Raw genomic sequence first — 57,671 nt, forward strand, 5'->3', positions numbered from 1 at the left:
GCCGATGACATGCGCAGTGCAATGAAAGTTTGCAATGTCGACCGATGCGGTCCGGAATGGCGTTGATTTGGCGCGCACCTTGCCACTTCATGCCAGGGAATGCAAGCCGTTTGACAGTAAGGTCATGCCGGCATGTCCAGGCCGATGGCCTGGTAGGTGTTGCACCACAGCGCGTGCCTCAACTCATTCAAGTCCATCTTGCGCAATTCTGCCATGACGATCGCAAACTGATTGAGGTTGGCCGGGGTATTGGGCTGTTGCTGCGCCCATTCGGGCCGGATGTCGGGCGCGTCGGTCTCCAGCACCAGGGCGGACAGGGGGAGGGTGGCGGCCAGTTCGCGGATGCGCCGCGAGCCGCTATAGGTCATGGCACCGCCAAAACCCAGCTTGAAACCCAGCTTGATGAAGGCGTCGGCTTGCTGGCGGCTGCCATTGAAGGCATGGGCGATGCCGCCCCTCACCGGTATCTGGCGCAGGTATTTCAGAATGCGGTCCTGCGCGCGGCGCACATGCAGCAGCACGGGCAAATCGTATTTGCGCGCCAGCTTCAACTGCTCCACCAGCAGGGTTTCCTGCCGTGCCGCGTCCAGCCCCGGCACGTAGAAATCCAGCCCGATTTCACCCACCGCCACCGGTGCATGCTGTTGCAGGTGTTGTTCCAGCGTGTGCAGGTGCTCATCCAGATGGCGCGCCAGGTAGATGGGGTGCAAGCCAAAGGCCAGCCAGCAGCCATAACGCTCACGCATGGCCAGGCTGTCGGCAAAGCTGTCGCTGTGGATGGCGGGCAGAATCAGCTGACCCACGCCGCTGTCCTGTGCTGCTGCCACCAGCTGGTCGCGCCAGCCGGTAAATTCCGGGGCATCCAGATGGCAGTGCGAGTCAATCAGGCAGGGGCCGGGGCGGGGGGCAAAGTGTCTGGTCATCTCGCCAGTGTAGCGCGTGTCAATGGCGCTGGGCGGCCAGCAGGGTCATGAAGTCGGCCACCGGCATGGGGCGGCCAAACAGATAGCCCTGGAAGGCCCGGCAGTGCTGTTCCAGCAGGAAGCGGCGCTGGCTGGCGGTTTCCACGCCTTCGGCAATCACCTGCAACTGCATGCTGCCGGCCAGGGCCACAATGGTGCGGATGATGGACACGTCGTTGGCATCGCTGTCGATATCGCGCACGAAGGACTGGTCGATCTTCAGCTGGTCCAGCGGCAGGCGCTTGATATAGGCCAGCGAGGAGTAGCCGGTGCCAAAGTCATCCAGCGAGAAGCACACGCCGTCCTGCTTGAGCATGTTCATCTTGCGCACGGTGTCGTCCACGTCCTGCAACAGCAGGCTTTCGGTCAGCTCCAGCTTCAGGCGACGGGCGGGCGCGCCACTGCGCATCAGCGTATTGCGCACCATTTCGACAAAGCTGCTCTGGTGGAACTGGCGGGCGCTGACATTCACCGCCAGCTCCAGCCCGGCAGTGGCCGGGTCTTCCGCCCAGGCGGCCAGCTGGCGACAGGCGGTATGCAGCACCCATTCGCCCAGCGGCACGATCAGGCCGCATTCTTCCGCCAGCGGAATGAAGCTGGCCGGGCCCACCAGCCCGTGCTCCGGACGCTGCCAGCGCAACAGGGCCTCCGCACCGGTGACGCGGCCATCGGCATCTACCTGCGGCTGGTAATACAGCTGGAATTCCTGCTGCTGCAAACCGCGGCGCAGCGCACTTTCCAGCTCGGCACGGGCGCTGACGGCCTCCTGCATTTCCGGGTCGAAAAAGCGCAAGGTATTGCGCCCGGCACCCTTGGCCTGATACATGGCGAGGTCCGCCCGTTTCAGCAGCTCTTCCACCGAGTTGTCATGGCCGTCAAACAGCACCGCGCCCATGCTGCAGGTGTTGTGATGCAGGTCGCCCAGCATGGGGTAGGGGCGGGCCAGTGCTTCCAGCACATGCTGGCCGATGGCGCGGGTTTGCAGCACGGCCTGGGCCGGGTCCTGGTGCAGGCCTTCCAGCATCAGCACGAATTCGTCCCCCCCCAGCCGGGCCACGGTATCGCCCGGTCGCAGGCATTCATTCAGCCGCTGCGCCACTTCCTGCAGCAGGTGGTCGCCCTTGTCATGGCCCAGGGTGTCGTTGAGGGTTTTGAAGTTGTCCAGGTCGATGAACAGCAAGGCCCCGGTACGGGCGTGATGCTGGCAGACTTCCAGCGCCATTTGCAGGCGATCCAGCAACAGGCGGCGGTTGGGCAGCTGGGTGAGCGGGTCGTAGAAGGCCAGCCGCTTGATCTTGTCCTCCGCCGCCTTGCGCTGGGTAATGTCGCTCATGGTGCCCACGTAGTGGCTGACCGAGCCGTCCTCTGCCAGCACCGCGCTGATGCTGAGCCATTCCGGATAAACCTCGCCATTCTTGCGACGGTTCCAGATTTCCCCCTGCCAGGCGCCCAGCTCTTGCAGGCTTTGCCACATGCGCTGGTAAAACGCAGCGTCGTGACGGCCGGACTGCAACAGGCTGATTTTCTGCCCCACCACTTCGTCGGCACCATAGCCGGTAATTTTGCTGAACGCGCCATTCACCCGCAGGATGGTGGTGTGACAGTCGGTCACCACCATGCCTTCCTGCGCTTCAAAGGCGGTGGCGGCAATGCGCAGCAGCTGTTCGGCGTGCTTGCGCTCGCTGATGTCGCGGGCGGAGGCATAGACATAAAGCCGACCGGCAATGGTGACCGGCTTGGCATTCACCTCCACATCAATCATCGAGCCGTCCTTGCGCCGGTGCCGTGTTTCCAGTCGCACGCCCAGGCCGCTGGTGTCGTGCAGCAGCCGTTGCAGCTCGCCGGTGCTGACTGTGCTGTCCCAGTCCTGCAGGCGCAGCGCATGCATTTCCGTTTCGCTGTAGCCCAGCATGGCGGCAAAAGACGGGCTGCACTCGGTCAGCCGTCCTTCCTCGTCCAGAATGTGAATGCCATCAGACGCTGTTTGCAGCAAGGCGGCCTGACGCATGGTTTCGGCCAGTGCTGCATGCTCTGCCGCTTCCCGGTCCGACGTTTCCTGCTCCAGCGCACGGGTGCGCAGGGCCACCAGCAAGGCCAGTTCGGCCCGATTGCGGCGCAATTCTCCCATTTGCCAGGCCAGCCAGCCCAGCAGGCCGCTGATCAGCAGCACCAGCAGGGTATTGATGACCAGATGGCGCGGATTGCGCCAGCCGTCACGCGGTTCCACATCCAGCGTCCACGTGCCGTTGGGCATGTTGATGGTGTAAGGCACCGGCTCGGCCAGCGGCGTGGCCTCGTGTTCCGAGCTGGCCAGTACCTGAATCTGGTGGCTGTCCGGGTGCTGACGCCACAGCCGGTAGCGATAGCCGCGCCGGGGCAGCCAGTCCAGCCCGGCGCTTTGCAATACATCCGGAAAACGCACCAGCGCAATGGCAAAGCCCCAGAACACCGGCGGCACACCACGCTCCCGGTTCAGGAACACCGGCATGCGGCCCACCGCGCCCATGCCGCCCTGCACCAGCGGGAAGGGCCCGGCCAGCGTCATCTCGCCGCTGTCGCGCGCCATGAAGGCTTCCTTGTTGCGCGCCGGGTCGGCCAGCAGATTATGGCCAATCGCCTTTTCATTACCCTTGAGCGGATAGATTTGCCGTACCACCCCATCAGGGGCCAGTTGCAGCGACATCACGCCGGGGTAGTAAGTCATCAGCGCGCGGGCATAGGCGTCGAAATCGTCCAGCTGGCCATGCCCCTGCCGCACCATGGCGCTCAGCGCGTAAGTGGAAGACAGCGCACGGTCTATGGTCACCTTCACCGCATTGCCCCGGTCGCTGGCATCGGCCAGCGCCTGCGAACGGGCAATGTCTTCATCCTGACGCGCAGCCACACACACCACTGCCATGCCTATCAGGAAGGCAAGCACGGTGACGAGCAGGCTGGACAGCCAGGAAGGCCAGATTCTGTTCACGTTGGTCGGTGCCGAAGGTAATGGGCAGGCAATAGGCCAGACTAGCGCATAGTGTACTGACCCCGCCCAGCCCTTGCTATGCCAAACGCAAAGAAAATCACCTGCATTTGCGCATGATCAGCCCATCGCGGCATTCCCCCCGCCACAGCCTTGCCAATACTGGCCCTGCGACAATTGGTCACATCCCGGATCGCAGCGAAATTGCTACGCTTCCGTCCTTATGGATCAAACAGATGTTTGTCCGACAGCTGGTCAAGACCTGCGCTATCCCACCCATGCCGGTTTCTTGTCCCCATCGCGCCGGGCCGGGTTCTCCCTGCACCGGTGCATGACCCTTCCGTCATTCACTTGGGAAACAACATGCATTACCAGACCAAGCCGGCCGTTCTGGCCGTCACCCTCGCGCTGGCCGCCCTTGGCCAGCTGGCCAACGCCGCCGACAGCACCGACGTACAGCAAATGCCGGAGGTGGTGGTCCACGGCACGCGGCCGGACAGCCAGGCCAATGGCAGCAGCCTCAGCCCGGCACAACTGGCCGCACAAGCAGCCCGTAGCAGCGACAGCGCCCAGCTGCTGCAAGACATTCCCGGCCTGAACCTGCATGCCGCCGGTGGCTTCTCCAGCCTGCCGGTATTGCGCGGCCTGGCCGACGACCGCCTGCTGGTGAAAACCGATGGTGCCAGCCTGATTGCTTCCTGCCCCAATCACATGAACTCCCCGCTGTCCTATATGGACGCCAGCAAGGTGGACAGCGTGCAGGTGTATAACGGCGCGGCCCCGGTCAGTGCCGGTGGCGACAATATCGGCGGGGTGATTGTGGCCCGTTCCGCCGCCCCGCAATTTGCCGAGGCAGGCCAGATATTGCAGACCGGCAACGTGGGCGCGTTCTACCGCAGCAATGGTGATGCCCGTGGTGCCAATGCCAGCGCCACCCTGGCCAACGACCATGTCAGCATCAACTACACCGGCTCCACCGCGCGCAGCAACAACTACGACGCCGCGGCCGATTTCAAGCAATCCGGCCTCGCCGCCACCGGCCGCGCCTGGATGGATGGCAAAACGGTAGGCTCCACCGCCTACAAAACCGAAAACCACGAACTGGGCCTGGCCTGGCGCGACAATGACCAGCTGCTGGAAGCCAAAGTGGGCGTGCAACGCACGCCTTTTGAGGGCTTTGCCAACCAGCGCATGGACATGACCGACAACAGCAGCAACCAGCTGAACCTGCACTACAACGGCCAGTTTGCCTGGGGCGAGTTGGATGCCCGCCTGTACAACCAGTACGTACGCCACAGCATGAACTTTGGCGATGACAAGCAAACCATCTACGGCATCTATAAAGGTATGCCGATGGACTCTGCCAGCCACACCCTGGGCGGCAGCCTGACTGCCGAGTTGGCCCTGAATGCGCGCGACAAACTGAAACTGGGCAGCGAAATCCAGCGCTACAGCCTCAACGACTGGTGGCCGGCAGCCGGTGGTACTGGTGGCATGGGCCCCAATACCTTCTGGAACATCAAGGACGGCAACCGCGACCGCGTGGACGCCTTTGCCGAATGGCAGGCGGACTGGAAAGCACAATGGCGCAGCATCATCGGCGCACGGCTCAGCCAGGTGAAAAGCAATACCGGCAGCGTAGCGGGCTACAACAGCAACGCCTCCTACGCTACTGACGCCGCCAGCTTCAACGCGCAAAACCACGCCCGTACCGACCTCAACCTCGACCTGTCCGCCCTGGCCCGCTACACCCCGTCGGAAACAGCGCAATACGAACTGGCCTACGCGCAGAAAACCCGCTCGCCCAATCTGTACGAACGCTATACCTGGTCCAGCAACACCATGGCCGCGGTGATGAACAACTTCGCCGGAGACGGCAACGGCTATGTCGGCAACGCCAACCTCAAGCCGGAAGTGGCCCACACCCTCAGCAGCAGCGCCAACTGGCACGCCGCCGACGGTGAAGCCTGGCAGCTCAGGCTCAGCCCCTACTACAGCTATGTGGAAAACTACATCGACGCCCAGCGTTACGGCACGGCCAACAACAACCAGACCGCCACCACCGGCTACGTGGTGCTGCAATACGTTAACCAGAACGCCCAGCTATACGGCGTGGACGTCAGCGGCAAGCTGCAACTGGCCAAAACCACCGGCTTAGGCAGTTTCACTGCCACCGCCCAGCTCAGCTACACCCGTGGCGAAAACCTGACGACTGGCGACAATCTGTACAACATCATGCCGCTCAACGCCAAACTGGCGCTGGTAAACACGCTGGGGCAGTGGACCAGCACCGCCGAATGGCAGGCCGTCCGCGCCAAAACCGATGTCTCCGCCGTGCGCAACGAGGTCAAAACCCCCGGCTACAGCCTGTTCAACCTGCGCACCCGCTATGAAAACAAACGGTTCAGCGTGGACGTGGGCATCGACAACGTGTTCAACCGCTTCTACACCCTGCCGCTGGGCGGCGCCTACACCGGCCAGGGCATGACCATGAGCCGCGCCGGCATCCCCTGGGGCACAGGCGTGGCCGGCCCCGCCCGCTCGCTGTACACCGCCTTCAACCTCAAGTTCTGACCCCGCCTGATTTGGCCGCCAGATGGCGGCCACAACAAAACACCCCCGGCCATGCAGATGGCGCGGGGGTGTTTGGTTGTGTGGGGTCTCTATTGAAGAGTGGCTAGAAAGCATTGTCTAGTAAGGATTCTGTACGGTGTGGTAATTGTTTATACCAACACTGTTGTGAGATTGATCCACATTTGTACAGTCCTCAACTTGCCTAAGGAAAATGGCGGCTTACGACCCAAAGCGGTCCTGAGTTACGGCAACTAAACAGCTCCGAAGCCGCCATTCAACGCCTAGATAACCTGTGGTTTGCGCAGCAAAAGCATCAGGTTGACTAGATGTTACATGGACTTATTTCCCTGCGCTTCGAATAGCCTCGATCGTGCTTCTCAGAAATTCAAAGTCAGCAATACTGTTTCTTCTTAACAGGTAATCCTCGAAATCCCTCTTACGGCTTTCGTCAAATTCAATCTTCGTTTCCCCTGTTGAAAGAGTTATTCGCTTTTGAAAGGCATGGAATAAACTCTCAGAAAATGCGTTCTCGATGCCAGATTTCGCAACTGTATTGGCCGCGTTCCGTGGGATGATAATCGGTACGGTGTTGTTGACCACATCAAGGGAATAGTTAACATCGCAATCCCAAACAAATATCACAGTCTTTTCGTGTGGAACTCTCACAAAGAAATCGTACAGCGTCTTCAATTGGGTTTTTCCAGAATTGGCCTCAATACCATCTAGGATTTCTATATCAGAGACACCAAAAAGCTCGAACGCCTTCCTCAGTATCTTTGTGTTCTTTCCTTCAGTAATGACTGTTGCTTTCAACCGACCAACTTGATCAAACAGCCTGACTCCATCTTGAAGGATTGCGAACCCTTCTGTGAGTATGGAAAGAGCGTTTCCGTTGCTAGACTTCTCGACTCTACTCAGCCCTGCTCGATTCATTACGAACACGCAGTCTTCTGGCGCAAGTGCAACCGTTGTTGGTGAATGGGTTACTAGGATTACCTTTGTACCGCGTGAAATGAACTCTTCTTGAATTACTTCTATCATATTTCGCATCATCGAAGGATGCAAAGTGGCGTCAATCTCATCGAGCAAAAGTACGTCCGGAAAATATCTATCGAAGGACGATTTGTAAATGGACGCGACGAGGGCCATCAGAACCTTCTCACCAGATGAAAGACTACTGAAGTCAATCTGTAAGTTGGGATCTGAAGTGTGAACAAGTCTCAATGCGTAGTTCTTGAATACGTCTGTTCCCTCGGGTGATGTGATCTGATACTGGATCGAGCTAAACTTCCGCAGGATTTTGTTGATCAGCTCCCAAGGTTTTTCTCCGTGCCTCGCAAGAAAGTCGGTTTCAGAGAGAACCGGGTAGTCCTTCCCATACCTCTGGTTCTCAAACTCGTTAACTTGATTCTGCCGGTACTTAATGTAGTAATCCCAGATAACCTTGCCGAGTTGATGTGGAAGAAAATTGTTCTTGAGAGCAACTGGCTTATAGAGTGTCCTAAAATCTTCTTCCGTAATCTCATCGAGAGGAAACGGCAAAGAGCGCACGAGTGAGTACACGCCAGCCGCATCATTGTTGGTTCGAATGTGTTGCTGTGCAAAATACTGATCCACCGTATTTCGGTAGTTTGTCACTTCCGGACGGTCATTTCTGGAAAGAAGTGGAACTTTGTCTCGCTTGCATTCGTCTGCAATCTCACTATGTGAGGGGCCTAGATGCCCTTTTGCGTTAACCAGGAGATGCTTGATATTGCCGTTGTAGAAGTTCCAGGCATTGCCTTTCTCTGTCCCGAGTTGATAGGCGTTGAACTCAGCCTCATTCTCCAGTCGGAAATTCTCATAGTTGAACTTCACAATTGAGAGGTTCGGATCTCCGTTGATGTGAACGCATTTTTGTTCAATTGCTTCAAGAAGGTGACTCTTGCCGGAGCCGTTAAGTCCGGTCAGGATAGTAAGGTCACTGAGTTCCACTGGATTGAACTGCTTGATGGATAGATAGTCTCGAACATACTGGAGTGAAAACACACTGCTCTCCTACTTTTTTGACCCTGCAAACGTATTGTAGGTAGACAGAAGCCGCCGCATATTGTCGGCGCCATCCGTATAACAAAGTCGCGGCAATCTCTTCCAAGCTTTTGATTGACTATTCCATTTCACACTCCATTCCGGCATATGAGGGTACTAAATATTCCGACAAAGGCGACACGGGTAACAACTGATGCTGCGTATCAAGCTTGTGCGGCGGCAAAGCTGTCACTGGCGGCCTTCCGCTCCTGGCCAAAAGAAGCCATTTCTCCTGGCCAGTATCTCCACCAGCCAGACACACACATCAAAAAACTGCCCCAAACCGTGGATGCATCCCGCAAAGCCTTACCAGGCAAGGGTTTCAGCCCCAGGGTTTTGCCCACGGGTTTTTCTGCTAATTCGTGGATATTTCTAAAATTTCAATAAAATCAATTGCTTGGGTTGGTTATGTTATCTACGGTTTCCACGCTTTTCCCACCGCAAACCGTGAATCAGGATTTCCGGCCTGTTGCGACTTCGTGGACTGCCCGTCTGCGTCACTCTTCACGGCACTGAACAGCTGAAAGACCCTTTTCAGCATCCAGTTTTTCACATAAAACGTGCCGATGTCATATTCCGTATCAAAAATAAGCCAACAATCTGCTGCTGTATTGGCATGAATCTGACAGTGGCGGAATCGACTGGTGGTATTGCCATGCAGTGCTGGGTGGCGTTTGTGCTGACGGTGAAGGTAATGGCCTGTAGCTGGCAAACAGCACACAGCCCGCGCTGGGCGGGCTGTTGGTGGACTGCGGGGCGAGGCTTACGTAAACGACAGGCAACAAAACAGCGCCTTACAGGAGTTGGCCGATATCGGTGCGGGCGAGGCTGATTTGTTGATGCAGTGGGGCCAATAGCCCGGCCAGCTGATTGGCTGCCAGCGGCATGTCCTCGGCGTGGTTCAGCAGATCAAGCAGGCATTGCATGCAGTCAGCGGCACTGTCCAGCGTGCAGATACCATCGGCAATGGTGTGCTGGATGGTCTGGCTCAGGCGGGTCAACTGGCTGATGGGTTCGCGCAGCGCGGCGTGCTCCGGCAGGCTGGTCAGGGTTTGCAGGTAGCGGAGTTGGTCTTGAAAGGTGGCCAGCGCCAGATAGGCGGCGGGAACGTCCGGGTTGAGAAGGGGCTGGGTGTTCATGCGCGGGCCTCCTTGCGGAAGGATGGCAGGGCGGTAACGGCAATGACAATCGCGGGGGGAGGGTGCAACAGGGCGCGGGAAATGCCAGGCATCATAGCCTCCTTCGTATGAGCGTTGAGCCCACTTCTCGTCGCCAAACGAGGGTGGCGGGCACATGGCGAGGTTGGCGAACCGGTACGAAGGCAACCGGCATACCCGAAGGTATCCCCACCATGGCCCGCCATTGAAGACGTACCTATGGTGTGTTGAACGGACGTAAAAAATGCCGCAGAGCGGCTGTCCGCCTTCGTAAGTCGGGTCGCCAAACCCGGTGCCGCTATTGAACAGCACGCGGCAATTGTTGGGTGGCGGGGTTGGCTTGTCAATACCGGGGAAGGGGATAGCACGGCATGGCTGCGGGCTGAGCCTGCCGGTTTGTGCTGTGTTGCGCTAGTTTCCCGCCAGTGCCCTATGCGAGAGATAAGACTTGAGTAGGCCGAGCTGCCTATGGTCCTGCAATGCCTGTCTTTTCACGGATGGCAGCTTTCAGTGCTTGCGCTTTAACACTTTTGAGATTGTTCTTACCGGCATTCCAAAGAGACAGAAGTTCTTGCAGGTCTCTTTGCATGTATGTGGCTTTGTGTTGCTTGATCGCTTGATTTTCTTTTTTTAATTCATCATGCAGCATTTGTGCGGCTTTCCTTTTTGCAGATGCGGTATTGAATGCCGCGGCAACTCTGGAATGCCCTACAAAAGGTTTCTGCGGAGATATCCTTTCAGCATGTTTTGCTCTTAGAGCTATCTTTAGGCGCTCTTGCTCCGTCTTAGATGCCATCACATATCCGCCATTAGCATGTTGGGAAGGAATGAAAGTTCAGACCGATGAGCTACTCAATTTGCATGTTTGTCTGTCCCTTGTCTACAGGACTTTGGTTTTGAGGAGGAAGGCTTCCAACTTCATGAGAGTGGTCGTTACTAACACGATGACGGACACTGCTGGCATTGATGGTAGGGTCAGGCGGCGGGCTGAATAGTGCCGGTTTGTGCTGTGTCGCGTTGGTGTCCCGCCAGTGTTCCATGGCAGGTTTCAGGCAACAAAAAAGCGCCTTGCGGCGCTGTTTTTGATTCTTGCTGCAATCCTTGTCTGTTAGGACTTGGTGCCGGGGTCTCTATCGAAGTGTTGCCTGAAAGCCACGCCAGTAAAGGACTCTTGTATCGTGATTTTAGAAAAGGTACACAAAAAGGTACACAAAACAGCACCGTTGGAGCGTTGCCACAGTGGGCGCGCCACACTTTTCACGCATCACGCCAAGCTATGCGATGGCTGGCGCAGCTGCTAGCCAGGTAGTGAAATGCTTGGCCGGTTGTTCATTTTTTTCATCTGCCTGTCTGATCGTTTGCCATACCTTGCCCCTGTGAACACCCCCCCTCCCTAAAATTCTCTCGCCATAAAAATGCGAAGCTAGGCACTGGGTCTTGATCGGGCCTTGCTGGGCTTTCAGCCACCCCCCACCCCATGGCAGGTGCCCACCCATTTCTAGGGGTGGTGCTATGGACATCGGGTGCAATCCATACCGCTCCCACTGATTGCTCTGACCTAACGGCGAATTATTTTTTCGATCCCGATAAAAATGCGTAGTGACAATAGTGACGTAGTGACACCATTGATTTAAAAGGACATTTTCTATTATTGCGTAGTGACAAAGTTCATTTGTCACTAGTGACAGCATGTTGAATACCGGTATGCGATGGGGTGTTGTGTCACTTGATGTCAGGTGCTGAACATCATGAATGATGTCGCTCATCCACCCTGCACAGGGGGCTGCGACATAGCCTTGTGGATGTTGTAGGTGTAGGAGCTACGGTAATAGAAAGACGCTTACAGGGGATGGATGGGCAGGGCATTGCCCATTGCTGGTATTGAATGGCTAGCCGTGGCTTGGCTGCTGAGGGGCAGCCATTGCACCAGGCATGGGGATGATAGACACCAACTGCTGCCCAAAGCGCGGCCTTGCCCTTTCAATCACGCTGCGTTGGCTGGCCGCTGGCATAGCCACATACCAGACCAACGGTCCACCATCGAGACTGATGCACCATATCCAGCCGCATCCCACTGTCACATCAGACAGCGGTGGGAAGCTTGTGCGGAGTACTACTGGATAAGGCAATGCAGGGGGGCAAGCAACCGCATGGTCAGAGCATTGCCCATTGCTGGTATTGAATGGCTGCTAGCTGTGGCTTGGCTGCTGAGGGGCAGCCATTGCACCAGGTACGGGGAGGATAGACACCAGCTGCCGACCAAAGCGCGGCCTTGCCCATTCAATCACGCTGCGTTGGCTTGCCGCTGGTGTGGCCATATACCAGACCAATCAGCCATCATCGATGGCTGACACGCCACAACCAGCGGCATCCTACCGATAACTCAGCAAGCAGCAGCCAACAGCTGGCAGTGTAAGAATGGGCGGCATGTTGTTCACGGCTCGGGTCAGATCAGTGGAGCCTGCTCCGCTGCGCACTTCGGCGGCCAAGCCAGTCACAGGCACTTTCTACCAAACTAGGGTATGAGCCACACTTCTAAACGGCTTTAACAGCCCAGTCTACATATCCCGTTCCTGAGCTACTGGGTTTATCAGTTAGATCTGAATTCTTACGGATGATGCAATTGGACTTGCAACGTAAGGATGCTTGGTTTACATTTCATGTATGAAATCATTTTTTGTAAACCACGTACAAGGGGATGGCAATGATCGGTGAACGATTGCTTCGTGCCCGAAAGGCTGCTGGCCTGTCTCTACGTGCGCTTGCAGATGCGGTAGATCTATCTCAAACAGCCATAAACAAGTATGAGAAGGGCGAACTGACTCCTTCGTCAGGCCAGCTACTGAAAATTGCTAAAGTACTGGGAGTCCGGACAGAATATTTTCTTCGTTCGACATCTCTGCAATTGGAGGGCATTGAGTACCGCAAGCGTGCATCGACCTCCAAGACTATTCTCGACAGAATTTCTGTCGACATCACAGATCAGGCCGAGCGCTGGATTGAATTACTTTCCCTCTATCCACAACCTCCGGTCTCCAAATTTGCACTTCCTGAACGGCTTCCCGAACGGATCTCCTCTGAGGAGGAAATTGAGCTGGCGGCTGAGATACTGCGGCAGGAATGGGGGCTGGGTACCAATCCAATACCAGATCTTATTGATACCTTAGAGTCTCACGGGATTATGGTGATTGTGACTGCTGTTGACGGGCTGGAAAAATTTGATGGCCTAGCAGCTTCTGTGGCTGGCATCCCAATCGTTGTTGTTGCAAAGAATTGGCCTGGTGATCGACAACGCTTCACGCTTGCTCATGAGCTTGGGCACCTGGTCTTGCATGACCGGCTAGCTGAAAATCTTGATGAAGAGAAAGCATGTAACCGTTTCGCAGGGGCATTGCTTTTGCCTCAAGGGGAAGTGGTCAAGGTGATGGGCACTCATCGTACAGCGCTTGAAGTTCGAGAGCTCTACATGCTTAAGCATGAGTTCGGCATTAGCATGCTAGGCGTTCTCTTTCGTATCAAGCAAGCAGGTGTCATTACTGAATCCATATGCCGTAGCTGGTTTATGGAGTTCTCTAAGCAAGGCTGGCGAAAAGGAGAGCCTGGTGATCAATACGCACATGAGGACACTTATCTGTTTCAAGGGCTTGTCTACCGAGCATTGGCAGAGGGCTACATTGGTGAGTCAAAAGCTGCTGAACTACTGAAAATCTCTCTGACCCGTTTCAAGTCGGAAAGGAAGCTGGAGGGGTTGCATGCAGCTACTGATCAGTGATGCCAACATTCTGATCGATATGGAAGTGGGAGAGTTGCTTGATTTAATGTTTACTCTCCCTTACCAGTTCAAAGTACCAGACATGATTCTGGACGAAGAATTGGAAGGCATGGCCGATCGGTTACGAGCCTTGAACATAAAGGTTGGCGAGCTTGATGGTGACGGGGTTGATCATGCAGTCGAACTAGGAAGATTGTACGCGAAGCTTAGCCGTTACGATTGCGTTGGTCTTGCATTGGCAAAAAAAGAGGCTTGTCCTCTGCTGACTGGTGACGGAGACCTACGAGCAGCCGCAAGCCATGAGGCGGTTTTGGTCAAAGGTACGGTTTGGTTGTTAGAACAGCTGATTTTGTTAGGCAGGATCAGTGTGGAGAATGCTCGAAACAGCGTCACTAAGATGAGAGAAAACGGTAGGAGACTACCATGGGAAATACTTGAGCTGATGTTGAGGCGAGCTGAGGCTTAGATATGATCAATGGAAAAAATTTCAGCAAGCCAAGTTGGCGCTTGGCTCCTGAAAAAAGTACAGATTGGCGTCAGTACTGGTTGCTTGGTGAAACGTGCAATGTGGATTCTAGTTCACATGTTTTTGCCACGGCAACTAAAAAATCATCGCCAAGAAGGGAGGTGACTATGCCGTGGCTAAACAACTCAAGCTAGATCTGCCCTTACCTGAGGGGTACGAGATCCAGTTTCGCGCCTACATCACGCTAAAGAATGGTAAGCGTTTGTATGCGAAACAGTACGGACTGCGCGGTTTTCCTATACCTGTAAAGGTAGCGTAGTCTCACATATGGCCCCCTATATGGGGGCTTTTTGCTCTTTCAAGTTGTTCCTTTGGTCTCACTTTAGTTTGTCCTGCAAGTCAGCAGATGACGTGCAAACGTTCAAGAGCCCATGTCATGCAACCTTCATTTGTCAGTACTGGATTATCTTGCTTTGTCGACTTGGTGTGCTGTGTGAAAACCATGGCGGACATAGTTACAAGCCTATCCATTCAATCATGCTGCACTGGTTTGCCTTAGGCGTGGCCATGAACCAAACTGACCGACTACCATCGAGGTTGATGTGCCATCGCGAGCACGCCGGAGAACGGCGAGCACCTCGTCAGAGTACTACTGGATAAGCTTACGGCGGGCGGCAAAGCGACCGTATCGACGTAGCCTTACTCGCACTTTGTCTTGAATGGCTGCTAGCCGTGGCTTGGCTGCTGAGGGGCAGCCATTGCACCAGGTACGGGGAGGATAGACACCAGCTGCCGACCAAAGCGCGGCCTTGCCCATTCAATCACGCTGCGTTGGCTTGCCGCTGGTGTGGCCATATACCAGACCAATCGGCCATCATCGAGGCTGACACGCCACAACCAGCAGCATCCTACCATCACACCAGCATGTGGCAGAAAGCTGGGGCAGTATGCCGCCGCGTCAGCATCAGGCTTGATGCCAAGTGACTGCACCACGGGGCAGCGGGTTGTGCTGGCCAACTGGCAGGCAGTGCAGGGCATGGGCCGTGCCTTATCCACGTCAGCATCAGCCAGGCCCTGAACCTCTTGCGCGCTTTCATTACACCATTCAAGAGCAAGCGGGTCTGGCGTAGCCTTCACTAGGTGCGTGCTGGCGGCATGTTGATGGCTCTCCGTGTGCGAAACAGCAGCTTGGAAAGCTTCGGCAGGCAAAGCGGCAAACCATGATTCAAGATCATCAGGCGGCATTGCTGGCCTCATCAATGAAGTTGCCATCGCCAAATATTGCTGATGTCACGCAATACACCTTTGCCCGCCCACTTTTGCTGTACTTGGCTTCTGGCGTATACCGGATTTGCAGCATATGGCCAGCACCTTTTGTCACCTCCAAGGCCCCAGCTTGTTGGAGTAAACGACAGGCACGTGATACATCCATTCCCGCGCATACTTCTGCCCGGAAGCTCTCCGGAAGTATCAGATACTTGATGACGCCAGATATCTTGTCCTTGAGTCGATAGCCACACCGGCTAATCGTGCGTGGCGCATGGTCATCAGGGTCAGGGCCTAAGCTATCAACGCTTTGCAGGATGGCTTCATCAGACAGCCGGGTAAATCGTGCCTCGCCATGCTGCTCAAGGAAAAAACGGATCTTGGACAATATTTCCTCATCCTCGCGATTGCCTGTTGTGCCACGCGCTTTAAGCCAGTCGGCAAAACATTGCTGAGCCGCTTTCCATGCAGTGCCCTTTGGCCAGCCGGTTACTCCCCACGCACTTGCCAATTCACCAGCCACAGCCACTAGCGCAAAGCGCGTGGCGGCGCGATGGGCTTGCCCGTGTGCATCGGCTGGCAATACCTCACTGCCAAAGCGTGCCAGCTGCTGCCTGATGATGGGCGGTAGCTTTTCCTTTTCAGACACCAGCCGTTCAATAAATGCCCGGGCGGCAGTGCCGTAGCTGCGGGCACAGTTTGCTTTCAGGTGGTCAGCAAGGGCCTTGCCATTCTCTTTGTCGTGCAAGGTATCAAATAGGCCCAGCCCGCCACCGGCATCGGCCTGCACGGCAAGCATGCGGATTTCCATACCTGCTTTCATGTCTTTGCGAGCCTCTGCCATGTGTGCGGCAAGGGTTTTCTCGCCAGACGACAGGAACAGCAAGCGCCATTCGGCCACTGCACCACGGCTGCCGCCACGGTCATTCGCCCGGCCTTTGCCGCGCCCATTGCCCAGCATATAGACCGCCTCGCCAATAATGCGCGGGTCACACTGGTGAATCTCATCAAGGGGCAGCAAGCAATCCGAGTAGGCAGACGCCATGGCCTCCAGGGCGTTATCCGTTGCACGCCACGTTTGCAGGTAGCCCGGCCCGCCAAAGACACTACCCGCTACTTGTAGCAGTGTGGTCTTGCCCTGAGAGCTATCACCATAAAAGTGAAACCCGCCCGATTCAGCGCCAATTACCCCCAGCAGCGGGCCTGCAAACGCGCATGAGGCGGCAAAGGCCAAGCGACTGTTACCCACGCAATACTGCGCAACGCCAGTTTGCCAGGCTGCCAAATCCCCCGCGCACTGCATGGCCTCACGTTGCTTTTGTGCGGCCTGAAACACCAGCACCTCTTTGCTGTCGCCTAGCTGGCCATCGGGCAGCAGGAAAGCATTGCCATGCCAGCCCAAGCGAGACACCAGCGTGGCACGCTCGCCCCCATCGTAACGGCCAAGATACTCAAGCAGGCGTTGCCGGGCTTTGGGGCCGCTACCAATCAGCAGGCCACGGGAGAGCAGCCCCTTGATAACCTCAGTCCCTTCGCTGCTGGCCACCAGCTCAGACGGGATATTCCATTCCTTGATGCTGCCATCCGGGTCGGCAAAGCGCACCAGCAAGCCCCAGCCCTCGCTATTCACATCACGGGTGCGGGCAAGAATGTCCAGTTTGCTGCACACCCATAAAGGGGCGTCCATATCCTCACTTTTGAAGTACACCCCATTATCAGAAATCTTGAATGGACTTCCCCCATTGCTGCTGCTTTGGCGCTTCGGGCGGCCCGGCTTGGCCTTCTCAGGAATGGTATTTTCGGATGCCTGCTGCTCTGCTGGTGGCTGTGTGGCTTCCTCAGTCTGCTGGGGGGCGGCTGGCTTATTCATTTCAAGCAACATGGCCAAGTGAGCAGCTGTCCAGCCGCGCCCAATTGCGTCGGCAGCATCATCGCCCTCATGCCATTCCCCACCAGGTAACAACACAGGGGCCGGGCCATCCAGACTAGGGGAGTAGGTGACAAAGCCAGACACGTCCAGATGGGTGACTGTGGCCGCGCCGATCTTGAGCAGCTGGCCAGCGACCGCATTGGCGGCAATTTCACCGGGGCTGTCATAGTCACGCCAGATCAGGCAATCACGGCCCGCCAATGGACTGAAATCTGCCTTGCTTACTGCCTCTGCACCATTCATCCAGCAAACGGCTACATGGCCGGGCAGCAGCTTCCCGGCAGCATCGGCAGCCTTTTCGCCTTCGCAAAGCACGACAGGAGCCGACTGGCGGCTGTGCAGTCTATCCAGTCCATACAGTGGGCGCGGTGCCGGTACGTTTTTCCAGCGCCAGGCGCGTTTGCCCGTGGCAAGGTCTTGCCATACCGACAAGGGGTAATAATCCTTACTACGGCCATTTGCGCCGGGTTCCAGCCGTGCCACAAAGACAAGCGGCAGCCCCTCTGCATCGTTATAGCGCCACACCTGTACCACTTTGCCCGGGTGCTTTGGCTTATTGCGTGGCATGTTGCCCAGCATGTCTGCCGGAATAGGGAGCACAGGCACACTATCCATAGCTGCTGCGGCAGAGGGGGGCAGTGGCGCTGCCTCAGTTGCCGGTGCTGCTTTGCCGGACATAATCCCAAACAGCCGGGCCAATTCCTTGCATGCTTCACCCTGCTGGCAGCTTTTCAGATACGCCACCAGGCTTACGACATCCGCGCCCTTGTCGCCGCTGGCAAAGTCAGCCCAAACGCCAGAATTGGCATTGATACTGAATGAACCAAAGCCATCATCATTGGCGCGTGTCGGGTTAATCATCTGGATTTCATGGCCATGCTGTTGCCAGTGAACACCAGCCCAATCAAGCACACGCGGCAGCGCCGCAAGCGCCGCATCATTCACCTCTTTGAATGGCAAACGTCCTGCTGTCGTCATAAGTTACCTCCGTTGCGCCCAACATCCAGCGCCATGGCCGCTCCGTTGGAAATGTCCTCAATCAGCCCGGCAAACAGCCCTTGCTGTGCATCATCCGCAAATAGCTCAAGGGCATCAGCCAGAAGGGGGAGAAATGGAGAGAGAAAGCCAGCAAGGGCAGCGGCGGCCATATTGGCGCGCTCTTGCTCGCTATAGCTGGGCATGGCTTGAAGGGTGGCGATATAGCGCAGCAAATCCATGGCCATGCAATGACCATCACGATAAGCAGGGGCTGCACCAGGTAATGCAGAGTCAAAGGGCAAGCCGAGGGCCTGACCATTCAAGGTCATCAAATTTTTCATGGGAATCAGCCTAGAGGGATGGGCAGCGCGTCTGCGTAGATGGCTGCCGGTCGGTTATCAGTTGCAAGCTCACGTGAGGCAAGCGGATAGGGCTGGTGCCCCATCTGCTTGGCCTTATGCCTAGGAGCGCGGCGGATGAGTTACCACACGGGACAGCAGTGATATTTCTTGCGCCAAATCGTGAGCCAGCCACATGAAATCCTCTTGCAAGCTGTTACTGAGGGTGCGGAAGCCATCCCCGGCTTCGCCATATGTGGCGGAAAGCAATGCAGTCAACTGCGATGTCCGACGTGTCAGCATGTCAGCTGCGGTTTCATACTCATAGGAGACAATAAGAGACGAATTTTTCTCTTCAATACCGACGCCAAAACTGGTGGTTTCAGACATTACGCCACCTCCACAACGGAATAGCCACGGCTGGCCGGTTCAATGCGAACAGATTGGCCCGTTTTAGCCAGGTGCTGGCGGGCAATGGTTTGCGCCTCTGCCAATGTTGCGGCAGTGCTGATGGTGCTAGAAATGGGGAACAGGCGCGACAGGGCGCGGGAAAGCTTAGGCATGGTGGCCTCCTTAGTGAGTTTATACCCACCATCCGAGGCTAATCGGGGGTGGCAGGCACGTGGCGGGATTAGCCTTACCGGCACTAAGGAACCGGCGCATCCGAAGATGCTCCCACCACGGCCCGCCATAGAAATGGACGCACCAATGGCGTAATCCGGACGCAAAAAATGCCGCATGGGGCGGCTGTCCGCCTTAGTGTTCGACGAGAGGCTAATCTCGGTGCCGCTATTGAACAGCACGGCACGATTGTGGCTGACTGCTGGTGTTGCGTCAACCTGCTGGCAGGAGGTGATGCTTGCCACAATCAAGGCCAGGGCAATGATGCGGCGATTGAACCGCAAGTCTGCAAGCCGTGTGGCTGAGTGACGGATGGCTTGAATTTTCATTTGCACTCCCAGCTGACAATTTCACGGATAAACACATCAATCTCTTTTACCTTTGCACGGTCGCCGGTTCGTGCGGCATTCCGTTTCAATGCACTCAAGTAACTCAATGAGAATGCCATTGCAGGCTTAGGCACTGGAGCCGGTTTCTTACGGATAGAGCGCGCTGCTCTTTTATGCCGCGGTGCAAAGGAGCCAGATGAGTGATCTGCCTTGCATTTGAGGTCTGGATGATTGCTTTCGAGTTGGGCAATGATGGCCAGTGCATGGGCAGATTTGCATTGATGCTGTTGATCGGTCGTCATGCCACATTCCCCATACGATCATTCAGCCATTGCATGACCATGTGGGAAGGCCAGCCAACGGCACGGCTACCCAGCTTGACCGATGCAGGAAATTCACCTGCTTTGCTCATGGCGTAGATACTGGACTTACTCAGTCCAGACAGGGATAGCACTTCTGGCAGGCGCATCATGTAGGAGCCGATAGGTTGCGATACTGGCGCTGGTGTGCTCTCGGTGCTGCTTATCGTTGCCTTGTAGGCATCAATGTCCTCACGGCGATATACCGACTGTCGGCCAACACGGATGGCTTTGGGGCCTTTGCCGGATACGGCCCACTGATTCAGGGTAAAAACAGATACGCCCAACTCTGTGGCTAGCTGGGAGCGTGTGAGGGAAGGGGAATTGGATGCTTGCATACGTCCTCCGGTAAGGGGTGATGCCGCACAAAACGGTGCGGCAGGACGAATGCTAGCGACGTGCCCACTCAAGAACGGATGGGCACAATTTCATTTTCTTATTGTGATCAACTACTAGTAGTAGTTTTGAGGTAAATATTTTCCTTAAACCTTCTACTGGTTCGCTCTTTTCTTGCCTTTTGCCATGATCATGTATGAAAGAACAGCGTTCCCACTGTGTGGTGCATAAGCACGTATTAATGGGCCATCACATGGAGGGCCTGAGCAGACGTAGTAATAATCCCGCTTCTCTCTCTTTTTTTCGTGGGCTTTTCTAGCCTTGTTGATGCTTGCTTTTAGCTTTGAAAATTCGTCTCCACTTGAATCGGATAGCCCATAAATTATGCTGCACATATATGCCAATACGTTATCGGATATTTTGAATTTCATTGCTTTTGCGTATTCGGTATACATCAAAGCAAATTGCAGTCTTTTTTCGTAGTTGGATATATTGGCTAAGATGCGATCATTGTGATCTATCCAGTCTACAGTTTGTAGTGCAAGATCGTCACGAATGTCGAAAGTAAGTTCTTCTATCTCATTAAGTAGATAATGCTCGGCTGGTGCGGCTTCTGAGTCTATCCCAAGTGCTCGTAATGGAATGTCTATGCCATCGAAGTAGAATAAGTCTTGTGCCTCATGCATTAGTCCAGCCAAGTTTGAAGCTGCTTTTCTAATTTTAATTAGTAATTCTTTCCGTTTTCTTATGATTTCTTGTCTATTTTTTCCATGGCATCGCTTTATTGTTACAGCGATTCCCTGTAGCCAAGTTCTCCATGTCGAATCATCCCACCCCTTTGCAATTCCGCCGTTGCGTGATTGCATGGAGTTGAACATCTCTTCTGAATGGCATCCAAGTAGAATTCTGAATAAATGATTTATTGATGCTGGATTTTCCTCAGTATCATCGCTTGATATTTTATCGCTGGTGCCTACTGTTTCTAGAAATAAATCCCATAGCACCTTTGGCAGGTATTCTGGTTTTTTTGCAGGGATTTTTTCTTTCATCGTAGATGGCTTATCTATTTGAGGTTGGTGGCTCAATATTTGTGACTATATGGTTACGTTCAGGCACGCTTGAAATTGACGGGTACAACATTCCCACCCTGCTGTGCTGCAATGAAGTCTGCCCACCATTGCATCATGCGCCGCCGTTCTTCCAGGTACTCAGCTCGGTGATATGCAGCACGTACCTTGTTGCGCTCAGCGTGGGCAAGCTGGCGCTCGATTACATCGGGGTCGAATCCCTCTTCATTCAGCACGGTGGATGCCAAAGCCCGGAAGCCATGCGGGGTGGCCGTTCCTTTGTATCCCATGCGGCCCATGGCATAGCTCAGCGTGTTTTCGCTCATGGGCCGGTCATGGTCGGTCATTGCCGGGAAAAGCAGGGCATTGCGGCCTGTCAGCGGCTTAAGCTCATCCAGCAGGGCCAATGCAGAACTGCTCAGAGGGACAATATGGGGGGCGCGCATTTTCATGCGCTCAGCAGGTATGCGCCATTCCTTGCGGACGAGGTCGAACTCTTCCCAACGTGCTGCGCGTAGTTCACCAGGGCGCACGAAAGTCAGAATGAGCAGATGCATGGCAATTCGCGTCGGCTGGTAAATCGGTTCGGCTTCCAGTCGCTTGAAGAACTCTGGCAATTCATTGCGCGGCAAGGCCGGGCGATGCTCTACCTTTGCTGAACTGATTGCCCCAGCCAGGTCGCTGGCCGGATTGGTTTGGGCGCGGGCCGTCTGGATGGCATATCGCATCACTGAACCAATGCGCTGCAATACACGTGAGGCCGTTTCAAGCGCACCACGGCTTTCAATTTTGCGGATGGTGGCCAGAATTTGCGGCGCAGTTAACTCACTGACCGGTATCTTCCCCAGGTCAGGGAATGCGTCGGTCTCAAGGGAGTCCAGCACCCGGGCCGCATGGGCTGGTGTCCACAAAACCATCTGCTTTAGATGCCACTCCCTTGCAATCGCTTCAAAAGCGTTGGCGCTAGCTTCTTTAGCCGAGGCTTTTGCCACTTTCTTCTCTTGGCTTGGGTTCTTACCCTCATCCAGTAGCATTCTCGCTTCTGCTGCCTTGTCTCTGGCGCTAGCCAGGCTAACCGTCGGATATTTGCCAAGGGATAGCTTTCCGGGCTTGCCGTTGTGACGATACCGAAACAGCCACAGTTTGCCACCCGCTGGTGTGACCTCAAGGAAGAGGCTACCTCCATCGGGTAGGTGATAGGGCTTGTCCTGCGGCTTTGCTTGGCGAATAGCCAGATCAGTTAAGGGCATGATGTGTACCTTTTCCTATGTACCTTTTCGCGCCGCGCCGTAAGGGTGGCGGGCGGAGACCATTCCGCGCCTAGACTTGTGCAGAGAACCAGCTTGCAGGGTGTTGGGTGGCCTTTAGCGGCTCTCTATGCATGGATTTCTACCGTGTCACTAGTGACAAATCGCTTTTGTCACTATCAATGGACATGAAAAAGTCTTTTGAAATCAAGGCTGTCACTATGTCACTACTGTCACTAGTCATTTCTCGCGGGGGGCCGAAAAAAATACATAAATGGTCGTGATGGATGCCAGGGCCATGAGTGGCTGATGACATACATACAATTTTGTAACCAGTGTATGAATTGCAAATGGTGCTAATGACAAGTGATTGTGTACCTTTTTCTACGGGGTTTGTAGGAAGGTACACAAAAAGGTACATAAAAAAGCTGGCTGTTACGGGACGTTGCTGGACGCTAATGGACAACAAAAAACCCGCAGAGCCTTGTGCTGTGCGGGTTTGATGGACTTTCTTGGACTTCTCTAATCGTTGCGATGGTGCCCGGGGTCGGACTCGAACCGACACACCTTGCGGCGGGGGATTTTGAATCCCCTGCGTCTACCGATTTCGCCACCCGGGCATCGCAAGAGGAGGCAAGTCTATCCCATCTGCCGGGGCTTGTAAATCACTCGCCGGCGTCCTTTTTCATTTTCAGCGCATGGTCATACAGCAGCTTGCGGTTGGCACCGGTAATCTGCGCGGCCAGGGTGGAGGCTTGCTTCATCGGCAGGTCGGCACTGAGGATGTTCATCACCCGGATGGCTTCTTCCGGCAAACCGGCCTTGTCTTCCGCTTGCGGGGCGGCGTCGATGATGAGCACGATTTCGCCGCGCTGCTGGTTGCTGTCGGCCTTTACCCATTCCAGCAGTTCGCCGGCGGGCAGGCTGTGGAAGGTTTCAAAGGTTTTGGTCAGTTCGCGCGCCAGCATCAGGCGGCGGTCCGGCCCCAGTTCGGCCACGATGTCCTGCAGGGTGTCCACAATGCGGTGCGGTGCTTCGTAGCACACCACCAGGTGGTCGGCGCCGATCCATTGCTGCAAGGTACGGCGGCGTTCGCCGCTTTTGGGCGGCAAAAAGCCGTGAAACAGGAAGGCATTGCTGGTGAAGCCGCTGGCGGACAGGGCGGTGATGACGGCGGATACGCCGGGGATGGGGCGTACCGGGTGACCGGCGGCGCGCACGGCTTCCACCAGCCGCGCGCCGGGGTCGGATACCGCAGGGGTGCCGGCATCGGATACCTGCACCACGATCTGCCCTTCCGCCAGCCAGCGGATGACTTGTTCGGCCATGCTGCGTTCGTTGTGCTCGCGCAGGCTCACCAGCTTGCTGGCGTGAATGCCGTAGGCGGTCAGCAGGCTGCCGGTGACGCGGGTGTCTTCCGCGCAGACCACATCGGCCGCGGTAAAGGCCGCCAGCGCACGTGCGGTAACATCTCCCAGGTTTCCAATGGGAGTGGCCACCACATATAATGTGCCGCGACAGAAACTTTCCCGTGCAGTTTCAAGCAAGTGAGCGAACGAAGTATGCAAAGACTGGCTCCGCTGTTGGTTGGCGTCATGATGACATGGTTGACGGCTGCGCATGCGCAGGCACCGGACTATATCATCCAACTCAATGCTGCGCCGCTCAATAGCGTGGCCGGACAAAGCCCGCGCGCCCAGGCGCAGCCGGCATCCGCCCCTGTTGCCCCGGTGGCCAAGCCGCTGGCTGCGCCCGGCAAGCAGGCGGTCCGCCTTAAAATTGGCCTGTTGCTGCCCACCGAGTCCAAATTGCTGGGCGAAGCGGCTGCGGTGGTGCGTAGCGGGGTGGAAGCCGCGCACGATGCCGAACCGCAAGCCGATGTGGTGGTGATTGATGCCGACGAACACAACGCCGCCCAGCGTTACCGCGAGGCGGTGGCCAGTGGCGTCAACGTGGTGATAGGCCCGCTGTCACGCGGCGGCATTGCCGCGGTGGCACCGCATGTGAGCGTGCCCACGCTGGCGCTCAATGCCGTGGGGCGCGATGTGCCGACCAACCCCAGGCTGTTTACCCTGGCCCTGAATGTGGAAGTGGAAGCCCGCCAGATTGCACGCCTGATGCGTGAAGATGGCCGCAGTAATCCGCTGATCATTGCCGATGGCGAGGTATTGTCCAGCCGCCTGAAGCAGGCCTTTGCCGACGAGTGGCGCAGCCAGAGCGGCAAGGACGCGCCGCAGATTGAAGACAACGGCCAGAGCCTGTCTGTGTTGCAGCAGGCCGCCAGCCAGGCCGATGCAGTGTTTCTGGCGGTGGAACCGGCCGAGGCCGCCCGGCTGAAACCGGCCTTGCCGCCGGATCTGCCGGTGTATGCCACCTCGCAAATCAGCACGCGCAGCCCGGACAAACAGCTGGCCGGGGTGCGTTTCATCGACATGCCGTGGTTCCTGATGCCGCAACACCCGGCGGTGAAGCGTTTTGCCCGCCCGGCCAGCGCACTTACCCTGCAAACCGAGCGCCTGTATGCACTGGGGATAGATGCCTATCGTCTGGCGTTGTTGCTGGGTACTACGCGCAACCCTGCCAGCATCAAGCTGGATGGCGTCACCGGCGACCTGAAACTGGGCCGCGACCGGGTGTTTGACCGCCAGTTGCCGGTATCGCTGATTGGCGAAGGCGAATAAGGCCGATGAACCGCCAGGGCCAGCAGGCAGAGGAACGCGCGCTGGCCTTCCTGTTGCAGCAAGGTTTGCAGCTGCTGGAGCGCAACTGGTTGTGCCGTGGCGGTGAGATAGACCTGATCATGCGTGACGGGCGTTATCTGGTGTTTGTGGAAGTGCGCCACCGGGCCAGCCCGCGTTATGGTGGAGCGGCGTACAGCATTACGCCGGCCAAGCAGAGGAAACTCCTGCATGCGGCCACGGTCTACCTGTCCGATAAGCGAGTAGACGCGCCCTGTCGTTTTGATGCTGTGCTGAGCGAAGGCCAGCAGCCGCTGCAGTGGTTGAAAAACATTTTTGCATAGCAGCCATCCCGCGCTGCTACAAGGAAGAGCATGGACCTGATTGAACGCGTCAACGGACATTTTCTGGAAAGCATTGCCGCCAAGCAGGAGGCAATGGAATTGCTGTCGCCCGCGGTGGCGCTGGCTGCCGAGCGCATGGTCAGCTGCCTGATGAACGAGGGCAAGATCCTGGCCTGCGGCAATGGCGGTTCGGCTGCCGATGCCCAGCACTTTGCTGCTGAAATGCTGGGACGCTTCGAAAAGGAGCGCCCCGGTCTGGCCGCCATTTCGCTGGCGACCGACTCTTCGGCACTCACTGCCATTGGCAATGACTACGATTTCGACATGATTTTTTCCAAGCAGGTGCGTGCGCTGGGGCATACCAACGACCTGTTGCTGGCCATTTCCACCTCGGGCAATTCCGCCAATGTGATTGAAGCCATTTATGCCGCGCACGAACGCGGCATGGGTGTGATTGCCCTTACCGGCAAGGATGGCGGCAAGATCAGCGAAATCCTGTCGCCGGAAGACATCCAGCTGAATGTGCCGGTGCTGCGCACCGCGCGTATTCAGGAAGTGCATATCCTGCTGGTGCATGCCCTGTGCGATGCCATCGATTACATGCTGTTGGGAGGTGAGTAAATGAAACGTACTGTCCTGTCCCTGTTGCTGGCGGCTACTGTGTCCAGCGCGCTGTCCGGTTGTTTCGCCCTGGCTGCCGGTGGTGTGGCCGGTGGTGCGCTGGTGGCTACCGACCGTCGTTCCAGCGGTGCTTATGTGGACGACCAGAGCATTGAAGCCAAGGTGTCGCACCAGATTGGCGAGAAATTGCCTTCGGCTCATGTCAATACCACCAGCTATAACCGTGCCGTGCTGCTGACCGGCGAAGTGCCATCGGCAGAGGCCGGCCAGCAGGCCGAGCTGATTGCCCGCGCCATGCCCAATGTGCGCCGCGTGTTCAATTACACCGTGGTGGCTCCGTCTTCCGGCTTCTCCGAGCGCAGCAACGACACCTGGATCACCAGCAAGGTGCGTACCCGCCTGCTGGATGGCAAGGGCTACTCGCCCAACCATATCAAGGTGGTGACCGAACGTGGCGTGGTGTACATGCTGGGTCTGGTTACACCGGCGGAAGGGCAGGCGGCAGCACAGGTGGTGAGCGAAACTGCCGGGGTGCAAAAGGTGGTGACCCTGTTTGAAAGCATTACTGAAATCACGCCAGCGCAGTAAGTTGTGCTGAAACAGAAAAAGGACCGCATGCGGTCCTTTTTTTATTCTGTCTGGCCTGAGTGTGCTTCAGCCGTGACTGCTGTGCACACGCGGTGCCAGTACATCGGCACACAGCACGTGCATGGCTTCGTCGATTTCAATCGCCATGGACAGGGTGACGCAGGAGCGGGTGTCGGTCATCGACAGGTAAGGCTCGCTCATGTACAGCACGCCGGGCTGGTCGATGGCATGCTGGAAATACGCACGGCGCGACCACACCGCACCGGTGGTATCCGCCAGCGGGGCAAACTTCAGGCTGCTGGCAATGGTGTTGTGACGGCTGTTGAGGTTGCGGCCAATCTGGCGGCCTTCGCTGTCCAGCAAGAAACAGCGGATGACATCGGGCATGGCCAGCATGGGGGTGGCTGCCTGGTCGAACGGGGTGCCCTGCATCAGCGAAATGGCCGATTGCACAAAGGCCTGGCGTGCCAGTTCGATCTGGCGGCGGGTAATCTTGCGCTTGAGCAGGTCGCGCACCATCAGCTCGTCCCAGCGCGAATCCAGCCGTTTGGTGATGATGTCGTCTGCATCCGGGCTGGCGGAGGGGCGGGCCACATAATAGCCCTGTACCAGGTCGCAGCCGGACTCCAGCGCCACCAGCACATCGTTTTCGGTTTCAATCCCTTCTTCCACTACCAGCGCACCAATTTCGTGCATCAGTCGCACCAGTCTGGACAGCAGATTGCGGGTACGTGGCTGGCTGACGGCACTGCGCAGCAAGTCCTTGTCGAATTTCACCAGGTCCGGTTCCAGCTGGCAGACCCGGTCCAGGTTGGAATGGCCGACGCCAAAGTCGTCAATCGCAATCAGGAAGCCGGCTTTTTTCAGCAGATTCACGCCTTCGATCAGCGCTTCATCCACTTCCAGCACATGTTCCAGCACTTCCAGTACCACATTGCCCGGCTGCAGGCCGGCTTCGCGAATGGTGTTGGCCAGTGCCATGGCCCGCTCCGGGCGGGACAGCGAGGCGGCATCGACATTCAGGAACAGCCAGTGCGGATGGCTGTGTTCCAGCGCGGCAAAGTGCTGTACATGGGCCTGGCTGACGGCCAGGTCCAGCCCGTGGCGTCGCTCGGGGGACACCATGGCATAAAAGGCCTCGGCCGGTGACAGCGGCAGCTGGTTCTGCTCGGCGCGCAGCAAGGCTTCCACGCCCACGGTACGGCGGTGCGCCAGACTGTAGATGGGCTGGAAATGGCTGCCGAGTATCAGACCGGCATGCTCGAAACGTTTCATTGCAGTACATTCCTTCCTGAGATAGGGCTCTTGCTGGCCCATGAACCCGTTACCTAGCAATCGGCATTCCAGTGTAGAGCATGGCCGGATAATAAAAAACGGGCCCGACCGGGCCCGTTAAGATAATTCGCACAAAAAAGCGGATTTATTCCTGCTGGATACCAGCAACCAGCCATTTGCCGCCGGTGCTGCCATCCTTGATGTAGTGCCAGTATTCGCTGAACGGCACTGCCGCGGCATTGACCGACTCGCTCACCGTACCGGAGAAGCGCACGGTGGCAATAAAGCGGCCACCTTCTTCCACGGCTTCGGCCAGCTGGCAGTCCAGCTGCGGGAAGTCAGCCACATCGGTGTTGCTGCCGATTTCATTGCGCAGGCCTTCGAACAGATCCGGCGTCATGTACTTGCGTACTTCTTCCAGGCTGTCCGGCGTGTTCAGGCTTTGCAGGTGCAGGAAGGTTGCCTTGGCCTGACGCAGGAAGTTCGGGGTTTCCGTACCATCCGGCAGGCGTCCCGGCACTGCACCAGCCATGGTCGGTGCTGCGCCATAGCCAGCCGGCTGACCCAGACCGGAGCCAATCTTGGGAATCGGCTCGAAACGGGCAGCGTCCTGGGCATTGCTGTTGAAGACCGGGCCGTTACCAGCCGGCATCGGGCTGTTCATCGGTGCCTGGCTGGCAGTCTTGCGGCGGAACCACATCAGGCCGCCAATACCCAGCAGGCCCAGCAAGGCCAGCGTGCCCCAGGGAATGCCGGACCCGGCACCTGCGGTATCCACGGCGTTACCCGAAGCATGGTTGTTGTTCATGGCCGAACCCAGCATGTAGCCGGCGGCAGCACCTGCAGCACCCGCTGCAATGGCGGTACCAATGCCAGGGCCCTTCTTGGGCTGGGCTTGCGGCGCAGCCTGCGGAGCAGGTGCCGGAGCCGGCATCGGAGTGGGCTGCTGGTAGCTTTTGGTCGGGGCCGAGCGGCGCATGCCGGCGCTCTTGCCTCCGCCCAGGCGTGCGGCTTCCGCAAACGGTGCCGCCAGGACAGAAACCAGGGTGAAGGCGAGCATGATCGTCTTCGCGCGAGGTGTCATGATTTTATTCTCCAGAGTAAAGGGCTCCGGTGTGACCGGAGCATGTGCGTTTAGTTCGGGGCAAGCGGCTGGATTTCAAGCACGTGAGCATGGTTATCCCGGATGCAAAAGCGGATGTTGTAGTCATAAAGCCGCACGCCGTAGATGCGTTCCGGGTCGTGCTGATAGGCCGGGCGCGGGTCTTGTGCCAGTACTTGTTCAATCAGCTGTGCCAGGCCCGGCGGCGCAGAGGGCAGGGCTGCCAGCTGTTGCAGCGCCGGCTGGCTCCAGCAGATTTCCAGGCTGGGCGGCGGGCCGTCGACAAAGCCGCCGCGTGCTTCCGGGTGGGCTTCCACAAACGGGATATAAGGTTTGATGTCCAGCACCGGCGTGCCATCCAGCAAGTCCGCGCCTTCCAGATGCAGCCACACGCCATGCCCGGTATCGATGCCGCGCAGCGCCACCAGCGACAGGCCCAGCGGATTGGGCCGGTGGGTGGAGCGGCTGGCAAACACGCCCACCTTGGCATTGCCACCCAGCCGTGGCGGGCGTACCAGCGGCTGCCAGCCGCGCTGGGCGGTCTGGTGGAAGACGAAGCTGATCCAGACATGGGAGAAGGCCTCCAGCCCGCGTACCGTGTCGGGGTGATTGAATGGCGGCAACAGTTCGATCTGGATGTCGGCAGCGGGGGCCAGCGCGGGCTGGCGCGGGATGCCGAATTTTTCCTTGTAGGGCGAATGGACGATGCCCACCGGGTGAAATGCGTAGCTCATGGCGGGATTGTAGCCGGGTTCCGGCTGGCTGATCCTGCTTAATCCACCAGACAGAAGCGCTTGGCAAACAGAACAGCCCGGCCGAACGGGGGCTTCGGTCGGGCTGATGACAGCGACAGCGCTGTGCAGGCTGGGGAGTCAGCCTACGAAGTGACGGTTGTAGCGGCCGGTCAGGCGGCTCATCGGCAGCAGCATGAAGAAGTCTGCGCAGTTGAAGTCCGGGTCCCAGGCCGGTTCACCGCAGATGAAGGCCCCGGCGCGCAGATAGCCCTTGATCAGCGGCGGCATTGGCGAAGAGGGCGCATCGTCGTGAATGCGGTCCAGCGGCAGCGGCAGGTGCGGGAACACACGCCATTCGGCCGGGCTGAGGTGGCTGGACTCCAGCTGACGGTACAGGCTGACAGCCTGATGTCCACCATCGGCCAGGCTTACGCTGGCGCAGCCTGCCAGGTAGGCACCGCCTTTTTTCTGTACGTAGTCGGCCAGGCCGGACCACAGCAGGGCAATCACTCCGCCGCTGCGAAAATCCTTGTGTACGCAAGAGCGGCCCACTTCAATCAGGCTGTCGCGCAGGTTGTCCAGGCGGGTGAGGTCGAATTCGTGTTCGGAATACAAGGACGGGGCGCGGCGTGCCATGTCAGGCGGCAGCATGCGGTAGGTACCCACCACCAGGCCGCTGTTGGCATCTTCCACAATCAGATGGTCACACAGGGCGTCGTACTCGTCGCAATCAATACCCAGGGCTTGCGATGACAGCTCGGCACCCATTTCACCGGCAAATACGTCAAAGCGCAGTTTCTGTGCACGGCGGATGTCTTCGGCCGTTTCTGCTACACGCACGCCCAGTTTCAGCTGGCGGCGGCTACTGATGCTTTCATTCAGTTGCATGACTTACTCCCCTGGCGGATATGCGAACGGGCTTGTTGTATTGATCCGGAATGCTAGCCTTGCTGTGGTGTGCTGCCAGTCAGCCATTTCCGGATACGGGCACGGCAACTCCTTCATTTGGCAGTAGCTTTTCGCTTGGCCGGCCTTGCAACACATGCTAGTGATGGAGTTTGACGCAGACATTTCGCGCATATGACTTGTGGATGACCGGCGTTTGAACTGCCGGTTACAACAGGGGCGAAACAAATCAATGACTTATCATGCAATCGGTTTTGCCGTAGAATAGGCCGTTTTTCCTGCACGCTTCGCCCTGCCTGCCTCTTGCGCACGGGCTTCCGAGTACAGCCGATGATTTATCCCACACAGTTTGACGTGATCGTGGTTGGCGGCGGACACGCCGGCACCGAGGCCGCGCTGGCCGCCGCCCGCATGGGCCGCGCCACGCTCCTGCTTACCCACAATATCGAGACCCTTGGTCAGATGTCGTGCAACCCGTCTATCGGTGGCATCGGCAAGGGGCATCTGGTGAAAGAGGTGGATGCGCTGGGTGGCGCCATGGCGCTGGCAACCGATATCGGTGGCATCCAGTTCCGCACCCTCAATGCCTCCAAGGGCCCGGCGGTACGTGCCACGCGTGCGCAGGCCGACCGCATCCTGTACAAGGCGGCCATCCGCGAAATGCTGGAGAACCAGCCCAATCTGACGCTGTTCCAGCAGCCGGTGGATGATTTGCTGATCGAGGGTGATCAGGTGGCCGGTGCCATCACCGCCATCGGCATCGTGTTCCGTGCCCGCACCGTGGTGCTGACGGCCGGTACTTTCCTGTCCGGCAAGATTCACGTTGGCCTGGAAAACTACACCGGTGGCCGCGCTGGCGATCAGGCCGCCTCCACGCTGGGCGCGCGTCTGCGCGAGCTGGATTTGCCGGTAGGTCGTCTGAAAACCGGCACGCCGCCGCGTATTGATGGCCGCAGTATCGATTTTTCGGTCATGGAAGAGCAGCCGGGGGATACGCCCGAGCCGGTGTTCTCCTACCGTGGCCAGCGCAGCATGCACCCCAGGCAACTGCCGTGCTGGATCACCCACACCAATCAGCAAACCCACGACATCATCCGTTCCGGCTTCGAGCGCAGCCCGATGTTTACTGGCGTGATTGAAGGGGTGGGCCCGCGTTACTGCCCGTCCATCGAAGACAAGATCAACCGCTTCGCCGACAAGGACAGCCATCAGGTCTTCCTGGAACCGGAAGGGCTGACCACGCACGAGTTCTACCCCAACGGGATTTCCACCAGCTTGCCGTTTGATATCCAGCTGGCGGCGGTGCGTTCCATCCGTGGCATGGAAAACGCCCACATCCTGCGCCCCGGCTATGCCATCGAATACGATTACTTCGACCCGCGCGGCCTCAAGTCCACGCTGGAAACCAAGTCCATCAAGGGCCTGTTCTTTGCCGGGCAGATCAACGGCACCACCGGTTACGAAGAAGCCGCAGCGCAAGGCCTGCTGGCCGGCCTGAATGCCGCCCTGTATTCGCGTGATGAAGAAGGCTGGTGTCCGCGCCGCGACGAGGCCTACCTTGGCGTGCTGGTGGACGACCTCATCACCAAGGGTGTGTCCGAGCCTTATCGCATGTTTACCAGCCGCGCCGAATTCCGCCTGCAACTGCGCGAGGACAATGCCGACTTGCGCCTGACCGAAATGGGCCGCAAGCTCGGCCTGGTTGGCGATGCGCAGTGGGATGCCTTCTGTCGCAAGCGTGACGCAGTGGAAGCCGAAACCGCCCGCCTGAAAACCACCTGGCTGCATCCGGCCAAGCTGCAGGATGCCGCGGCACTGGAAGCCCTGCTGGGCAAGGGTATCGAGCGCGAGTACAACCTGTTCGACCTGCTCAAGCGCCCCAATGTCGCTTACCGCGAGCTGATGACCCTGCCGGAAGCCGCAGGCGGCGTGGCGGATGACGTGGTTGCCGAGCAAGTGGAAATTCAGGTCAAATATCAAGGCTATATCAATCGTCAGAACGAAGAACTGGCGCGCCGCGACAACCTGGAAGACGTCCGCCTGCCCGCCGACATCGACTTCGGCCTGGTCAAGGGCTTGTCCAAGGAAGTACAGCAAAAACTGAATCAGCAGCGCCCGGAAACCCTGGGTCAGGCTTCGCGCATCCAGGGCATCACCCCGGCGGCGGTTGCCCTGCTGATGGTGCATCTGAAGCGCGGCTTTGCCGACGCCAAAACCGAATAATTGCAAGCCAAGCGCATGACACATACTGCAGAACTGAAACAAGGGCTGGAACAGCTGGCCCTGGGCCTCACCGAACAACAGCTGGCCCTGCTGGACGGCTACCTGAACCTGCTGGCCAAGTGGAACCACACTTACAACCTGACCGCTGTGCGCGAAGAGCAGCGCATGGTCAGCTACCATCTGCTGGACAGCCTGTCGCTGGTGCCGCACCTGAACGGTGGCACCCGCCTGCTGGATGTGGGCTCTGGTGGCGGCATGCCGGGCATCCCGGCGGCCATCGCCCGTCCCGACCTGCAAGTGGTGGTGCTGGATGCCAACCACAAGAAAACCACCTTCCTGCGTCAGGCCGTCATCGAACTGGGCCTGCCCAATGTCGAGGTGATCACCAGTCGTGTCGAGGCTTACCAGCCGGAACAGAAGTTCGATCGCATCACCAGCCGTGCCTTTGCCGAACTGGCCGAGTTTGTCCGCCTCACCCCGCACCTGCTGGCCGACGGTGGTCAATACCTGGCCATGAAGGGTGTGTATCCTTACGAAGAAATCTCGCTGCTGCCGGAAACGGTAGCGGTAGCCGAAGTACTACCGGTGTCGGTGCCCGGTCTGGACGCCGAACGCCATCTGGTGAGAATGGTGGCTAAATGAATGCACGCGTGATCGCGGTTGCCAATCAGAAAGGTGGGGTCGGCAAGACCACCACCGTGGTCAACCTGGCCGCAGGTCTGGCCGAGCTGGGCCGCAGGGTGTTGATTGTCGACCTCGACCCGCAGGGCAATGCCACCATGGGCAGCGGCATTGCCAAGCAGGCGCTGGAGCGCTCCGTCTACCACGTGCTGCTGGGTGATGCTTCTGTCGAAGAAGCGCGTCAACCGGCCAAGGAAGGCGGCTATCACGTACTGCCGGCCAACCGCGACCTGGGCGGGGCCGAACTGGAACTGGTGAACGAACTGGCGCGTGAAGCCCGGCTGAAGAATGCCCTGAGCGAAGTGGAAGACCAGTACGACTATGTGCTGATCGACTGCCCGCCTTCGCTCAATCTGCTCACTCTCAACGGCCTGGTGGCCGCCAACAGCGTGCTGATTCCCATGGTGTGCGAATACTATGCGCTGGAAGGGTTGTCCGATCTGGTCACCACCTTGCGCAAGGTGCGCGTGGCGGTGAACCCGCGTATCGAAATCATGGGCCTGCTGCGCACCATGTTCGATGCACGTAGTAATCTTTCACAGCAGGTGTCCGAACAACTGGCCAGCCACTTTGGCAACAAGGTGTTCGAAACCGTCATCCCGCGCAATGTGCGCCTGGCCGAAGCACCCAGCCATGGCTTGCCGGGGCTGGTCTACGACCGCAATGCCCGTGGCGCACAAGCCTATCTCACGCTGGCACAGGAACTGACCGTCCGCCTCGAACCCGCAACTGCAACTCCATCTGTCTGACAACATGGCCAAACTCAAAGGACTCGGGCGCGGTCTAGACGCGCTCCTCGCCACCAGCACGGTGGCGGATGACCGCCTCACCACGCTTTCCATCGACCTGATCCGCCCAGGCAAATACCAGCCGCGCAGCCATATGGACGAGGCCGCGCTGGACGAGCTGGCTGCCTCCATACGTGCGCAAGGCGTGATCCAGCCGGTCGTGGTACGTGAAATCGGCCTCGGAGAATACGAGCTGATTGCCGGTGAACGTCGCTGGCGCGCTGCCCGCAAGGCAGGGCTCACTGACGTGCCGGCGGTGGTAAAGACCGTGGCCGACGAAGCTGCCCTGGCCATGGCGCTGATTGAAAACATCCAGCGTCAGGAGCTGGACCCCATCGAAGAAGCACATGGTCTCAAACGCCTGATCAGCGAATTCGGCCTGACGCATGAAAGCGCGGCGGATGCCGTGGGCCGTTCACGCAGTGCAGTGTCCAATTTGCTGCGCCTGTTGGCGCTGCCCGAGCCGGTACAGACTCTGCTGCATCAGGGGCAGCTGGAAATGGGGCATGCGCGCGCTTTGCTGGCACTGCCGGTGGTGCAGCAGCTGGAAATGGCACACGAGGCAGTGGAAAAGGGCTGGTCGGTGCGCGAAGTGGAACGTCGTGTCCAACAATTGTCTGACCAAAAAACCACACCACCGGTAGCACAAAAGCGTGTCGATCCGGACATTGCCCGCCTGGAACAAGAGGTGTCGGAACGCATTGGCGCCAAGGTCAGCATCCGCCACGGTGCACGCGGGCAGGGGCGTTTGCAGGTGGAGTACGCCAATCTGGACGACCTGGAACGCTTGCTTGAAAAACTTCAAGCAAAATCAAGCAAATGATTTTATGTTGCACTGCAATGGTGCGGGTGATGTTCAGTTTGACGCAAATCAAGCGCTCAGCCTATAATCGAGCGATTTTTTAAGTGTCGGACATGCAAAATCCGGAAGTCGGGCGCGTACTGCGCCTGCAAGCAAAACTGCTTGTAGTGGCTGTACTACTTGGTGCCGTGCTAAGCGCCGGCACCGTTGTTGTTCCGGTGTCGGTTCTGCTTGGGGGGCTGTCGGCGCTCATTCCCGCCGCAGTGTATGCAAGAATCGCCTACGCCAAGCGGCATGTCCCACCTGCGGTGCTGATGAAGGCGCACTTCAAGGCTGAGGCAGTCAAATTCATCCTGACTGTCTTAATGTTTGGTGCATCTTTGGTGTTTTTCAAGGATTTATCGGTAGTGGGTTTGCTGGCAGGCTTTTTTGCCACGGTGTCCGGCTACTGGTTAGGGCTTCTAATCAAATAATTGAGAAAAGAGCGATGGCAAGCAACGCAATTGAGTACATTAATCACCACCTTACGTTCTGGAACTCCGATCCGTCCCCGGCTCGTGGTTTCTGGAGCCTGCACGTAGACACTTTCTCCGTCTCCCTGTTCCTGGCTTTTGTGTTTGCCGGTGTATTTGCCATGGTGGCCCGTCGTGCCAGCCTGGAAAATCCGGGCAAGCTGCAGTTGTTCGTGGAATCCATCATCGAACTGGTGGATACCCAGGTTAAGGAAATCTTCCATGCCAAGAGCAAAGTCATCGCCCCGCTGGCGCTGACCATCTTCTGCTGGATCTTCCTGATGAACGCAATGGACATGCTGCCGGTTGACCTGCTGCCGAATCTGGCCCAGTGGATCGGCCACACCTTCTTCGGCCTGGAACCGCATCACATCTATTTCCGTTCGGTTCCGTCCGCTGACGTGAATGCCACCTTCGCCATGTCGCTGTCCGTATTCCTGTGCATCATCGGCTTCTCCATCAAGGCCAAGGGCCTGGGCGGCTGGGGCAAGGAACTGCTGACCGCACCGTTCCACACCCACAACCCGATTGGCGCCATCATCCTGGCCCCGCTGAACTTCATCTTCCAGCTGGTGGAACTGGCCGCCAAGCCGATCTCTCTCTCGCTTCGTTTGTTCGGTAACCTGTACGCCGGCGAACTGATCTTCATCCTGATCGCACTGTTGCCGTGGGGTGCACAGTGGATCCTGGGTGCACCGTGGGCCATCTTCCACATCCTGATCATCACCCTGCAGGCCTTCGTGTTCATGATGCTGACCATCGTGTACCTGAGCCTGGCCGTGGAGGCGCACTAAAGAGTTTGTGGTATCTGTTTTTTTAGAGTTTTACCTTTGTTTTAGTTTTTTTTACCAACCATCCTTGCATAAGTCTTAGGAGATACATAATGGAAGCACTCGTTTCTCAGATTCAGTCGATGACCGCTATCGCAGCTGCTCTGATCATTGGCCTTGGCGCTCTCGGCACTGCTATCGGTTTCGCCATTCTGGGTGGCAAATTCCTCGAGGCCTCCGCCCGTCAACCGGAAATGATCCCGGTTCTGCAAACCAAGCTGTTCATTATCGCCGGTCTGCTGGATGCGATCTCCATGATCGGTGTGGGTGTTGCCATGCTGTACACCTTCAGCAACCCGTTCCTGTCCGCTGCCAAAGCAGCTCTGGGTGGCTAATTTTTAGCCAGTAAACGGTTTGTGTAGAAGTCATTCTCTGGAGGAAAACAAGCGTGGAATTTAACGTAACACTACTGGGCCAGGCGATCACGTTCGCCATCCTGGTATGGTTCACCATGAAGTTTGTTTGGCCTCCGCTTACCAATATGATGGAAGAGCGTGCCAAGCGTATTGCAGACGGCCTGGCCGCTGCAGAACGTGGCAAGCAAGATCTGGAAGCTGCTGAAAAGCGCGTTGCGGACGAACTCCGCAAAGCCAAGCAACAGGCAATGGAAATCATTACTGCTGCTGAGAAGCGTGCCTCCCAGATCGTGGACGAAGCCAAAGACAATGCCAGCACCGAAGGTGCCCGTATTGTGGCTGACGCCAAGGGTCAGATCGATCAGGAAGTGATGCGCGCCAAGGAGGCCCTGCGTGAGCAGGTAGCCCAGCTGGCCGTTATCGGCGCAGAGAAGATCCTGCGCAAAGAGATCGATGCAGCCAAGCACGCCGACCTGCTTTCCTCCATCAAAGCGGAGTTTTAATTAACTCATGGCAGAACTCATTACCGTCGCAAGGCCCTACGCCGAAGCGGTATACAGCCTCGCCACCGAAACGCGTACGCTGGACCAGTGGTCCGATGCGCTTGCGTGGCTGGCTGCCATGGTGAACAACCCGGATATGGTTGAAGTTGTCACCAATCCGAAACATACCGCAAAAGAGGTTGAGGCGCTGATGCTGGAAGTCCTCGGCGAGCGTACCAACGAAAGCGTGAAAAACTTTCTGGTCGCCCTGATCGAGAACCACCGCCTGATGCTGCTGCCGCATATCGCCAGTCAGTTTGAGCTGTTCAAGGCCGAAGCGGAAAACATCGTTGATGCGCAAGTTGAAACGGCGTTCCCGCTGACCGAAGAACAGAAAGCCGAACTCACCAGCACGCTTTCCAAGCAGTACGGCAAAACCGTACGTCTTGATGTGCGTGACAATGCCGATCTGATCGGTGGTGTGCGCGTGCTGGTCGGTGACGATGTCATCGACAGTTCCGTGCGCGGCAAGCTGCAAGCCATGGCGGCAAGCCTCAAGAATTAGGAGAGATCATGCAGTTGAACCCCTCTGAAATCAGCGATCTGATCAAGGCCAAGATTCAGAACCTGGCTGAAGGCGCTGAAGTCCGTACCAAGGGTACGGTAATTTCCGTGACCGACGGTATCGTTCGTGTCCACGGTCTGGCAGACGTGATGCAGGGCGAAATGCTCGAGTTTCCGGGCAACACCTACGGCCTCGCCATGAACCTGGAGCGCGACTTTGTCGGCGCCGTGGTTCTGGGTGAGTACGAACACATTTCCGAAGGCGACGAAGTCAAGTGTACCGGTCGCATTCTGGAAGTGCCGGTAGGTCCGGAACTGGTGGGCCGTGTTGTCAACGCCCTGGGCCAGCCGATCGACGGCAAGGGTCCGATCAACGCCAAGCTGTCCAGCCCGATCGAAAAGATCGCGCCGGGCGTGATTGCGCGTCAGTCGGTATCCCAGCCGATGCAGACCGGCCTGAAGGCGATTGACTCCATGGTACCGGTAGGCCGTGGCCAGCGTGAGCTGATCATTGGCGACCGTCAGACCGGCAAAACTGCCGTTGCTCTGGACGCCATCATCAATCAAAAAGGCACTGGTGTTGTTTGTATCTACGTTGCCGTAGGTCAGAAAGCATCCTCCATTGCCAACGTGGTACGCAAGCTGGATGAGCACGGTGCACTGGGTCACACCATCATCGTTGCTGCTACCGCTTCCGAAGCCGCTGCCCTGCAGTTCATCGCCCCGTACTCCGGTTGCGCGATGGGCGAATACTTCCGCGACCGTGGCGAAGATGCGCTGATCGTATACGATGACTTGTCCAAGCAAGCCGTTGCCTACCGTCAGATCTCCCTGCTGCTGCGTCGTCCGCCGGGCCGTGAAGCTTACCCGGGTGACGTTTTCTACCTGCACTCCCGTCTGCTGGAACGCGCTTCCCGCATCAACGCGGATGAAGTGGAAAAACTGACCAACGGCGAAGTGAAGGGCAAGACCGGTTCGCTGACCGCACTGCCTATCATCGAAACCCAGGCTGGTGACGTTTCCGCCTTCGTTCCGACCAACGTGATTTCCATTACCGACGGCCAGATCTTCCTGGAATCCGACCTCTTCAACGCAGGTATCCGTCCGGCCATCAACGCCGGTATCTCGGTATCCCGCGTGGGTGGTGCGGCCCAGACCAAGGTCATCAAGAAGCTCGGTGGCGGTATCCGTCTGGCACTGGCCCAGTATCGTGAACTGGCTGCGTTCTCGCAGTTCGCTTCCGACCTGGACGAAGCTACCCGCAAGCAGCTGCAACACGGTGAAGTGGTTACCGAACTGATGAAGCAGAAGCAGTTCGTGCCGCTGGCCACTGCCGAAATGGCACTGACCCTGTGGGCTGTGAACAAGGGCAGCTACGAAGACGTTCCGGTGAAGAAGGCCCTGGCATTCGAAGCTGAGTTCCTCGCTTACGTGCGTGCGAACCACAGCGACCTGCTGGCCGCCGTTAACGCTTCGGGCGACCTGTCCGGCGACAACGAGAAGGTACTGGCCAAGGCGATGGAATCGTTCAAGGCTGGCTACAGCTTCAACTGAGCCTTTCGACTCACGTCGTAGCTAAAGAAAGGTTCAGGAATGGCAGTCGGTAAAGAGATTCTCACCAAGATCCGAAGCGTGCAAAACACGCAGAAGATCACTCGCGCGATGCAAATGGTGTCAACCTCCAAGATGCGCAAAACGCAAGAGCGTATGCGCGCTGCCCGTCCTTATGCTGAGAAGGTGCGCACGGTTATGGCGCACCTTGCTCAGGCAAACGCGGATCTTGGTCATCCACTGCTTGCACGCCGTGACGTTGTCAAGCGCGCTGGTATCATCCTGGTTTCCTCTGACAAGGGCCTGTGTGGCGGCCTGAACGTGAACTCGTTCAAGCGCTTCTATGCCAAGGTCAAGGAACTGCAGGAACAGAACGTCGAAATCGACGTGTGCTGCCTCGGCCAGAAGGCCGTTGCTGCCTGCCAGCGTGCTCGCCTCAATGTTGTGGCAAGCGCAGTCCAGCTCGGCGATGTGCCGAAGATGGACAAACTAATTGGCCCGCTTACAGTGCTGTTCAAACAGTACGCTGAAGGCGAACTGGACGCGGTTTACATCGTCTACTCCGGTTTCATCAACACGATGAAACAGGAACCGACGCTCGAACAGCTCCTGCCGTTGACTCCGCAACACATGGTGGTGGAGCACTCGCATTCGTGGGATTACCTCTACGAACCGGATGCACCCAGCCTGATGGAGTTCTTGGTCAAGCGTTACCTGGAGTCGGTGGTTTATCAGGCTCTGGCCGAAAATATGGCTTCCGAACAGGCAGCGCGTATGGTGGCCATGAAAGCTGCAACCGACAACGCCGGTAATACGATCAAGCAGCTGCGCCTTGTGTACAACAAGGCCCGTCAAGCGGCAATTACCACTGAGCTGTCTGAGATTGTGGCTGGTGCCGCAGCGGTGTAAGCCGTTACACAGACTGTAAAAGTTAAATGTTTAGGAACCGATAATGAGCCAAGGCAAAATCGTACAAATCATTGGTGCGGTGATCGACGTGGAATTCCCGCGCGACGCCATGCCGAAGGTTTATGATGCCCTGAAGCTGGTTGACGCTGACCTGACGCTCGAAGTCCAGCAACAGCTGGGCGACGGCGTGGTCCGTACCATTGCGATGGGTAGCTCGGACGGCCTGAAGCGTGGCATGGCTGTAGCCAATACCGGTGCACCGATTTCGGTGCCGGTTGGTAGCGCCACTCTGGGTCGCATCATGGACGTACTGGGTAACCCGGTTGACGAAGCTGGTCCGGTGGCTACCGACGCACGTCGCGCCATTCACCAGTCCGCTCCGAAGTTTGACGAGCTGTCTTCCGCTACCGACCTGCTGGAAACCGGCATCAAGGTGATTGACCTGCTCTGCCCGTTTGCCAAGGGTGGTAAGGTTGGTCTGTTCGGCGGTGCCGGTGTAGGCAAGACCGTGAACATGATGGAACTGATCAACAACATCGCGAAGGCCCACTCCGGTCTGTCCGTGTTCGCTGGTGTAGGTGAGCGTACCCGTGAAGGTAACGACTTCTACCACGAAATGAAGGACTCCAACGTACTGGACAAGGTTGCGATGGTGTATGGCCAGATGAACGAGCCGCCGGGTAACCGTCTGCGCGTTGCACTGACCGGTCTGACCATGGCCGAGCATTTCCGTGACGAGAAGGACGCTTCCGGCAAGGGCCGTGACGTTCTGCTGTTCGTGGACAACATCTACCGTTACACCCTGGCCGGTACCGAAGTATCCGCTCTGCTGGGCCGTATGCCTTCCGCAGTGGGTTACCAGCCGACCCTGGCCGAAGAAATGGGCCGTCTGCAAGAACGTATTACTTCGACCAAGGATGGTTCCATTACCTCCATCCAGGCCGTATACGTACCTGCGGATGACTTGACCGACCCGTCTCCGGCAACCACCTTCGCCCACTTGGACGCTACCGTGGTTCTGTCCCGTGACATCGCGGCCCTGGGTATCTACCCGGCCGTTGACCCGCTGGACTCCACTTCCCGTCAGCTGGACCCGCTGGTGGTTGGTGACGAGCACTACTCCGTAGCCCGTGGCGTGCAATCCACGCTGCAGCGCTACAAGGAACTGCGCGACATCATCGCCATTCTGGGTATGGACGAACTGTCCGAGGACGACAAGCTGGTAGTGGCACGTGCGCGTAAGATTCAGCGCTTCCTGTCCCAGCCCTTCCACGTAGCTGAAGTGTTTACCGGTTCCCCGGGCAAATACGTCTCCCTGCGCGATACCATCAAGGGCTTCAAGGCAATTCTCGCTGGCGAATACGACCACCTGCCGGAACAAGCGTTCTACATGGTTGGCGCGATCGAAGAAGCCGCTGAGAAAGCCAAGACCCTTTAATTAAGGAGAGGGCTTATGTCCAAGATGCATGTGGAAGTGGTCAGCACCGAACAACTCATCTACTCGGGTGAAGCCGAGTTTCTGGTCGCTCCGGCGCTGGAAGGTGAGATCGGTGTTTATCCGCGACACGTGCCGCTCCTGACCCGTATCAAGCCCGGTGTGCTGCGCATGACCGTACCGGGCAGCAAGGAAGAAGTGTTGGTGGCTGTCTCCGGCGGCATGCTGGAAGTACAGCCCACCCACATCACCGTCCTGGCTGATACGGCGATCCGCGGCGAGGATCTCGACGAAGCGCGCGCCAATGAGGCCAAGCGTGCAGCAGAAGAATCTCTGCAGCATGCTACCGACGACCTGAGCACGGCAAAGGCTCACGCTGCCCTGGCAGCCGCCATTGCCCAGCTCAAGGCGCTGGACTACCTCAAGAAGCGTGTGCACTAAAAGCGCGGGAACGATTCGTGTATAGTTGCAGGCTGCCACTTTTGTGGCAGCCTTTTTCATTTTTGGTCAGCAAAGAGTTCGCATGGACAGCCTCAATATCGTGATTCTGGCAGCGGGCAAGGGTACCCGCATGTACTCCGCCAAACCCAAAGTTTTGCACCCGATCGGTGGTGCGCCGATGCTCGCCCGCGTCATCGCCACGGCCCGCAGCCTGAATCCGGCGCGGCTGGTAGTGGTATATGGTTTCGGTGGCGATCAGGTCCGCCAGGCTATCAAGGATGAAGACATTGTCTGGGCCGAGCAGGCCGAACAACTGGGTACTGGTCACGCACTGAAAATGGCCTTGCCGGCACTGCCCAGCGAAGGCAAGACCCTGGTGCTGTATGGCGATGTACCGCTGACCCGCAGCGAAACCCTGCAACAACTGATTGCTGCTGCTGGCGATGGCATGGCGGTGCTGACCGACGTGCTGGAAGATGCCAGTGGTTATGGCCGCATGCTGCGTGGCAACGACGGCAAGCTCAAGGCCATTGTCGAGCACAAGGATTGCACGCCGGAGCAACTGGCCATCCGTGAAATCAATACCGGCATGATGGTGCTGCCCAACCGCCAGCTCTCTGGCTGGCTGCAGGCACTGCGCAATGGCAATTCCCAGGGTGAATATTATCTGACCGACGTGCTGGCATTGGCCGTGGCGGATGGCGTGGCGGTGGAAAGCGCCAGCGTGTCGGCTTCGTGGGAAGCTGCCGGCGTGAATAACAAGCTGCAACTGGCCGAGCTGGAGCGCATCCTGCAACAGAACCAGGCGCGCGAGCTGCTGACTGCCGGTGTCACGCTGGCCGACCCGGCGCGTATCGACATCCGTGGCCAATTGCAGCATGGCCGAGATGTCAGCATCGACGTCAATTGTGTGTTCGAAGGCGTGGTGGAGCTGGGTGACAATGTCGAGATCGGTGCCAACTGCGTGCTGAAAAACGTCAAGATCGCGGCAGGCACCCGTATCGCCGCGTTCTCGCATCTGGAAGATGCCGTGGTCGGGGCAGATTGCCGCATCGGCCCGTATGCGCGCCTGCGTCCGGGTGCGGCATTGTCTGACGAAGTACATGTCGGCAATTTTGTCGAAATCAAGAAGAGCACGGTTGGCCTGGGTTCCAAGGTCAATCACCTCACCTATATTGGCGATGCTGAAATCGGCAGCAAGGTGAATGTGGGCGCCGGTTCCGTCACCTGCAATTACGACGGCGTGAACAAGTTCAAGACGGTCATCCAGGACAATGTGTTTGTCGGTTCCGGCACCTTGATGGTTGCCCCGGTTACGCTGGAAGCCGGTGCTACTGTAGGGGCAGGTTCGGTGATCAGTCGCACCGCCCCGGCCGATACCCTGACCGTGGCACGTGCGCGTCAGGTCAGCATTCCAGGCTGGAAGCGTCCGCAGAAAAAGAGCTGATTCCCGGCAGGATGCACACCATGCCCGCTGCGCTTTCCACAAGAAAGCCCGGCGGGCATTTTCATTTGCCGTCTGTCAGCAAAACTGTGGCATTTCTTTCGTTGCAAAAGAAAAATAACAAATTTTACGGTTCTGATGATTGATATCGGCATATCGAGTCGATATCATGAAGAAACTTTCGAAACGAAACGTTTCAATGACCAAACGAAATACCCAGCAACGTCGCCATGCCATCGCCACCCTGGTGCAAGAGCGTGGTGAAGTCAGTGTCGATGAGCTGACCCGGCGTTTTGCCACTTCAGAAGTCACCATCCGCAAAGACCTTGCCCTGCTGGAAACCGGTGGCCTGCTGCTGCGCCGTTATGGCGGAGCGGTTGCCCTGCCCAGTGAAATGGCAGTGGAGCCGGAAGTGGGCCAGGTGTCCGACCGCAAGCTGGATATCGCCCGTGCGGCAGCGGAGCGCATACGCGACCACAACCGCATCATCATCGATAGCGGTACCACCACCAGCGGCATGATTCCGCTGCTGGGCAGCAAGCGCGGCCTGGTGGTGATGACCAATTCGCTTAACGTGGCGGCAGCCCTGCGCGAACTGGAAAACGAACCTACCCTGCTGATGACCGGTGGCACCTGGGACCCGCATTCCGAATCCTTCCAGGGCCAGGTAGCCGAGCAGGTATTGCGCTCCTACGATTTCGACCAGCTGTTTGTCGGTGCAGACGGCATCGACCTGGAGCGTGGCACCACCACCTTCAACGAACTGGTGGGCCTGTCACGCGTGATGGCGGAAGTCGCACGCGAAGTCATCGTCATGGTGGAGTCGGACAAGATCGGCCGCCGCATTCCCAACCTGGAATTGCCGTGGCACACCATTCACACCCTGATTACCGATGAGGCACTGCCGGCGGAATCCAGGGACATCATTCAGGCCAAGGGCATCACGCTGATTTGCGCGCCCGCTGGCAACGATAGTGCAAGGAGAAAATAATGTGTGGCATCGTTGGCGCCATTGCGGCGCGTAATGTGGTTTCCATTCTGGTGGATGGCCTCAAACGCCTGGAATACCGTGGTTATGATTCCGCCGGTATCGCCGTGCATACCGGTAATGCCATCAGCCGCGTGCGCCGTGTCGGCCGTGTGGCCGAAATGGAAGCCGCTGCAGCGGCAGAAGGCCTGCAAGGCACGCTGGGCATTGGCCACACCCGCTGGGCCACCCATGGCGGTGTGACCGAGCACAACGCCCACCCGCACATCTCCTTCGACAAGATTGCCGTGGTGCATAACGGCATCATCGAAAATCACGAAGAACAGCGTCAGCAACTGAAAGCGCTGGGCTATGAATTCACCTCGCAGACCGATACCGAAGTGATCGCCCATCTGGTGCACCACTACTATCAAGGCGGTGTCAGCCTGTTTGATGCCGTGAAGCAAGCCACCCGCCAACTGACGGGTGCTTACGCTATCGGCGTCATCGCGCTGGACCGCCCGGACGAACTGGTGTGCGCCCGCATGGGTTGCCCGCTGCTGGTGGGCTTGGGCGAAGGCGAACACTTCATCGCCTCCGACGTGTCTGCCATCCTGTCCGCAACCCGTCGAGTCATCTTCCTGGAAGAGGGCGATATCGGCCTGCTTACCCGTGACAGCGTGGTACTGCATGACAAGAACGATCAGGTGATCGAGCGTGCCGTGCATGTATCCGACGTATCGCTGGCTTCGCTGGAACTGGGCCCGTACAGCCACTTCATGCAAAAGGAAATCCACGAACAACCCAAGGCCCTGTCCGACACCATCGAAGCGGTGCTGGAAAACGGCTTTGCAGCCGGGCTGTTTGGTGCGCGTGCGGCCGAACTGCTGCCGCAAGTGGAAGGCGTGAAGATTCTGGCCTGCGGCACCAGCTACTACGCCGGCCTGACCGCCAAATACTGGATCGAAAGCATTGCCGGCATCAGCTGCGATGTGGAAATTGCCAGCGAATACCGTTACCGCGACGCCTTTGCCAACCCCAAACATCTGGTGGTCACCATCTCCCAGTCCGGCGAAACCCTGGACACCATGGAAGCGCTGAAGTACGCCAAGGAACTGGGCCACTGCATGGCGCTGTCCATCTGCAATGTGCGCGAATCTGCCATTCCGCGCGCCAGCGAACTGGTGTTCTACACCCGCGCCGGTGCCGAAATCGGCGTGGCTTCCACCAAAGCCTTCACCACCCAGCTGGTCGGCCTGTTTGCCCTGGCGGTAACGCTGGGCAAGCTGCGCGGCCGCGTGGATGCACAAGCCGAGCACGATTATCAGGAAGCACTGCGCCAGCTGCCGGGTTCGGTACAGCATGCGCTCAATCTTGAGCCGCAAATCAAGGCCTGGTCCGACAAGTTTGCTGCCAAGCAAAATGCCCTGTTCCTCGGCCGTGGCCTGCACTACCCGATTGCGCTGGAAGGCGCACTCAAGCTCAAGGAAATCTCCTACATCCACGCCGAAGCCTACCCGGCTGGCGAGCTGAAACACGGCCCGCTGGCGCTGGTGGACGAAAGCATGCCGGTGGTGGTGATTGCCCCCAACGACGCGCTGCTGGAAAAAGTGAAGTCGAACATGCAGGAAGTGCGCGCCCGCGGTGGCGAGCTGTTCGTGTTTGCCGATCTGGACAGCCATTTCAGCGAGTCGGACGGCGTGCACGTCATCCGGACCCCGCGCCATGTCGGCGTGCTGTCCGCCATTGTGCACACCATCCCGGTACAGCTGCTGGCCTACCATGTAGCCCTGGCCCGCGGCACCGACGTGGACAAGCCGCGCAACCTGGCAAAATCCGTCACGGTGGAGTAATCACCGGGCAGGCTTCTGACTAGAGCAAGTAAAGTCTGTCGGAGTCTGATCAAGTAAAAGGGGCCGTTGGCCCCTTTTCTTTTTGCATAGCAGATTTGCCGAGATGGCCGCAGCGGCTTTGCAAGCTGGTGTGCTTGCGTTCCAGACAGTCATGAGCTGTATCAACACGATTGCTTGTTTCCAAGTACGACAATGGTCACCAATGCGGACATAAGAGCTGGGGAGATTCAGGATCTACCACGGTGGTAGATCTGAATGGCTTTGATAATCGTTATTCTTTTGGAATAATTCTTGACTGATATCGCACCATGATATAAAAAACATTGTCATTTAATGAAATGTCATTAGTACTCTCATCTTGGGTAAGTTAAATCAACATAGTTCTTAAAGTGATGCAGTGTATGCAGAACTGGTCAACTCTGACTGCTATGTGAGTGGAAGGTGTTGGTCTGATTGCATATTTAAATGTCATTAATTATGCACTTGGTACATCTTGTCATGATTAAATGCTTTTTGACTATGAGCGAGTTGCTGTCGCGTGTGAAGTAGTTTGATTTGACTCAGCACTGGATGTTGTTGGGTCCGCATTACCAAATGTTTTTACCTCTATGGTGCTAGCCGGGTGTTGATCCTTGTATCGCGTACTCGGAAGCAATAGACGCTATCTCCAGATAGGTAGTCATTTGCTTCCATGTCCTCGTTGCATGACGAAGAGCTATCGATGGCGGCTGTGGTCCCTTTGCTTCAAGTAAGTTCGTTTATCACACTAATTAAGGAGTACCAGGGTGAACAGCGCCTATCGCACGGTATGGAATGACAGTCGCGGTTGTTATGTCGTGGTGGCAGAGACTGCGCGCAGCCGACGCAAGGGTGGTTCATCCTGCCGTAGTCTGGTGACGCTGTCTCTGGTATTGGCTTCCGCATTGTCCGAGGCGGCTCCTGTCGGGGGGAATGTTTCGGCAGGCAGTGCGTCAATTGCCGCATCCGGCAGTACCACAACGATTAACCAGAATACTGCCCGCGCTATCATCGACTGGTCGTCGTTTTCGATTGCGGGCAACGAAGCCGTCCGCTTCAACAACGGCTCGGGTGCAACGCTTAACCGCGTAGCGGCAGGAGCTCCGGCCTCGCTTATCGATGGTTTGCTGACAAGTTCAGGCAGCGTATACCTTATTAATTCGTCTGGGGTCATCATTGGTCGCAATGGTGAAGTCCGGGTGGGCGGCAGCTTTGTTGCTTCTACTCAGGATCTGTCCAACAACAATTTCATGGCTGGTGGTCCGCTGGCTTTCAGTGGCAATTCCAATGCCGCGGTGACCAATCTGGGCAAGATTGGTGCTTCCGGCGGCGATGTGGTGTTGATTGCGGCCCAGGTGGCCAATCAAGGCAATATTCAGGCGGATAATGGTCGGGTTGGCTTGCTGGGTGGTTATCAGGTACTGGTGAAAGACCAGGCCGATCAGGATGGACGCTTTGTCATCGGACTTGGTGGCACTTCCACCTCGGTGACCAATGCCGGGCTGCTCCAGGCGACTGCGGCGGAGCTTCGAACCGAGAATGGGAATGTGTATGCGCTTGCGGGTAATACTCAAGGCCTGATTCGTGCCACCGAAGTAAGTGGTAAGGGTGGGCAGATCTGGTTGTCTGCGCCAGGTGGCACGGTTCAGGTAGCCAGTGGTGCGACGCTGGATGCATCTGCTGCTGGTGCAGGTAGTGCGGGTGGCTCGATAAGCGTACAGGCTGCAGCGGATCACAATGGTAGTAACGGCGTGATTTCGCTGGATGGCACAATGACTGCGTCGTCGAGTAGTGGTGCGGCTGGCAGCATCACGGTTTCTGGACGGCAGGTTATCGAGTCTGGTGTCATGCATGCTGACGGCACCAGTGGTGGCAATGTCACTGTGCAAGCGGCTGGTTTGTTACAGTCCGGCACGATCAGTGCGGATGGTCTTGAGGGGCAGGGTGGAGTAGTCGCTTTGTCAACCCAGGACAGTCTGATTCAGACCGCGTCGGCAAAAACCTCGGCCAATAGCACCAACGGGGTGGCAGGCACCGTGCAGCTGGCAAGCACGGCGAACGTGTTTAGCTCCGGTAAAGTGACTGCCAGCGGTCAGCGCGGCGGCACGATTTCTGCACTTGGCCAGCGGGTAGCGCTTGCCGCCGCTGATTTTGAAGCGAATGGTGTGCAGGGCGGGGGCCACATCAATATCGGTGGCGGGCTGCATGGCAGTGGTTCACAAACGGCGGATACCACCGTCGTCAATGCGTCAACCACCCTGGCCGCTAATGCCACCAGTGCTGGTGATGGCGGGCAGGTTGTGGTCTGGTCAAATACGAAGACCACCTTCTTGGGATCCGTGACCGCACAGGCTGGCAAGCAAGGTAATGGTGGCCTGATTGAAGTGTCGAGTGGCGACCGGCTGGTCTATGGCGGTGTCGCCAATGCAAGCGCTACCGCAGGAACCGCGGGCAAACTGCTGCTGGATCCGAAGAACATTACCATTAGCGCCAGCGCCGGGGATGTTGCCAGTGCCAATCTGATCGATCCGAATGCCGGTTCCGGCTCCGGTTTCGGTACGGCTGCGGTGCAACTGAGCAATGGCAGCTACGTGGTGACCAAACCCAGCGACACGGTAGCCGGCAATAGCGGTGCCGGGTCGGTATATTTTTATAACGGCACTACGGGCGCGCTGATGTCGGCGTTGCAGGGGTCGCATGCCAATGACCAAGTTGGTAGTGGCGGCTTGTTGTTCCTTAATTATCAGAATTGGTACAACAACTATTACATCGGTACTGCTCTGGTCAACGATACCACCAAGCCATTCTTGATCCTTAGCCCGAGCTGGAGTGGCGGTGCGGGTGCCATTTCCTGGGTAGGTGCGAATGGCAGCCTGACCGGCATGGTGTCGTCCAGCAACAGCTTGGTGGGCACTAAGCCGACCGATGCGATTGGCAGCACCGTCAACTTGCTACCCAACAATAATTACGTTTCCATCGCGCCGCAGTGGGATACCGGGAAGGGGGCGGTGACGCTTGGTAGCTCTGCCAGTGGCGTCTCGGGTGTTGTTTCATCATCCAATAGCCTGGTTGGCTCCAATGGAACAATTGCCGCAGATAACAACTTGGGTGGTGATCAGGTTGGCTATGGTGGCATCACCATTCTGAGTAACGGCAATTTTGTGGTGGATAGCCCGTATTGGAACCAGAACGCGGGTGCGGTAACGCTGATTGATAAAAGTGCGGGACTGACTGGTGCAGTCAGCGCTTCCAATAGCCTGGTTGGTAATGCGGGAACCTTGTATTCCGCTACATGTACCATTTACTGTTATAACGGTACCAATAGCGGTACCAGCTATGGTTATTACAACGGTGACAGTGTTGGCAGCAGTGTGATTGCGCTGTCCAACGGCTACTACGCTGTGGTTTCGTCTGCCTGGGGGCATGGGCGTGGTGCGGTGACCATTGGCAACGGTAGTAGCGGGGTGACTGGTATCGTCAGTGCCGCCAATAGTCTGGTGGGGACAACCCAAGGCATTGGTGACAGCGGTGGCGGCACCTACTACACCTCCAACTATGGTTACCGTGCTTACTATGGCGGGGATGCGGTTGGCTCTGGCGGGGTAACTGATCTGGGTAACGGCAATGTCGTGGTGTCCAGTACCAACTGGAGCAGCAACACTGGTGCGGTTACCTTCATGTCGCTGACCTCACCCTTGACGGGCGCGGTATCGTCCAGCAATTCGCTGGTGGGTAGCACGGCAGGCTCGGCTACTGGTTACGATGTCACCTACCACCAGAACTCCATCAGCGGTGGAGACCAGGTCGGTAGCGTCACCAAGCTTAATAATAGTAATTATGTGGTGACTGCGACTGCCTGGAATGGCCATCAAGGTGCAGTCACCTTCGGTTCGGGAACGACTGGCATAAGCGGTGCGGTATCGTCATCCAATAGCCTGGTGGGTAGCAGCAGCGGCGACAATGTGGGCTCTGGTGGTGTGGTCAGTCTGAGCGACAACGACTATGTTGTGCTCAGCCCGGTGTGGAACAGTTATCGTGGCGCGGTGACCCGTGGCAGTGGCAGCACGGGCGTGACAGGCAGCATCAGTTCCAGCAACAGTATTGTTGGTACCACGGCGATACTGGGTGGCAACAATCCATACAATCTTGGCGGCGACCAAGTTGGTAGTGGTGGCATCGTCAATCTGAGCAATGGTGATTGGGTCGTGCTCAGCCCCAACTGGGCCCAGCAGAAAGGTGCCGTCACGCTGATGACGGCATCGCAGACCACATCCGGCAATGTGAGTGCCAGCAATAGTCTGGTCGGCTCCACTGCCTCTACTCAATTCAACGGTCTGGTCAGTGGTAGCCAGGTCGGTCTGTTCGGCGGCGACCAGGTTGGTTCTGGCGGCATTCTGACCCTGTCCAATAATGGCGGCAGCAATTACCTGGTTTTGAGTCCGTTGTGGGGAGGCAACAAGGGGGCGATCTCCTTTATCAATCCCTCATCGGCAACGGTAGGGGCGGTGTCCTCGGCCAATAGTCTGGTTGGCCAATATTCAGGCACCATCAATACCTATAACTACGCTGGTTTCGTTTATAAGCAGTATGAGAACGGCGACGCGATTGGTACTGGCGGCTCTGCCAATTATTTCTACAAGAGCGACCAGAATCTGTGGATGAACAATGTCGTCGTACAGGCCAATAACGACTATGTCGTGTTCAGCCCTTTGTGGAACAACAACCGTGGTGCCGTCTCCTTCGGCAACGGTAGCACTGGTACGACAGGGGTAGTTGGTTCAAGCAACAGCCTGGTTGGTTCAACGGCTGGTTCCTTGTCAAACTATGCCCAAGACAATGGTACGTTTTCGATTTCGACGACGGGCGGCGACCAGGTTGGTTATGGTGGCATGCAGTACCTCAGCGGCAACAATTACCTGATTTTCAGCTCCCAATGGAACAGCAAGGCCGGTGCGGTCACCTATGTCAGTCAAGGTGGCTCGGTGACTGGGACTGTATCAGCCAGTAACAGCCTGATCGGTGGCAGCGCTGATGATCAGGTAGGCAGTGGCGGTGTTACGCTCCTGTCCGGCGGTGATTATGTGATTTCCAGTCCGAACTGGAACGGCGGCCTTGGTGCGGCAACCTGGAGCAACTCCACCGGAGGCATCACCGGCACCGTCAGCACCGGCAACAGCCTGAGCGGCGTAGCCGCCAACTACAGCCAGACGGTATCGGCGCTCAACAGCGCCAAGCAATTCATGGTGGCGCGACCGGGTGATGGCAGCGGCACGGTGACGCTGGCGTTTACTGACCCTACTTTGTTCACCTATGGATTCATGTCAGGGCTCGACGTTACCATTGCGCCCAGCCTGATTTTGCAAACCCTTAACAGCGGTACTTCGGTCACGCTGCAGGCCAATAACGACATCACCGTCAACAGCGCGATTTCTGCCAATGCAGGCTCCACGGCGGGTCTGACACTGGATGCAGGCCGCAGCATAGCGGTCAATGCAGCCATCGACACCGGCAATGGTGATTTGACGCTGACTGCAAACGACACCGCTTCCCATAACGTGGTCAATGCAGATCGCGATAGTGGTGCGGCATCCATCTCGGTCGCATCCGGTGCCAACCTGTCAGCAGGCAGCGGCATGGTGAACATTACGCTTGATAATGGAGCTGGTAACACCAACAGCACGGCCGGTAATATCACTTTGGCCAGCAGTATCGATGCTGGCAGTATCTCGGTGAAAAACCTCGGAACCCAGAACGGATCGATTACCTTGTCGAGCGGCGCTGCACTGACTGCTAGCGCAAGCAACGGCACGATTACGCTGCAAACCGGCGGTAACTTCATCAATAACGCGGGGGCAAGTGCGCTATCTGTTCCCAATGGCACTTGGCTGGTGTATTCGGCTGGCCCGAGCGGGGATACTTTCGGCAATCTGGACAGTAATAACACGGCGGTGTGGAATACCGCAGCAGGTGCATCGGTGAGTGCCAGCGGCAATCGTTACGTTTTTGCCTATCAGCCGCATTTGACGGTCACCAGTACTAACGACAGCAAGACATATGGCGTTGATGCCTCTTCTGCTATCCAGTCTGACTACACCATTACCGGTTTGCAGCCTGCGGTAAGTGGCGCCTATCTGGCCGACACTGCCGCCATGGTGTACAGCGGTGCGCCTAGCATGTCATCAAGTGGTGCCGGTGTGGCTGCCACCGTGGCTGGTGGCCCCTATACCATTAGCGGTGCTGCAGGAACGCTAACTGTTGGCAACGGTTACGGTGCAACCACATTCACCAATAGCGGCCAATTGACAGTGAACCCGGCGACCTTGATCATCACCGCCAGCGATCAAACCGCCACCTATGGGACGCCATATACACTGTCGACGGCGTTAAACACCGGCTACACACAAACTGGTCTGGTCAACAGTGATGCCATTACCGGTCTGACTGAAACGATACCTGGCAATTTGACGGCAACCACAGCGTCTACTGCAGTGGGTCAATACACGATCACCCCATCGGCGGCTACTGGGACCGGGCTGAGTAATTACACCATCCAGTACCACACGGGCACGCTCAATCTGCAACCTGCAGTGCTCTATACCTCGTTGAACTACTCAGTTGCCGATGCCTTCTCGACTTACGGCACACTGGCGACCCTGGGGAGCGCCACCTTGAGTGGCATCCTCAATAATGATCAAGTGTTTGGCACCGTGGGGGCCTTTACCCAAGGTGGTGCCAGTGTGACTTTGGCCGCCAATACAGCTGCGGGTAGCTATGTAGAGAAAGTCACCGGTCTTACCGGTTCGGGGGCATCCAACTATGTGCTTGCCGCCAGCGGCAATACCAATGGTACGCTGACTATTCAGCCACTGGCAGTCACCCTGTCTGGTAGCCAGACCTATAACGGCAGCACCATCGCGCAGGGCAGCAACCTGTCGATTGGCAACCTGGTTGGTAGCGACAGCGTGACTGTGGGTGGCACCGCCACTCTGGCGAGTGCCCATGTAGGCAGTCGCGCCCTGTCGGGTTTCAACGGCCTGACACTCAACAATTCCAACTACACCCTGAGCGGAGCATCGGGCAGCATGACGATCAACCCGCTGGCCGTCACCCTGACCGGTAGCCAAACCTATAACGGTACGAGCACGGCACAAGGCAGCAACCTGACGGTGAGCAACCTGATCAACGGTGACAGCGTGACCGTGGGCGGCACCGCCACCCTGGACAGCATCCATGCCGGCAACCGCAGCTTGTCAGGCTTCAACAGCCTGACGCTGAGTGATAGCGACTACACCCTGAGCGGTGCGTCGGGCAGCATGACGATCAACCCGCTGGCCGTCACCCTGACCGGCAGTCAAACCTATAACGGTACGAGCACGGCACAAGGCAGCAACCTGACGGTGAGCAACCTGATCAACGGTGACAGCGTGACCGTGGGCGGCACCGCTGGTATGACCGGCATGATGGTTGGTAGCCAGCAACTGACCACCTTGAGTGGCTTGACCCTTAGCAATTCGGACTACACCGTGTCTGGCGGTACGGGTGGTCTCACCGTGGTGCCGGCTGCACTCACGATTACCGCGGCAAATCAAACCTCCACGGCCGGTGTGCCTTATGTGCTGTCCGGCTATACGACTACAGGGCTGTTCGGGAACGATAGTGTCACCGGTCTCACGGAAACCTTACCAGGCGGGGCAACGTCTACCACGTCCCAGACTGCTGCTGGCAGTTACGTCATTAGCGTCTCCAATGCCACAGGTTCCGGTCTTTCCAACTACAGCATTGCCTACCAGCCGGGGATATTAACCATCAATCCCTTACCGGTGATCAGTGTGCAACAGCTACCGGCTAACGGGCAAAACAGCAATGCCTCCAGTTTTTCAATGCTGGGGGGGCTGCCTTTCAACCCGAGTGTTGCTAGCTTCAATCTGCCAGAGCAGGCCAGCACCGGCGTGACTACTGGTGCAGAGACTGCGACAGCGCGCAACTCATCGGCGACCAGTAGTGGCAGTTTGGGCAACAGCACTGGGGGAGCATCTCCTGGTGTGGTGAAGCCTGAATCCGCTGGTGCTGTCAGCGGCAACTTGCAGTTGGCTCGGCAGTCCGGGGAACAGATGACAGGATCACCTTATCCGGATAATCGCTATGTTGGGGATGCAATTCAATTCACGGCGCAATAAGCGGAAAGATAATAACAATGAATACCATCAGGCCATTGGTTTGGGGAAGCATCTACGCAACCGCAGGGTGCCTGTTGACTGTGACCGTGTCAGAGTTCGCGGCTGCAGCACCGATAGAACTGAATCCGGCACCAGTGCCGCAGATACAGCGGCAAATGATTTTGCCACCTAATGTCGTGCCAGGATCTGAGGATGCCACCCCGCTGGGGGCGAACTTGACGGGTATCGTATTGTTAGGGACGGATGATGTATCCGTTGCAGATGGCGGAGCAGGTATCGATGCCAGCCGTGTGGCACGGCTCAATACACCGGAAGGCAAGGCCATACTCATGCCCTGGATTGGGCGTCCGTTATCCAGAAAACTGATTGCTGAAATCGAGGCGTCCATTGCGCGTTATTACCGACAACGTGGCTTCCCGTTTGTATCGTTGTCAACGCCGCCGCAGAACATTGGTAGCGGAGTATTGCAAATCCGCGTACTCGAATTCATGGATGGCAAGGTATCGGTTCAGGGTACCTCTGCGGCCACTGCATCGCGTCTGCGTGGCTTGATCCGCCAGCAGCCTGGCGAAGCGATCGATACCTATCAGCTTACAGCTGATTTGGACTGGATCAATCGCTATCCCTTCCGGCAGGCACAGGCAGTGTTTACCCCAGGGGCCAGCTTCGGGCGTTCTGATCTGGATGTCCAGATTACCGAGGCCAAACCATGGCGCGCTTTCCTTGGCTATGCCAACTCCGGCACTCAAGCCACTGGGATGGACCGCTATTTCGCAGGGGCGATGGTAGGCGGATTGTTGACGTCAGATTCGGTACTTTCATATCAGTACACCACTTCGCACGATGGGGTAAATGCCAACGGGCATTTGGGTGGCGAGTATGCCCATAATCGTTATCTCAGCCATGGCCTTCATCTGGACCTGCCATTTGCTTCGCGACAGAAAATCGAATTGACGTTCAATCATGTTGAAACCAATACCAGCTCCAATCCGTTTCTCGCACGCAACTTGACCGACGAAATTTCGTTTGGTCATCGTTTCAGCCTATCCAATATCTCTCGTTTGCCCGGTGATATTGCTTACGGGGTGGAGGTGAAACGAGAGCGACAAAAGACATATTTTGGCAATGTTGAAGTACTGGATAGCAAACTGGAAACCGATCAAATTTATCTCGGCTGGAATGCGCTGTGGCAAGGAGCGGATAGCAAGACCGGGCTTGATGCGACATTGCATATCAGCCCAGGGGGCATGAACGGGGATAACACGGATAAGGCCATGAGGACCTTTACCAGTAACAGAGTAAACAATTCTGACTACCAGTACCTTAATGTCCGTCTGACCCAGTTGAGCAGGCTGCCCAAGTCGTGGAGCTTGCGTAATGAACTGATCATGCAGTTTTCCAGCAATGCACTACCTAATACCGAGCAGGCAGGTATCGGTGGTGAAGGCCTTGTACGTGGCTATCTGCTTGATGATGGAGCCTACGACTCGCTGGTGGTGAGCCGTAACGAGCTTCATTTGCCGACAATCAATATGCTTGGTGCAGACAGCTTGTTGATGCCCTATCTGTTCGTGGATGGAGGTTATGGCCGCAATCATCACAATGCCGGCTCGCAGCATGCCTTGTCTGCTGGTATCGGTATGGACTATCAATTGGGCCGCACATTAAATGCTTCAGCGTCGTGGGCCCACAATTTCTGGCAGGCGAGCCAAACGCATAGTGGAGATAACGCGGTGGAGGTTAGGGTGACGATGGGTTTCTAGCGTCAACGTATTGAATGATCGCTGAAGCATTTTGCTACGGCACCGAAGTATGCCTTGCATGACCCCTTAGGTAGTACAAAGCCGCCGTTGAACCTTTCTTGATTCAATGGCGGCTTACAAATCATTCCAGTGAACCGGCTAAAGCCGGTAACGTCACGTCAAGATTGGTGTCCGCCAAGGACATACTCCTGATGTTCACTCGCGGTAGCGTCAGCATCTCTCCTAATTACATCGCATACGACGGGCGGCCCCCATCGACTACTCGTGCAATCGGTATCTGCGGGAAAGCCCGGCATGTGGCACTAGTGAATGCGCATGGGTGCTTGCTGCTGTCTGCGCAGTTCATTCGCCATTAGCCGGTTCAGGCTTCCATCCTTGGTCATGCGGGTCATGGTCTGATCGAAGAGGGCGGCAAGCTTCGCCGCCTCCGGGCCTGGGGTAAACACCAGATAGCTGGCTACCTTCTCAATGCTAGGTCCGGTTTGTACTGCATTATTGCCACCGGGCATGGTTTGCAGCAGCTGCAATGCGACCGTGCGGCTGCACGGCACGATGTCCACCCGTCCTGCCAGTAATTTGCGCAAATTCAATTCATGGCTATCCGTGCTATCCACTGCAGCGAATAGCCCTGCTTTTAATGCCTGGTCCAGACGAGGGCTATAGAACACATTGCGGGTGATGCCAATGCGTGCGCCAGCAATGGATGCCAGTTGGCCGTTGAACTTCCATGGCGAGTTTTTGCGGACGAAAAATACATAGTCCTGGATAAGCAGGGGTTGATGGGGATAAACCATGGTCAATTCCCGCTCCGGGGTCTTTTTTAGCGGGAACAAACCATCCACCTGGCGCTGGCTGACCAGGTTGAGCGCACGGTTCATCGGATAGAGTTTTATCTGTGCATGTTTGCCGATCCGGGCAAAGGCTTCGCTCACTATGCTGGTGGCCAGGCCTTCGGGGCCCTGGTCACCCTCTGTGACATATGGTGGATAGTCGAAGGTCACCAGCCGTAGCGGGGTGGCATGACAAGCCTGGAATAACAGCAGCATCAGCAGCCAAGATGGAAATCGCATACATTGGGTTGGCAGAGTAACTATCGGCCATAATTTATGATTTGTTTATAATAGATCCTTTTTGCATGGAATTATCCTGACCATGTGTTTAAAGAGGCTGATAATTGTTCTTTGTTGGGAATAGTA

Annotated in this window: 45 protein-coding genes and 1 tRNA gene; 25 read left to right on the forward strand and 21 right to left on the reverse strand. The window is 57.1% G+C overall.

Translation table 11 applies throughout. The features are described 5' to 3' along the window. Positions 1-122: 122 nt before the first annotated feature. Together DKK66_RS08950 and DKK66_RS08955 are read right to left on the reverse strand one after the other, a co-directional pair. Entirely contained in the window at positions 123-923 is an 801-nt protein-coding gene (locus DKK66_RS08950; protein WP_131357256.1) for a TatD family hydrolase, read from the reverse strand. Positions 924-942: 19 nt separating this feature from the next. Continuing rightward, entirely contained in the window at positions 943-3,927 is a 2,985-nt protein-coding gene (locus DKK66_RS08955) for an EAL domain-containing protein (RefSeq protein ID WP_131357259.1), read from the reverse strand. Between the two features lie 360 nt (positions 3,928-4,287). Between DKK66_RS08955 and DKK66_RS08960 the strand changes: the two genes are divergently transcribed. After that, complete coding sequence (locus DKK66_RS08960) at positions 4,288-6,498, forward strand: TonB-dependent receptor (protein WP_131357262.1); 2,211 nt, start codon at positions 4,288-4,290, stop codon at positions 6,496-6,498. A 339-nt stretch (positions 6,499-6,837) separates the two neighbouring features. On the opposite strand, the gene DKK66_RS08965 is transcribed toward DKK66_RS08960, so the two are convergent. The 4 genes from DKK66_RS08965 to DKK66_RS08980 form a co-directional block, all read right to left on the reverse strand. Next, on the reverse strand, positions 6,838-8,526 hold the full coding sequence (locus DKK66_RS08965; protein WP_131357265.1) for an ATP-binding protein: 1,689 nt from the start codon (positions 8,524-8,526) through the stop codon (positions 6,838-6,840). A gap of 833 nt (positions 8,527-9,359) precedes the next feature. After that, positions 9,360-9,704 (reverse strand): DUF1484 family protein, encoded by a 345-nt coding sequence (locus DKK66_RS08970; protein WP_165494137.1) that lies wholly within the window; start codon positions 9,702-9,704, stop codon positions 9,360-9,362. A gap of 484 nt (positions 9,705-10,188) precedes the next feature. Then, positions 10,189-10,518, reverse strand: a complete 330-nt coding sequence (locus DKK66_RS08975) for a hypothetical protein (RefSeq protein ID WP_131357271.1) — start codon at positions 10,516-10,518, stop codon at positions 10,189-10,191. Positions 10,519-10,996: 478 nt separating this feature from the next. After that, on the reverse strand, positions 10,997-11,488 hold the full coding sequence (locus DKK66_RS08980; protein ID WP_131357274.1) for a hypothetical protein: 492 nt from the start codon (positions 11,486-11,488) through the stop codon (positions 10,997-10,999). Between the two features lie 938 nt (positions 11,489-12,426). On the opposite strand from DKK66_RS08980, the gene DKK66_RS08985 reads away from it, so the two are divergent. Together DKK66_RS08985 and DKK66_RS08990 are read left to right on the forward strand one after the other, a co-directional pair. Further along, entirely contained in the window at positions 12,427-13,494 is a 1,068-nt protein-coding gene (locus DKK66_RS08985; protein ID WP_131357277.1) for an ImmA/IrrE family metallo-endopeptidase, read from the forward strand. Further along, complete coding sequence (locus tag DKK66_RS08990) at positions 13,475-13,960, forward strand: DUF3368 domain-containing protein (RefSeq protein ID WP_131357280.1); 486 nt, start codon at positions 13,475-13,477, stop codon at positions 13,958-13,960. Before DKK66_RS08985 ends, DKK66_RS08990 begins: the two co-directional genes overlap by 20 nt. Before the next feature lie 1,234 nt (positions 13,961-15,194). Here the strand turns inward: DKK66_RS08990 and DKK66_RS08995 are convergent. From DKK66_RS08995 to rsmI, 10 genes are all read right to left on the reverse strand, one after another. After that, entirely contained in the window at positions 15,195-17,108 is a 1,914-nt protein-coding gene (locus DKK66_RS08995; protein ID WP_242673618.1) for a DUF927 domain-containing protein, read from the reverse strand. A 1,022-nt stretch (positions 17,109-18,130) separates the two neighbouring features. Beyond that, positions 18,131-18,475 carry a hypothetical protein gene (locus DKK66_RS09000; protein WP_131357285.1) on the reverse strand — a complete coding sequence of 115 codons (345 nt, stop codon included), beginning with the start codon at positions 18,473-18,475 and terminating at the stop codon, positions 18,131-18,133. A 120-nt stretch (positions 18,476-18,595) separates the two neighbouring features. Then, a complete protein-coding gene (locus tag DKK66_RS09005; protein ID WP_131357287.1) occupies positions 18,596-18,862 on the reverse strand; it encodes a hypothetical protein in 267 nt (88 codons plus the stop codon). Further along, positions 18,862-19,422, reverse strand: a complete 561-nt coding sequence (locus tag DKK66_RS09010) for a hypothetical protein (RefSeq protein WP_131357289.1) — start codon at positions 19,420-19,422, stop codon at positions 18,862-18,864. The genes DKK66_RS09005 and DKK66_RS09010 overlap by 1 nt, the downstream gene beginning before the upstream one ends. Then, entirely contained in the window at positions 19,419-19,724 is a 306-nt protein-coding gene (locus tag DKK66_RS09015) for a hypothetical protein (protein WP_131357292.1), read from the reverse strand. Before DKK66_RS09015 ends, DKK66_RS09010 begins: the two co-directional genes overlap by 4 nt. Further along, positions 19,721-20,119 carry an AlpA family transcriptional regulator gene (locus DKK66_RS20305; RefSeq protein ID WP_131357295.1) on the reverse strand — a complete coding sequence of 133 codons (399 nt, stop codon included), beginning with the start codon at positions 20,117-20,119 and terminating at the stop codon, positions 19,721-19,723. The genes DKK66_RS09015 and DKK66_RS20305 overlap by 4 nt, the downstream gene beginning before the upstream one ends. A gap of 153 nt (positions 20,120-20,272) precedes the next feature. Beyond that, positions 20,273-21,166 (reverse strand): hypothetical protein, encoded by an 894-nt coding sequence (locus DKK66_RS09025; RefSeq protein WP_131357298.1) that lies wholly within the window; start codon positions 21,164-21,166, stop codon positions 20,273-20,275. A 59-nt stretch (positions 21,167-21,225) separates the two neighbouring features. Next, positions 21,226-22,434, reverse strand: a complete 1,209-nt coding sequence (locus DKK66_RS09030; RefSeq protein ID WP_131357301.1) for an integrase arm-type DNA-binding domain-containing protein — start codon at positions 22,432-22,434, stop codon at positions 21,226-21,228. Positions 22,435-22,966: 532 nt separating this feature from the next. Continuing rightward, positions 22,967-23,051: transfer RNA gene (locus DKK66_RS09035), tRNA-Leu, on the reverse strand. 45 nt (positions 23,052-23,096) lie between these two features. Further along, complete coding sequence (gene rsmI, locus DKK66_RS09040) at positions 23,097-23,933, reverse strand: 16S rRNA (cytidine(1402)-2'-O)-methyltransferase (RefSeq protein ID WP_045847686.1); 837 nt, start codon at positions 23,931-23,933, stop codon at positions 23,097-23,099. A gap of 93 nt (positions 23,934-24,026) precedes the next feature. On the opposite strand from rsmI, the gene DKK66_RS09045 reads away from it, so the two are divergent. From DKK66_RS09045 to DKK66_RS09060, 4 genes are read left to right on the forward strand one after another with little or no spacing between them, the layout of a single operon-like run. Next, on the forward strand, positions 24,027-25,112 hold the full coding sequence (locus tag DKK66_RS09045) for a penicillin-binding protein activator (protein WP_242673597.1): 1,086 nt from the start codon (positions 24,027-24,029) through the stop codon (positions 25,110-25,112). Next, the gene (locus tag DKK66_RS09050) at positions 25,109-25,453 is read left to right on the forward strand and encodes a YraN family protein (protein WP_197077222.1); all 345 of its coding nucleotides are present in this window, start codon (positions 25,109-25,111) and stop codon (positions 25,451-25,453) included. Before DKK66_RS09045 ends, DKK66_RS09050 begins: the two co-directional genes overlap by 4 nt. Positions 25,454-25,483: 30 nt before the next feature. Next, complete coding sequence (locus tag DKK66_RS09055; RefSeq protein WP_045847689.1) at positions 25,484-26,074, forward strand: phosphoheptose isomerase; 591 nt, start codon at positions 25,484-25,486, stop codon at positions 26,072-26,074. Next, the gene (locus tag DKK66_RS09060) at positions 26,075-26,662 is read left to right on the forward strand and encodes a BON domain-containing protein (RefSeq protein WP_131357310.1); all 588 of its coding nucleotides are present in this window, start codon (positions 26,075-26,077) and stop codon (positions 26,660-26,662) included. Positions 26,663-26,728: 66 nt separating this feature from the next. Here DKK66_RS09060 and DKK66_RS09065 read toward each other — a convergent pair whose 3' ends face one another. From DKK66_RS09065 to DKK66_RS09080, 4 genes are all read right to left on the reverse strand, one after another. Continuing rightward, positions 26,729-27,937 carry an EAL domain-containing protein gene (locus DKK66_RS09065; protein WP_052694166.1) on the reverse strand — a complete coding sequence of 403 codons (1,209 nt, stop codon included), beginning with the start codon at positions 27,935-27,937 and terminating at the stop codon, positions 26,729-26,731. Between the two features lie 145 nt (positions 27,938-28,082). Beyond that, on the reverse strand, positions 28,083-29,021 hold the full coding sequence (locus DKK66_RS09070; protein ID WP_131357313.1) for a Tim44 domain-containing protein: 939 nt from the start codon (positions 29,019-29,021) through the stop codon (positions 28,083-28,085). Between the two features lie 50 nt (positions 29,022-29,071). Continuing rightward, the gene (gene tsaA, locus DKK66_RS09075; protein ID WP_045847693.1) at positions 29,072-29,773 is read right to left on the reverse strand and encodes a tRNA (N6-threonylcarbamoyladenosine(37)-N6)-methyltransferase TrmO; all 702 of its coding nucleotides are present in this window, start codon (positions 29,771-29,773) and stop codon (positions 29,072-29,074) included. 138 nt (positions 29,774-29,911) lie between these two features. Further along, on the reverse strand, positions 29,912-30,661 hold the full coding sequence (locus DKK66_RS09080) for a GNAT family N-acetyltransferase (protein WP_045847694.1): 750 nt from the start codon (positions 30,659-30,661) through the stop codon (positions 29,912-29,914). Between the two features lie 348 nt (positions 30,662-31,009). Between DKK66_RS09080 and mnmG the strand changes: the two genes are divergently transcribed. The 18 genes from mnmG (at position 31,010) to DKK66_RS09170 (ending at position 56,475) form a co-directional block, all read left to right on the forward strand. Next, positions 31,010-32,902, forward strand: a complete 1,893-nt coding sequence (gene mnmG, locus DKK66_RS09085; protein ID WP_045847695.1) for a tRNA uridine-5-carboxymethylaminomethyl(34) synthesis enzyme MnmG — start codon at positions 31,010-31,012, stop codon at positions 32,900-32,902. A gap of 15 nt (positions 32,903-32,917) precedes the next feature. After that, positions 32,918-33,544 carry a 16S rRNA (guanine(527)-N(7))-methyltransferase RsmG gene (gene rsmG / locus DKK66_RS09090; RefSeq protein WP_131357316.1) on the forward strand — a complete coding sequence of 209 codons (627 nt, stop codon included), beginning with the start codon at positions 32,918-32,920 and terminating at the stop codon, positions 33,542-33,544. Next, on the forward strand, positions 33,541-34,332 hold the full coding sequence (locus tag DKK66_RS09095) for a ParA family protein (RefSeq protein ID WP_131357319.1): 792 nt from the start codon (positions 33,541-33,543) through the stop codon (positions 34,330-34,332). The genes rsmG and DKK66_RS09095 overlap by 4 nt, the downstream gene beginning before the upstream one ends. 4 nt (positions 34,333-34,336) lie before the next feature. Beyond that, positions 34,337-35,194 (forward strand): ParB/RepB/Spo0J family partition protein, encoded by an 858-nt coding sequence (locus tag DKK66_RS09100; protein ID WP_131357322.1) that lies wholly within the window; start codon positions 34,337-34,339, stop codon positions 35,192-35,194. A gap of 92 nt (positions 35,195-35,286) precedes the next feature. Further along, complete coding sequence (locus DKK66_RS09105) at positions 35,287-35,646, forward strand: ATP synthase subunit I (RefSeq protein WP_045847699.1); 360 nt, start codon at positions 35,287-35,289, stop codon at positions 35,644-35,646. 14 nt (positions 35,647-35,660) lie between these two features. Then, positions 35,661-36,479 (forward strand): F0F1 ATP synthase subunit A, encoded by an 819-nt coding sequence (gene atpB / locus DKK66_RS09110; RefSeq protein ID WP_062787388.1) that lies wholly within the window; start codon positions 35,661-35,663, stop codon positions 36,477-36,479. An 89-nt stretch (positions 36,480-36,568) separates the two neighbouring features. After that, positions 36,569-36,850 (forward strand): F0F1 ATP synthase subunit C, encoded by a 282-nt coding sequence (atpE, locus tag DKK66_RS09115; protein WP_045847701.1) that lies wholly within the window; start codon positions 36,569-36,571, stop codon positions 36,848-36,850. 53 nt (positions 36,851-36,903) lie between these two features. Further along, positions 36,904-37,374: a F0F1 ATP synthase subunit B gene (locus DKK66_RS09120; RefSeq protein ID WP_045847702.1), complete on the forward strand. Its 471-nt coding sequence runs from the start codon at positions 36,904-36,906 to the stop codon at positions 37,372-37,374. 7 nt (positions 37,375-37,381) lie between these two features. Next, positions 37,382-37,918 (forward strand): F0F1 ATP synthase subunit delta, encoded by a 537-nt coding sequence (locus DKK66_RS09125; protein WP_045847703.1) that lies wholly within the window; start codon positions 37,382-37,384, stop codon positions 37,916-37,918. 8 nt (positions 37,919-37,926) lie between these two features. Next, complete coding sequence (atpA, locus tag DKK66_RS09130) at positions 37,927-39,471, forward strand: F0F1 ATP synthase subunit alpha (RefSeq protein ID WP_131357325.1); 1,545 nt, start codon at positions 37,927-37,929, stop codon at positions 39,469-39,471. 39 nt (positions 39,472-39,510) lie between these two features. Beyond that, a complete protein-coding gene (gene atpG / locus DKK66_RS09135) occupies positions 39,511-40,377 on the forward strand; it encodes a F0F1 ATP synthase subunit gamma (protein WP_045847705.1) in 867 nt (288 codons plus the stop codon). A gap of 43 nt (positions 40,378-40,420) precedes the next feature. Continuing rightward, complete coding sequence (gene atpD / locus DKK66_RS09140; RefSeq protein WP_045847706.1) at positions 40,421-41,815, forward strand: F0F1 ATP synthase subunit beta; 1,395 nt, start codon at positions 40,421-40,423, stop codon at positions 41,813-41,815. A gap of 15 nt (positions 41,816-41,830) precedes the next feature. Further along, positions 41,831-42,253 carry a F0F1 ATP synthase subunit epsilon gene (locus DKK66_RS09145; RefSeq protein ID WP_045847707.1) on the forward strand — a complete coding sequence of 141 codons (423 nt, stop codon included), beginning with the start codon at positions 41,831-41,833 and terminating at the stop codon, positions 42,251-42,253. A gap of 82 nt (positions 42,254-42,335) precedes the next feature. Further along, the gene (gene glmU / locus DKK66_RS09150) at positions 42,336-43,700 is read left to right on the forward strand and encodes a bifunctional UDP-N-acetylglucosamine diphosphorylase/glucosamine-1-phosphate N-acetyltransferase GlmU (protein ID WP_131357328.1); all 1,365 of its coding nucleotides are present in this window, start codon (positions 42,336-42,338) and stop codon (positions 43,698-43,700) included. A gap of 196 nt (positions 43,701-43,896) precedes the next feature. Next, positions 43,897-44,688: a DeoR/GlpR family DNA-binding transcription regulator gene (locus DKK66_RS09155; RefSeq protein ID WP_045847709.1), complete on the forward strand. Its 792-nt coding sequence runs from the start codon at positions 43,897-43,899 to the stop codon at positions 44,686-44,688. Further along, positions 44,688-46,517 (forward strand): glutamine--fructose-6-phosphate transaminase (isomerizing), encoded by a 1,830-nt coding sequence (gene glmS, locus DKK66_RS09160; protein ID WP_131357331.1) that lies wholly within the window; start codon positions 44,688-44,690, stop codon positions 46,515-46,517. Before DKK66_RS09155 ends, glmS begins: the two co-directional genes overlap by 1 nt. A gap of 785 nt (positions 46,518-47,302) precedes the next feature. After that, positions 47,303-54,712: an MBG domain-containing protein gene (locus tag DKK66_RS09165; protein ID WP_131360929.1), complete on the forward strand. Its 7,410-nt coding sequence runs from the start codon at positions 47,303-47,305 to the stop codon at positions 54,710-54,712. A gap of 17 nt (positions 54,713-54,729) precedes the next feature. After that, positions 54,730-56,475 carry a ShlB/FhaC/HecB family hemolysin secretion/activation protein gene (locus DKK66_RS09170; protein WP_131357334.1) on the forward strand — a complete coding sequence of 582 codons (1,746 nt, stop codon included), beginning with the start codon at positions 54,730-54,732 and terminating at the stop codon, positions 56,473-56,475. A gap of 302 nt (positions 56,476-56,777) precedes the next feature. Here DKK66_RS09170 and DKK66_RS09175 read toward each other — a convergent pair whose 3' ends face one another. Further along, complete coding sequence (locus DKK66_RS09175) at positions 56,778-57,521, reverse strand: ABC transporter substrate-binding protein (protein ID WP_165494139.1); 744 nt, start codon at positions 57,519-57,521, stop codon at positions 56,778-56,780. Between the last annotated feature and the right edge of the window lie 150 nt (positions 57,522-57,671).

The organism is Aquitalea sp. USM4, assembly GCF_004328945.1.
GTDB classification, from domain to species: domain Bacteria; phylum Pseudomonadota; class Gammaproteobacteria; order Burkholderiales; family Chromobacteriaceae; genus Aquitalea; species Aquitalea pelogenes.

Excerpts from the sequence above, each read along its gene's own strand:
- DKK66_RS08950 (WP_131357256.1), bottom strand. The coding sequence starts at position 923 with ATGACCAGACACTTTGCCCCCCGCCCCGGCCCCTGCCTGATTGACTCG.
- DKK66_RS08960 (WP_131357262.1), top strand. The coding sequence starts at position 4,288 with ATGCATTACCAGACCAAGCCGGCCGTTCTGGCCGTCACCCTCGCGCTG.
- DKK66_RS08970 (WP_165494137.1), bottom strand. The coding sequence starts at position 9,704 with ATGAACACCCAGCCCCTTCTCAACCCGGACGTTCCCGCCGCCTATCTG.
- DKK66_RS08975 (WP_131357271.1), bottom strand. The coding sequence starts at position 10,518 with ATGGCATCTAAGACGGAGCAAGAGCGCCTAAAGATAGCTCTAAGAGCA.
- DKK66_RS08980 (WP_131357274.1), bottom strand. The coding sequence starts at position 11,488 with ATGAGCGACATCATTCATGATGTTCAGCACCTGACATCAAGTGACACA.
- DKK66_RS08985 (WP_131357277.1), top strand. The coding sequence starts at position 12,427 with ATGATCGGTGAACGATTGCTTCGTGCCCGAAAGGCTGCTGGCCTGTCT.
- DKK66_RS08990 (WP_131357280.1), top strand. The coding sequence starts at position 13,475 with ATGCAGCTACTGATCAGTGATGCCAACATTCTGATCGATATGGAAGTG.
- DKK66_RS08995 (WP_242673618.1), bottom strand. The coding sequence starts at position 17,108 with ATGTTGCTTGAAATGAATAAGCCAGCCGCCCCCCAGCAGACTGAGGAA.
- DKK66_RS09000 (WP_131357285.1), bottom strand. The coding sequence starts at position 18,475 with ATGAAAAATTTGATGACCTTGAATGGTCAGGCCCTCGGCTTGCCCTTT.
- DKK66_RS09005 (WP_131357287.1), bottom strand. The coding sequence starts at position 18,862 with ATGTCTGAAACCACCAGTTTTGGCGTCGGTATTGAAGAGAAAAATTCG.
- DKK66_RS09010 (WP_131357289.1), bottom strand. The coding sequence starts at position 19,422 with ATGAAAATTCAAGCCATCCGTCACTCAGCCACACGGCTTGCAGACTTG.
- DKK66_RS09015 (WP_131357292.1), bottom strand. The coding sequence starts at position 19,724 with ATGACGACCGATCAACAGCATCAATGCAAATCTGCCCATGCACTGGCC.
- DKK66_RS20305 (WP_131357295.1), bottom strand. The coding sequence starts at position 20,119 with ATGCAAGCATCCAATTCCCCTTCCCTCACACGCTCCCAGCTAGCCACA.
- DKK66_RS09025 (WP_131357298.1), bottom strand. The coding sequence starts at position 21,166 with ATGAAAGAAAAAATCCCTGCAAAAAAACCAGAATACCTGCCAAAGGTG.
- DKK66_RS09030 (WP_131357301.1), bottom strand. The coding sequence starts at position 22,434 with ATGCCCTTAACTGATCTGGCTATTCGCCAAGCAAAGCCGCAGGACAAG.
- DKK66_RS09045 (WP_242673597.1), top strand. The coding sequence starts at position 24,027 with ATGATGACATGGTTGACGGCTGCGCATGCGCAGGCACCGGACTATATC.
- DKK66_RS09055 (WP_045847689.1), top strand. The coding sequence starts at position 25,484 with ATGGACCTGATTGAACGCGTCAACGGACATTTTCTGGAAAGCATTGCC.
- DKK66_RS09060 (WP_131357310.1), top strand. The coding sequence starts at position 26,075 with ATGAAACGTACTGTCCTGTCCCTGTTGCTGGCGGCTACTGTGTCCAGC.
- DKK66_RS09065 (WP_052694166.1), bottom strand. The coding sequence starts at position 27,937 with ATGAAACGTTTCGAGCATGCCGGTCTGATACTCGGCAGCCATTTCCAG.
- DKK66_RS09070 (WP_131357313.1), bottom strand. The coding sequence starts at position 29,021 with ATGACACCTCGCGCGAAGACGATCATGCTCGCCTTCACCCTGGTTTCT.
- tsaA (WP_045847693.1), bottom strand. The coding sequence starts at position 29,773 with ATGAGCTACGCATTTCACCCGGTGGGCATCGTCCATTCGCCCTACAAG.
- DKK66_RS09080 (WP_045847694.1), bottom strand. The coding sequence starts at position 30,661 with ATGCAACTGAATGAAAGCATCAGTAGCCGCCGCCAGCTGAAACTGGGC.
- mnmG (WP_045847695.1), top strand. The coding sequence starts at position 31,010 with ATGATTTATCCCACACAGTTTGACGTGATCGTGGTTGGCGGCGGACAC.
- rsmG (WP_131357316.1), top strand. The coding sequence starts at position 32,918 with ATGACACATACTGCAGAACTGAAACAAGGGCTGGAACAGCTGGCCCTG.
- DKK66_RS09095 (WP_131357319.1), top strand. The coding sequence starts at position 33,541 with ATGAATGCACGCGTGATCGCGGTTGCCAATCAGAAAGGTGGGGTCGGC.
- DKK66_RS09100 (WP_131357322.1), top strand. The coding sequence starts at position 34,337 with ATGGCCAAACTCAAAGGACTCGGGCGCGGTCTAGACGCGCTCCTCGCC.
- DKK66_RS09105 (WP_045847699.1), top strand. The coding sequence starts at position 35,287 with ATGCAAAATCCGGAAGTCGGGCGCGTACTGCGCCTGCAAGCAAAACTG.
- atpB (WP_062787388.1), top strand. The coding sequence starts at position 35,661 with ATGGCAAGCAACGCAATTGAGTACATTAATCACCACCTTACGTTCTGG.
- atpE (WP_045847701.1), top strand. The coding sequence starts at position 36,569 with ATGGAAGCACTCGTTTCTCAGATTCAGTCGATGACCGCTATCGCAGCT.
- DKK66_RS09125 (WP_045847703.1), top strand. The coding sequence starts at position 37,382 with ATGGCAGAACTCATTACCGTCGCAAGGCCCTACGCCGAAGCGGTATAC.
- atpA (WP_131357325.1), top strand. The coding sequence starts at position 37,927 with ATGCAGTTGAACCCCTCTGAAATCAGCGATCTGATCAAGGCCAAGATT.
- atpG (WP_045847705.1), top strand. The coding sequence starts at position 39,511 with ATGGCAGTCGGTAAAGAGATTCTCACCAAGATCCGAAGCGTGCAAAAC.
- atpD (WP_045847706.1), top strand. The coding sequence starts at position 40,421 with ATGAGCCAAGGCAAAATCGTACAAATCATTGGTGCGGTGATCGACGTG.
- DKK66_RS09145 (WP_045847707.1), top strand. The coding sequence starts at position 41,831 with ATGTCCAAGATGCATGTGGAAGTGGTCAGCACCGAACAACTCATCTAC.
- glmU (WP_131357328.1), top strand. The coding sequence starts at position 42,336 with ATGGACAGCCTCAATATCGTGATTCTGGCAGCGGGCAAGGGTACCCGC.
- DKK66_RS09155 (WP_045847709.1), top strand. The coding sequence starts at position 43,897 with ATGACCAAACGAAATACCCAGCAACGTCGCCATGCCATCGCCACCCTG.
- glmS (WP_131357331.1), top strand. The coding sequence starts at position 44,688 with ATGTGTGGCATCGTTGGCGCCATTGCGGCGCGTAATGTGGTTTCCATT.
- DKK66_RS09170 (WP_131357334.1), top strand. The coding sequence starts at position 54,730 with ATGAATACCATCAGGCCATTGGTTTGGGGAAGCATCTACGCAACCGCA.
- DKK66_RS09175 (WP_165494139.1), bottom strand. The coding sequence starts at position 57,521 with ATGCTGCTGTTATTCCAGGCTTGTCATGCCACCCCGCTACGGCTGGTG.